General features: G+C 60.6%; 52 protein-coding genes and 1 riboswitch (1 of these 53 running past the window's edge). Of the genes, 31 read left to right on the top strand and 21 right to left on the bottom strand.

The window, feature by feature from the left end:
- Window positions 1–314, top strand: the 3' portion of a protein-coding gene (locus tag OP495_RS08520) for a histidine triad nucleotide-binding protein (RefSeq protein ID WP_280563066.1). It extends 28 nt beyond the left edge of the window; the window shows 314 of its 342 coding nt (coding positions 29–342); the start codon falls outside the window, past its left edge; the stop codon is at window positions 312–314.
- Window positions 315–451: 137 nt separating this feature from the next.
- Window positions 452–1,093 (top strand): 2-polyprenyl-3-methyl-6-methoxy-1,4-benzoquinone monooxygenase, encoded by a 642-nt coding sequence (gene coq7 / locus OP495_RS08515; RefSeq protein ID WP_280568555.1) that lies wholly within the window; start codon window positions 452–454, stop codon window positions 1,091–1,093.
- Window positions 1,094–1,228: 135 nt separating this feature from the next.
- On the opposite strand, the gene speD is transcribed toward coq7, so the two are convergent.
- The 4 genes from speD to OP495_RS08495 all read right to left on the bottom strand — a co-directional run bounded on the left by speD (window position 1,229) and on the right by OP495_RS08495 (window position 4,473).
- Window positions 1,229–2,023, bottom strand: a complete 795-nt coding sequence (gene speD, locus OP495_RS08510; RefSeq protein WP_280563069.1) for an adenosylmethionine decarboxylase — start codon at window positions 2,021–2,023, stop codon at window positions 1,229–1,231.
- A gap of 184 nt (window positions 2,024–2,207) precedes the next feature.
- Window positions 2,208–2,633, bottom strand: a complete 426-nt coding sequence (locus OP495_RS08505; RefSeq protein ID WP_280568553.1) for an OsmC family protein — start codon at window positions 2,631–2,633, stop codon at window positions 2,208–2,210.
- Between the two features lie 143 nt (window positions 2,634–2,776).
- Window positions 2,777–3,445 (bottom strand): N-acetylmuramate alpha-1-phosphate uridylyltransferase MurU, encoded by a 669-nt coding sequence (murU, locus tag OP495_RS08500; RefSeq protein ID WP_280568551.1) that lies wholly within the window; start codon window positions 3,443–3,445, stop codon window positions 2,777–2,779.
- The gene (locus OP495_RS08495; RefSeq protein ID WP_280563074.1) at window positions 3,442–4,473 is read right to left on the bottom strand and encodes a phosphotransferase; all 1,032 of its coding nucleotides are present in this window, start codon (window positions 4,471–4,473) and stop codon (window positions 3,442–3,444) included. The genes murU and OP495_RS08495 overlap by 4 nt, the downstream gene beginning before the upstream one ends.
- A 215-nt stretch (window positions 4,474–4,688) precedes the next feature.
- On the opposite strand from OP495_RS08495, the gene OP495_RS08490 reads away from it, so the two are divergent.
- The 8 genes from OP495_RS08490 (at window position 4,689) to OP495_RS08455 (ending at window position 12,837) form a co-directional block, all read left to right on the top strand.
- Complete coding sequence (locus OP495_RS08490) at window positions 4,689–7,154, top strand: LPS-assembly protein LptD (protein WP_280568548.1); 2,466 nt, start codon at window positions 4,689–4,691, stop codon at window positions 7,152–7,154.
- 72 nt (window positions 7,155–7,226) lie between these two features.
- Entirely contained in the window at window positions 7,227–8,237 is a 1,011-nt protein-coding gene (locus OP495_RS08485) for a peptidylprolyl isomerase (RefSeq protein WP_280568546.1), read from the top strand.
- Window positions 8,237–9,262 carry a 4-hydroxythreonine-4-phosphate dehydrogenase PdxA gene (pdxA, locus tag OP495_RS08480; protein ID WP_280568540.1) on the top strand — a complete coding sequence of 342 codons (1,026 nt, stop codon included), beginning with the start codon at window positions 8,237–8,239 and terminating at the stop codon, window positions 9,260–9,262. The genes OP495_RS08485 and pdxA overlap by 1 nt, the downstream gene beginning before the upstream one ends.
- Before the next feature lie 33 nt (window positions 9,263–9,295).
- A complete protein-coding gene (gene rsmA / locus OP495_RS08475; RefSeq protein WP_280563079.1) occupies window positions 9,296–10,111 on the top strand; it encodes a 16S rRNA (adenine(1518)-N(6)/adenine(1519)-N(6))-dimethyltransferase RsmA in 816 nt (271 codons plus the stop codon).
- A complete protein-coding gene (gene apaG, locus OP495_RS08470) occupies window positions 10,108–10,491 on the top strand; it encodes a Co2+/Mg2+ efflux protein ApaG (protein ID WP_280568538.1) in 384 nt (127 codons plus the stop codon). The genes rsmA and apaG overlap by 4 nt, the downstream gene beginning before the upstream one ends.
- A 25-nt stretch (window positions 10,492–10,516) precedes the next feature.
- Window positions 10,517–11,335 carry a symmetrical bis(5'-nucleosyl)-tetraphosphatase gene (locus OP495_RS08465; protein ID WP_280563081.1) on the top strand — a complete coding sequence of 273 codons (819 nt, stop codon included), beginning with the start codon at window positions 10,517–10,519 and terminating at the stop codon, window positions 11,333–11,335.
- A gap of 25 nt (window positions 11,336–11,360) precedes the next feature.
- Entirely contained in the window at window positions 11,361–11,693 is a 333-nt protein-coding gene (gene glpE, locus OP495_RS08460) for a thiosulfate sulfurtransferase GlpE (protein WP_280563082.1), read from the top strand.
- A gap of 4 nt (window positions 11,694–11,697) precedes the next feature.
- Window positions 11,698–12,837 (top strand): polynucleotide adenylyltransferase, encoded by a 1,140-nt coding sequence (locus OP495_RS08455; RefSeq protein ID WP_280568537.1) that lies wholly within the window; start codon window positions 11,698–11,700, stop codon window positions 12,835–12,837.
- A gap of 119 nt (window positions 12,838–12,956) precedes the next feature.
- Here the strand turns inward: OP495_RS08455 and OP495_RS08450 are convergent, their stop codons facing one another.
- On the bottom strand, window positions 12,957–14,303 hold the full coding sequence (locus tag OP495_RS08450) for a gluconate:H+ symporter (RefSeq protein WP_280563084.1): 1,347 nt from the start codon (window positions 14,301–14,303) through the stop codon (window positions 12,957–12,959).
- Between the two features lie 157 nt (window positions 14,304–14,460).
- Here OP495_RS08450 and OP495_RS08445 point away from each other — a divergent pair, with 157 nt between their 5' ends.
- Complete coding sequence (locus OP495_RS08445) at window positions 14,461–15,000, top strand: gluconokinase (protein WP_280563085.1); 540 nt, start codon at window positions 14,461–14,463, stop codon at window positions 14,998–15,000.
- 13 nt (window positions 15,001–15,013) lie between these two features.
- On the opposite strand, the gene OP495_RS08440 is transcribed toward OP495_RS08445, so the two are convergent.
- The 3 genes from OP495_RS08440 to OP495_RS08430 form a co-directional block, all read right to left on the bottom strand.
- Entirely contained in the window at window positions 15,014–16,021 is a 1,008-nt protein-coding gene (locus tag OP495_RS08440; RefSeq protein WP_280563086.1) for a LacI family DNA-binding transcriptional regulator, read from the bottom strand.
- A 108-nt stretch (window positions 16,022–16,129) separates the two neighbouring features.
- The gene (locus OP495_RS08435) at window positions 16,130–17,056 is read right to left on the bottom strand and encodes a lysine exporter LysO family protein (protein WP_280568534.1); all 927 of its coding nucleotides are present in this window, start codon (window positions 17,054–17,056) and stop codon (window positions 16,130–16,132) included.
- Between the two features lie 100 nt (window positions 17,057–17,156).
- Window positions 17,157–17,825 carry a hypothetical protein gene (locus OP495_RS08430; RefSeq protein ID WP_280563088.1) on the bottom strand — a complete coding sequence of 223 codons (669 nt, stop codon included), beginning with the start codon at window positions 17,823–17,825 and terminating at the stop codon, window positions 17,157–17,159.
- A 120-nt stretch (window positions 17,826–17,945) separates the two neighbouring features.
- On the opposite strand from OP495_RS08430, the gene OP495_RS08425 reads away from it, so the two are divergent.
- Window positions 17,946–18,503 (top strand): DJ-1/PfpI family protein, encoded by a 558-nt coding sequence (locus OP495_RS08425; protein WP_280563089.1) that lies wholly within the window; start codon window positions 17,946–17,948, stop codon window positions 18,501–18,503.
- Between the two features lie 25 nt (window positions 18,504–18,528).
- Here the strand turns inward: OP495_RS08425 and OP495_RS08420 are convergent, their stop codons facing one another.
- From OP495_RS08420 to edd, 6 genes are all read right to left on the bottom strand, one after another.
- Window positions 18,529–19,500: a carbohydrate kinase gene (locus OP495_RS08420; RefSeq protein WP_280568531.1), complete on the bottom strand. Its 972-nt coding sequence runs from the start codon at window positions 19,498–19,500 to the stop codon at window positions 18,529–18,531.
- Complete coding sequence (gene pgi / locus OP495_RS08415; protein ID WP_280568529.1) at window positions 19,497–21,143, bottom strand: glucose-6-phosphate isomerase; 1,647 nt, start codon at window positions 21,141–21,143, stop codon at window positions 19,497–19,499. The genes OP495_RS08420 and pgi overlap by 4 nt, the downstream gene beginning before the upstream one ends.
- Window positions 21,144–21,262: 119 nt before the next feature.
- Window positions 21,263–22,138: an aldo/keto reductase gene (locus tag OP495_RS08410; protein ID WP_280563093.1), complete on the bottom strand. Its 876-nt coding sequence runs from the start codon at window positions 22,136–22,138 to the stop codon at window positions 21,263–21,265.
- Window positions 22,135–23,007, bottom strand: coding sequence for a D-hexose-6-phosphate mutarotase (locus OP495_RS08405; RefSeq protein WP_280563094.1), 873 nt, complete (start codon window positions 23,005–23,007; stop codon window positions 22,135–22,137). The genes OP495_RS08410 and OP495_RS08405 overlap by 4 nt, the downstream gene beginning before the upstream one ends.
- A complete protein-coding gene (gene glk / locus OP495_RS08400; RefSeq protein WP_280563096.1) occupies window positions 23,004–23,963 on the bottom strand; it encodes a glucokinase in 960 nt (319 codons plus the stop codon). The genes OP495_RS08405 and glk overlap by 4 nt, the downstream gene beginning before the upstream one ends.
- Window positions 23,964–25,835 (bottom strand): phosphogluconate dehydratase, encoded by a 1,872-nt coding sequence (gene edd / locus OP495_RS08395; protein WP_280563098.1) that lies wholly within the window; start codon window positions 25,833–25,835, stop codon window positions 23,964–23,966.
- Between the two features lie 166 nt (window positions 25,836–26,001).
- Here edd and gap point away from each other — a divergent pair, with 166 nt between their 5' ends.
- The 4 genes from gap (at window position 26,002) to OP495_RS08375 (ending at window position 29,950) form a co-directional block, all read left to right on the top strand.
- A complete protein-coding gene (gap, locus tag OP495_RS08390) occupies window positions 26,002–27,003 on the top strand; it encodes a type I glyceraldehyde-3-phosphate dehydrogenase (protein ID WP_280563099.1) in 1,002 nt (333 codons plus the stop codon).
- A 380-nt stretch (window positions 27,004–27,383) separates the two neighbouring features.
- Window positions 27,384–27,671: a hypothetical protein gene (locus tag OP495_RS08385; protein WP_280563100.1), complete on the top strand. Its 288-nt coding sequence runs from the start codon at window positions 27,384–27,386 to the stop codon at window positions 27,669–27,671.
- A 75-nt stretch (window positions 27,672–27,746) separates the two neighbouring features.
- Entirely contained in the window at window positions 27,747–29,063 is a 1,317-nt protein-coding gene (locus OP495_RS08380) for a sensor domain-containing diguanylate cyclase (RefSeq protein ID WP_280563101.1), read from the top strand.
- An 80-nt stretch (window positions 29,064–29,143) separates the two neighbouring features.
- On the top strand, window positions 29,144–29,950 hold the full coding sequence (locus OP495_RS08375) for a dienelactone hydrolase family protein (RefSeq protein WP_280563103.1): 807 nt from the start codon (window positions 29,144–29,146) through the stop codon (window positions 29,948–29,950).
- A 46-nt stretch (window positions 29,951–29,996) separates the two neighbouring features.
- On the opposite strand, the gene pncB is transcribed toward OP495_RS08375, so the two are convergent.
- Window positions 29,997–31,169, bottom strand: a complete 1,173-nt coding sequence (pncB, locus tag OP495_RS08370) for a nicotinate phosphoribosyltransferase (protein ID WP_280563104.1) — start codon at window positions 31,167–31,169, stop codon at window positions 29,997–29,999.
- 102 nt (window positions 31,170–31,271) lie between these two features.
- Window positions 31,272–31,568, bottom strand: coding sequence for a DUF4190 domain-containing protein (locus OP495_RS08365; protein ID WP_280563105.1), 297 nt, complete (start codon window positions 31,566–31,568; stop codon window positions 31,272–31,274).
- Window positions 31,569–31,645: 77 nt separating this feature from the next.
- Between OP495_RS08365 and OP495_RS08360 the strand changes: the two genes are divergently transcribed.
- The 3 genes from OP495_RS08360 (at window position 31,646) to OP495_RS08350 (ending at window position 35,589) form a co-directional block, all read left to right on the top strand.
- Entirely contained in the window at window positions 31,646–32,788 is a 1,143-nt protein-coding gene (locus OP495_RS08360; RefSeq protein WP_280563137.1) for a GNAT family N-acetyltransferase, read from the top strand.
- Between the two features lie 67 nt (window positions 32,789–32,855).
- Window positions 32,856–34,688, top strand: a complete 1,833-nt coding sequence (locus OP495_RS08355; protein WP_280563107.1) for a monovalent cation:proton antiporter-2 (CPA2) family protein — start codon at window positions 32,856–32,858, stop codon at window positions 34,686–34,688.
- A 67-nt stretch (window positions 34,689–34,755) separates the two neighbouring features.
- Entirely contained in the window at window positions 34,756–35,589 is an 834-nt protein-coding gene (locus tag OP495_RS08350; protein WP_280563108.1) for a fructosamine kinase family protein, read from the top strand.
- Here OP495_RS08350 and OP495_RS08345 read toward each other — a convergent pair.
- Window positions 35,586–36,209 (bottom strand): TetR family transcriptional regulator, encoded by a 624-nt coding sequence (locus tag OP495_RS08345; protein ID WP_280563109.1) that lies wholly within the window; start codon window positions 36,207–36,209, stop codon window positions 35,586–35,588. The two genes, OP495_RS08350 and OP495_RS08345, sit on opposite strands and share 4 nt — an antisense overlap.
- Window positions 36,210–36,369: 160 nt before the next feature.
- On the opposite strand from OP495_RS08345, the gene OP495_RS08340 reads away from it, so the two are divergent.
- From OP495_RS08340 to cyoE, 10 genes are all read left to right on the top strand, one after another.
- Window positions 36,370–37,620: an efflux RND transporter periplasmic adaptor subunit gene (locus tag OP495_RS08340; protein ID WP_280568527.1), complete on the top strand. Its 1,251-nt coding sequence runs from the start codon at window positions 36,370–36,372 to the stop codon at window positions 37,618–37,620.
- 3 nt (window positions 37,621–37,623) lie between these two features.
- Window positions 37,624–40,827, top strand: coding sequence for a multidrug efflux RND transporter permease subunit (locus tag OP495_RS08335; RefSeq protein ID WP_280563113.1), 3,204 nt, complete (start codon window positions 37,624–37,626; stop codon window positions 40,825–40,827).
- A 136-nt stretch (window positions 40,828–40,963) separates the two neighbouring features.
- Entirely contained in the window at window positions 40,964–43,231 is a 2,268-nt protein-coding gene (locus OP495_RS08330) for a mechanosensitive ion channel family protein (protein WP_280568565.1), read from the top strand.
- Between the two features lie 152 nt (window positions 43,232–43,383).
- The gene (locus OP495_RS08325; protein WP_280568525.1) at window positions 43,384–44,394 is read left to right on the top strand and encodes a J domain-containing protein; all 1,011 of its coding nucleotides are present in this window, start codon (window positions 43,384–43,386) and stop codon (window positions 44,392–44,394) included.
- Window positions 44,395–44,419: 25 nt separating this feature from the next.
- Window positions 44,420–44,860, top strand: a complete 441-nt coding sequence (locus OP495_RS08320; RefSeq protein ID WP_280568523.1) for a hypothetical protein — start codon at window positions 44,420–44,422, stop codon at window positions 44,858–44,860.
- A gap of 482 nt (window positions 44,861–45,342) precedes the next feature.
- Window positions 45,343–46,254 carry a ubiquinol oxidase subunit II gene (gene cyoA, locus OP495_RS08315; protein ID WP_280568522.1) on the top strand — a complete coding sequence of 304 codons (912 nt, stop codon included), beginning with the start codon at window positions 45,343–45,345 and terminating at the stop codon, window positions 46,252–46,254.
- Window positions 46,255–46,258: 4 nt separating this feature from the next.
- Complete coding sequence (gene cyoB, locus OP495_RS08310; protein ID WP_280563119.1) at window positions 46,259–48,238, top strand: cytochrome o ubiquinol oxidase subunit I; 1,980 nt, start codon at window positions 46,259–46,261, stop codon at window positions 48,236–48,238.
- Between the two features lie 2 nt (window positions 48,239–48,240).
- Window positions 48,241–48,858 carry a cytochrome o ubiquinol oxidase subunit III gene (locus tag OP495_RS08305; protein ID WP_280563120.1) on the top strand — a complete coding sequence of 206 codons (618 nt, stop codon included), beginning with the start codon at window positions 48,241–48,243 and terminating at the stop codon, window positions 48,856–48,858.
- A complete protein-coding gene (gene cyoD / locus OP495_RS08300; protein WP_280563122.1) occupies window positions 48,858–49,193 on the top strand; it encodes a cytochrome o ubiquinol oxidase subunit IV in 336 nt (111 codons plus the stop codon). The genes OP495_RS08305 and cyoD overlap by 1 nt, the downstream gene beginning before the upstream one ends.
- Window positions 49,194–49,206: 13 nt before the next feature.
- A complete protein-coding gene (cyoE, locus tag OP495_RS08295) occupies window positions 49,207–50,094 on the top strand; it encodes a heme o synthase (protein ID WP_280563138.1) in 888 nt (295 codons plus the stop codon).
- 69 nt (window positions 50,095–50,163) lie between these two features.
- On the opposite strand, the gene thiC is transcribed toward cyoE, so the two are convergent.
- Entirely contained in the window at window positions 50,164–52,095 is a 1,932-nt protein-coding gene (gene thiC, locus OP495_RS08290) for a phosphomethylpyrimidine synthase ThiC (RefSeq protein WP_280563123.1), read from the bottom strand.
- Between the two features lie 82 nt (window positions 52,096–52,177).
- Window positions 52,178–52,307: riboswitch (TPP riboswitch) on the bottom strand.
- A 121-nt stretch (window positions 52,308–52,428) separates the two neighbouring features.
- Here thiC and OP495_RS08285 point away from each other — a divergent pair.
- Window positions 52,429–53,310 carry an NAD(P)-dependent oxidoreductase gene (locus OP495_RS08285; protein WP_280563124.1) on the top strand — a complete coding sequence of 294 codons (882 nt, stop codon included), beginning with the start codon at window positions 52,429–52,431 and terminating at the stop codon, window positions 53,308–53,310.
- Here OP495_RS08285 and OP495_RS08280 read toward each other — a convergent pair.
- From OP495_RS08280 to OP495_RS08270, 3 genes are all read right to left on the bottom strand, one after another.
- Entirely contained in the window at window positions 53,307–54,485 is a 1,179-nt protein-coding gene (locus OP495_RS08280) for a PQQ-dependent sugar dehydrogenase (protein ID WP_280568519.1), read from the bottom strand. The two genes, OP495_RS08285 and OP495_RS08280, sit on opposite strands and share 4 nt — an antisense overlap.
- Window positions 54,486–54,548: 63 nt before the next feature.
- Window positions 54,549–55,475, bottom strand: a complete 927-nt coding sequence (locus tag OP495_RS08275; protein WP_280568517.1) for a lysophospholipid acyltransferase family protein — start codon at window positions 55,473–55,475, stop codon at window positions 54,549–54,551.
- A gap of 98 nt (window positions 55,476–55,573) precedes the next feature.
- Entirely contained in the window at window positions 55,574–55,942 is a 369-nt protein-coding gene (locus OP495_RS08270) for a VOC family protein (protein WP_280563128.1), read from the bottom strand.
- 477 nt (window positions 55,943–56,419) lie between these two features.
- On the opposite strand from OP495_RS08270, the gene OP495_RS08265 reads away from it, so the two are divergent.
- Complete coding sequence (locus tag OP495_RS08265; protein ID WP_280563129.1) at window positions 56,420–56,707, top strand: hypothetical protein; 288 nt, start codon at window positions 56,420–56,422, stop codon at window positions 56,705–56,707.
- Window positions 56,708–56,879: the final 172 nt, after the last annotated feature.

Raw genomic sequence — 56,879 nt, 5'->3', positions numbered from 1 at the left:
ATCGCGATATCGAGCCCGATATCGTCTACGAGGACGATCATGTGGTGGCGTTCAACGACATCAATCCCCAGGCGCCCACGCATGTGTTGATCATCCCCAAGAAGCACATCGCTACGCTCAACGACATCGAAGAGAGCGATCTGGCGTTGATCGGGCGGCTACAGCATACCGCCGCACGTCTGGCGCAGGATCTCGGTTTTGCCGAGGACGGTTATCGCGTAGTGATGAATTGCAATGACCATGGCGGCCAGTCGGTCTATCATGTGCATATGCATTTGATGGGCGGTCGTCGCTTCACTTGGCCAGCGGGCTGACCGTAACGCGCCAGCATATTGCGCGTTTCTCCCAGCGATGGACGCATTGATGCTGCCGGGCCACTCGCTCCTCGAGTGGCCCGGTTTCACGATGGTCGCGCTTTTTATACTCCGCTTCGTTGCATGGAGACTCCTACATGTCCCGCCAGCTTTCCCGCACCGATAACTTGATCCAGCAGTTCGATACCATCCTGCGCACGCTAGTGCCGCACGCCGCCGGTGCCTCACGCGCCAACCCCGCCGTGGGCACGCAGGACGCCGAAATGACCGACGCCGAGCGTCGCCATGCTGCGGGGCTGATGCGTATCAATCATACCGGCGAGGTGTGCGCCCAGGCGCTCTATCAGGGGCAGGGGGCAACCGCCAAGCTGCACGAGACACGTGATCAAATGGAGCAGGCGGCGGCCGAGGAAATCGATCACCTTGCCTGGTGTGATGAACGCTTGTGCGAGCTCGATGGCCGGACAAGCTATCTCAATCCGGCGTTCTATGCGGCGTCTTTCGGTATGGGCGCGTTGGCCGGCAAGCTGGGCGATAACATTAGCTTGGGCTTCGTCGCCGCCACCGAAGAACAGGTCGGCCGGCACCTCGACGATCATATGCACAAGCTGCCGTATGGCGACAGGCGCTCGCGGGCAGTGCTCGAGCAGATGCGCACCGACGAAGCGCATCACGAACGTTGGGCGCTGGAGGCGGGCGGCTCACGTTTCCCGGCCCCTTTCAAGCTGGGCATGAGGGTGATGTCGCAGGTGATGACCAAGTCCGTCTATACGCTGTAAGCGCCCCTGCGAGACGAGCTGGAAGCCGGAAACTGAAAGTAACTCCAAAAGCAGAACCCCCACCTCGATCTAGCCGAAGTGGGGGTCGCTTTTTCTTCAAGCTTCGAGCTTACGGCTCCACCGTCCCGCAGCGGATCAGTCGAGGTTGCGGGAGTAGAAGATTTCCAGCATCTCCTTGCGTAGCCGGTCCTCGATATCGCGGGCTTCCTCGAAGGTCAGGTCGCGACGCGTGCTGCCGAACAGATAATTGTCGAGCTCGAAGTCCTTCAGCAACATCTTGGTGTGGAACATGTTTTCCTGATAGACGTTGACGTCGACCATCTGATAAGCGCGCTTGGTGTCTTCCGCCAGGTAGTCCTGAATGGAGGTGATGTCGTGGTCGATGAACAACTTGCGGCCGTCGACGTCGCGCGTGAAACCGCGCACTCGATAATCCGTGGTCACGATGTCTGAATCGAAACTGTGGATGAGGTAGTTCAGCGCCTTGAGGGGACTGATCATGCCGCAGGTGGAGACGTCGATGTCCAGGCGAAAGGTGCTGATGCCGTTGTCTGGATGCGATTCCGGATAGGTATGCACCGTGACATGGCTCTTGTCGAGGTGCCCGAGTACAGTTTCGGGCAACGGCCCCGGGCCCGGCTCGATATGCTCGGGATCGTGCTCATCGAGTTCATGTTCGGCGATGAGAATGGTCACGCTGGCACCGTGCGGCTCGTAATCCTGGCGCGAGATATTGAGCACGCTAGCACCGATGATATTGGTGACATCCTTGAGGATCTGCGTCAGGCGTTCGGCGTTGTAAAGCTCGTCGATGTAATCGATGTAAGCCTTGCGCTGGTCTTCCGTCTTGGCATAGCAGATGTCATAGATATTGAAACTCAGCGAGCTGGTCAGGTTGTTGAACCCGTGGAGTCGGAGATTATCGGTCACGTCCGAGCCTCCCAATTGGCAGGTTGGTACTGAACCCGACGAACAGGCGCCGGAACCCGAGCAGATGCGTATACAGGAAGGCGCGTATTATGCACATCCACCGTGACCGGCGCATCTGTCGATTGCAAAATCTTCCACGCCGCCATGCTCACCACTTCGCCATGCACGAGCTGCACAGGGCGCTTCATGCCTCAACGTCGGCGATCTCGTAGGAGTGCGTCATCTCGACGCCGCCGCGCGCGAGCATGATGGACGCGCTGCAGTACTTGTCGGCGGAGAGCTCCACCGCGCGCTTGACCTGGGCCTCCTTGAGGCCGTGGCCGGTCACCGTGAAATGCACGTGAATCTTGGTGAATACTGCTGGGGTGCCCTCGGCACGTTCGGCCTCGACGCTTGCCACGCAGTCGGTCACCGGCGCGCGGGACTTGTCGAGAATCTGCATGACATCGAATGAGGTGCAGCCGCCCAGGCCCATGAGCATCATTTCCATGGGGCGTGCACCGGTGTTGCGGCCGCCGTGCTCGGGATTGCCATCGAGCACCACGCTATGGCCGCTGCCGGCCTCGGCGATGAACTGGCGACCGTCGGTCCACTTGATGCTGGCTTTCATGGGCTGGGGTTCCTTATCTGTCTGCGTGTGCCGCGCGCCTGGGGCGTGGCTTGGAAATGTTGCATGGTAACGGGAGAGGCGTATCCGTGTCGCCTGTCGCCGTACAGGGCGTTCTTTCAATATGGGGATGTCCGTGGCCGATCTCAAATGTCGCGCAGGTGGGCGTCCAGCGCCTCGAGGCGCTCGGGAGTGCCAATATCCACCCAGCTGCCGCGATGATGAGTGCCGCCGACACGTCCCGTTGTGATCGCCTCACGGAGCAGGGGCGCCAGCTTGGCGGGGGCATCGTCAGGCAGTGAGGCGACGAGCGAGGGGGCGAGTATCGCCAGTCCCGCGTAGGTCAGTCGGGGCGTGCCTTCGAGCCGTACGCGTCCCGTGTCGTCGAGGGCGAAGTCACCTTGGGTGTGGTGGTCGGGGTTATCGACCAGCACTAGATGGGCAAGGTCGTCCCTCAGTTCGGGCAACGCCTCCAGCGCGACATCGCTCCAGACGTCGCCGTTGATGAGTAGAAAGGGCGCGTCTTCCAGCAAGGGCAGTGCGTGGCGAATGCCGCCTGCCGTCTCGAGGGGCGTCGTCTCGTGACTGAAGGTGAGCGATACGCCGAAGCGTCGGCCGTCGCCGAGTGCCTCGACGATCTGCTCGGCGCGGTAGCTGACATTGATCACGATATCGGTGATGCCCGTCGCCGCTAGACGCTCCAGGTGGTGCACGATCAACGGTTTTCCGGCGACTGGCAGCAGTGGCTTGGGGCAACGATCGGTGAGGGGACGCATCCGTGTCCCCAGGCCGGCAGCGAGGATCATGGCCTTCATGAAATGCACTCCTCCAGGGAATGAGCGATGCCCCGGCGGTCGAGTTCGCGGCACAGCGCAGGGGTGAAGGTGGTATCCACCCAGCTGAGGAATTCAGCGTGCGCGGGGAGCGCCTTAAGCCCTTGTCGCAAATGCGCCAGGAAGTGCGGCAGGCGTTCCAGATAGTGCGGTTTGGCATCACGAAGCGTCAGGCGACAGAAAATCCCCAGCACCTTGAGTGAACGCTGCACGCCCATGGCCTCGACCTGGCGATGAAAGATGTCGGCGTCGATGGGCGGCAGGCGTCCATCCTCCAGCGCCCGTTGGTGGAAGCTCTCGATGAAGTCGGCCATGCGCGCCTGTGGCCATAGGCGATAGCGCCCGCGTAGTAGCGATACCAGGTCGTAGCTGATCGGTCCCTTGACGGCGTCCTGGAAGTCGATGAGCCACAGTGCGTCTTCGTGAAACATCAGGTTCATGGCATCGAAGTCGCGGTGGACGGCGACCCGGGGCTGAGCGAGGGCGTTGTCGATGAGTGACTCGTGCAGGGCGGGCCAACTGGGCGGTACGGGAAGATCGAGCAGCTCCGTGAGACACCAGTCGGGGAACAGGTTCAGTTCACGCGCCAGCAGGGTGCGGTCGTACTCGGGCAGGTCGTCGCAGGGCGCCTGGCGCTGCAGGCATTCCAGCAGATGCAGGGCACGTTCGAACCAAGCATGGGCATCGGCATCGTTTCCCAAGTGGTGATGCATGACGTCGTCGCCCAGATCCTCGAGCTCGACGAAGCCGGCCTCGAGGTCGACGCCATACAGGGCAGGCACCGGTAGCCGGGCCGCGCGCCAGGCACGGGCGATATCCACGAACGTTTGGCTGTTCTCGTGCTCGGGCGGGGCATCCATCATTACGCGCTGGGTCCCATCGGGCAGGCGGAAACGGTAATAATGGCGGAAGCTGGCATCACCGGCGACGTCCTCCAGCGGGCAGGCGTCGAAGGGCAGATCGTGTTGCCGGGCGATCCAGCGTTGAAGGGTCTCCGCGCGCTCGTTCATGCGGGCTCCTCGTGGGTTGCGTGTTGACGGGCCTGGTTCGCCGCCGCATGCTGGGCGTCGATTCCCTGGCGCGTCCTTCATTCGTCGCGCATCGCCGACGCTCATGGCGCCGCGTGATATGTCTGCGTGGCTGCGCTTGGTGTGTCTTCGCGAGGCAGACGCACGCGACAGGGGCTGTATAATACCGATTCCACTCGGCAAGGACACAGAGGACCATGGGCAAGCGATTCTTCTGGACTGCCCTCTCAGGCTTGATGACCGCTGCTGCCCACGCAGCGCCTCCTGCTCCCCTGCCTGCGCAGCAGCTGGACTGGCAGCCTTGGGGCGATAGCGCGCCGCAAGGCGCGTTGTGTAGCGGACGTTACGTCGAGCCGGGCTATCAGCTGCCTGCCGGCGAGACACCGCGGCAGATCCGTACCGATTCCGCTGACGCGGCCTATGGCGACGATGGCGGCACCATGCTGTCCGGCGAGGTGGCGCTGCGGCGTGGCGATACTCAGCTCGAAGCGCCGCGCGTGCGTGTCAACGCCGAGCGCGATCGTGCCTTCGCCGAGGGGCCGACGGCAGTTCGCAATCCAGGACTGCTGGTGCGCGGCGGCGATGCCAGCATGGCGCTGGATAGTGACGCCGCACAAATCGACGATGCGCACTATGTCGTCCACGATCAGCGCTTGCGTGGCGACGCCGTCGAGCTGCAACGCCTGGCCGATGGTCGTTATCGTCTCGACGATGCCAGCTTCACCACCTGTGAGCCAGGCAGCCGCCTGTGGCGCATGGTGGGTAGCGACGTGACTCTGGATCGTGAAGAGGGCTTCGGTACCGCGACCAATGCACGCCTGGAGATGGGCAACGTGCCGGTATTCTACTGGCCATGGGTGCGCTTTCCCATCGATGACCGTCGGCAGAGCGGCTTTCTATGGCCGACGCTCGGTTTTTCGAGCGATGGGCTCGACTATACCCAGCCCTACTACCTCAACTTGGCGCCCAATTACGATGCCACCTTGTCACCGCGCTGGATGAGCGAGCATGGCGCCATGCTGGGCGGTGAGTTCCGTTACTTGTTCGGTAGCGATCAGGGAACGGTCGAAGGCGCCTACCTGGCCAGCGATCGGGGTGGCGCAAGCGACAACCCTAACGATCCCGATGACGCCTTCGAAGACGAAGCGCGTTGGTACATCGATTATCAGCATGCGGGACGCTTCTCGTCGCAGCTGGACTATCAACTGGCGTATGGTGCGGCAAGCGACGGGCGTTACTTCGATGATTTCGGGCGTAATTTCGCCGAGCAGGACACCGATCACTTGGATCGTTTGGCGCGCATGACCTATCGCGGCGATACCTGGCACCTCGATGCGCGTGCTCAAGGGTATCAAAAGCTCGACTACCCGCTCGATGAGGACGACAAGCCGTTCTATCGGCTGCCCAGCCTGAGCGCCGATGCCCGCTGGAGCCAGGACAACGGCTTCTATCAGGAGTGGAATTCCAACGCGACCTACTTCTGGCGCAACCTCCACGGTGTCGATAGTCAAGGGCGCTGGACGGATGAGGAAACCGGCAATCGGCACAAAATTAAAGAGCGCGAAGCCGCCAATGGCTCGCGCGTGCACCTGACGCCGGCGCTGGGATGGCGTGCCGAACCCAGTTGGGGCTTTCTCGAGCCGCGTGCGCAGCTCTGGCAGTCGAGCTACCAACTCGATTACGGCAACCGGCAGACCGACCGTGACGAAGATCCTTCCCTGGTGGCGCCGGTGCTGTCGATGGATTCAGGGCTGATCTTCGAGCGCGACACCACGTTGTTCGGCACCGATTGGCGCCAGACTTTGGAGCCCCGGCTCTACTACGCCTATGTGCCGGAGCGTGATCAGAGCGACTTCCCTGACTTCGACACCAGCGAGCGAGCTGTTTCCTGGGGACAACTGTGGTCGCCTTACCGTTTTTCCGGCGCTGACCGCCTGGGCGACGTCAACAAATTGTCCTACGGTTTCTCTACTCGCTTTTTGGAAGACGCGACTGGGCGCGAGCGTTTGTCGCTGTCGGTGGGGCAGAGCAGCTATTTCTCCAATCGCAACATCGACATGAACGGCGACCCCGATACCTTGCCGGATCGTGAGCGCAATTATCAGGACTGGTACAACGCCACGCGGGATCGCTCGCCGGTGATCACTGAGTTGGAGTGGCAGATGACCGAGCGCTGGCGTAGCCGCTATTCCTGGTTCTATGACCCCGATCGCAGCATGACCGAGAAGGCCTCGGCGTATCTGCAGTATCAGGATCCTGCCGGCCACGTATTGAATCTTGGCTACAACTGGCAACTCGAAGGGTTCCAGCCGCAGGACGATGAAGAAGATCGTCTGGGCTACAATCGCGAGGATTACGATGTCTCGTTCGCTTACAAGGCGACCTCGAGTCTGGATCTGATCGGTCGTTTCTTGTATGACAACACCAACGATCGCGCCCTGGAGCAATTGGCGGGCGTCCAGTTCAACGATTGTTGCTCCGCCGTACAACTCGTCTGGCGCGAGTGGGTCGAAGACAATGACACTGCCAATACCATCGAGGACGACTACACGGATCGCGGACTGTTCCTGCGCTTCGTGTTCAAGGGCTTGGGTGGCGTTGGCCAAGAAGCCGATAGTTACTTCGAAGAAGCCATCCCCGGTTATCGGGCGACGAGCTTCTAAACCACATTGGCATCTATTCACCGCCGGTTGAGGCACGCGCCGGCGACAAGACAGTAACGTAGAGAGGACTCCATGCGCTTGAGATCGTTCGCCTCCCTGGGCTTCATGCTGCTGATGGCGTTGACGCCACTGGTGGCGCTGGCACAGCCCCAGCCGCTGGACCGCATCGTGGCGGTCGTCAACAAGGATGCGATCATGCAGAGCCAGCTCGAGGATCGTGTCACCCAGGTGAGCAAGCAGATGGCCAGTCGCAATGTGCCCGTACCGGACAAGGAAGACCTGCGTCGCCAGGTGCTCGACCGCATGATCGTCGAGCAGATCCAGCTGCAGATGGCCGACCGCGCCAATGTGAGCATCGACGATACGCAGCTCAATGCTGCCGTGCGCGATATCGCCAAGAAAAATGACATGACGCTGGAGGAGTTCGCCAAATCGCTCGAGCAAGACGGCATGTCGTTGGCGGCGGTACGCGAACAAGTACGCCGCGAAATGCTGCTGCGCCAAGTACAACAGAGCCAGGTGGCCAGTCGCGTCAACATTACCGATCGCGAAGTGGATCGCCAGCTCGAACAGCAGGCTGGCCAGGGCAGCCAGGGCAGCCAGGGCAGCCAGGGCGAACAACAGATGGTGGTCACCGAGAACCAGGTGCGTCATATCCTGGTCGGTACCAACCCGAATCGTAACGACGAGCAGGCCGAGGCATTGGCCAAGGACATTCGTCAACGGATCGCGGGGGGCGAGAGCTTTGCCGAGCTGGCGCAGCAGTATAGCGATGATGACGGCAGCGCCCTCGATGGCGGCGAATTGGGCTGGGTGCGTCCCGGCCAGATGGTGCCGGCGTTCGAGGATGCCGTGAACGGCATGGATGTCGGCGAGTTGTCTCAGCCGGTGCGTTCGCGCTTCGGTTACCATGTGATCGAGCTCGAAGATCGTCGTCAGAAGGACGTGACCCGTGATGCTCAGCGCGAACAGGTCCGTCAGACCCTGTTCCAGCGCAAGGTTAACGACGAACTCGAGGCCTGGACGCAAGAAATCCGCTCCGGCGCGTATATCGATAACCGCCTGGAAGACGGTCAGCAGTGATGACGTCTTCTCCGGTGCTGGCATTGACCACCGGCGAGCCGGCGGGGATCGGCCCGGACTTGACGCTGACGCTGGCGGCGGCCTGGCAGGATCACGAGACGCGCCTCGTCGCCATCGGCGATCCCGAATTGCTGGCCGAGCGCGCCGCGCGGCTGGCGCTGGCGGTGCGTATCGTCCCGTTGGCTGATGGTATGCCGGTACCTGCGCCGCGTGACGGTGTCTTGCCGGTATGGCCGGTGCGACTACGAGCTCCCACCGAGGCCGGTCGGCTCGACCCCGCCAACGCCGTCTATGTGCTTGAAACGCTGGATGTCGCTATCGCGGCTTGTCGTGATGGCCATGCCGATGCCATGGTCACCGCCCCCTTGCACAAGGGCGCGATCATCGAGGGCGGCTATCCCGGCTTTACCGGTCACACCGAATATCTTCGCGATGGCTGTGGTGTCGAGGAGGTGGTGATGCTGCTGGCCACCGAACGCACCGAGCCGCCCTTGCGCGTGGCGCTGGCGACGACGCATCTCCCTCTGCGCGCGGTGGCCGATGCCATCGATGCCGAGAGTTTACGTCGCGTGACAACGATTCTGGATGCGGATCTACGCCGCCACTTCGGCATTGCGCGGCCGCGTATTCTGGTTTGCGGTCTCAATCCGCATGCCGGCGAGGACGGCCACTTGGGTGTCGAAGAGCGTGATATCATCGCGCCGGCGCTGGCCGAGCTACGCCGCGAGGGGCTGGATCTCACCGGTCCCTTGCCCGCCGATACGTTGTTTACGCCGCATCATTTGAAGCATGCCGATGCCGTGCTTGCCATGTATCACGACCAAGGCTTGCCGGTACTGAAATACGCCGGTTTCGGCGAAGCCGCCAACGTGACGCTGGGGCTGCCGCTGATTCGCACCTCAGTCGATCATGGTACGGCGCTCGACTTGGCCGCGAGTGGCCAGGCCGACGCCGGTAGCTTGCGGGTGGCGCTCGACGTTGCCGCCAGGATGGCCCGTAGCGGCCGGCCATGTCGCTCTGAATGAATGCCCGATTGCCCCAAGGAATACGCCACGTCCATGTCCCATCGCCCTCCGGTCCACCAGGCTCGTAAACGCTTCGGCCAGAACTTCTTACGCGATCCTGGCGCCATCCAACGCATCGTGGATGCTATCGCGCCGCGCTCCGATCAGCGCTTGATCGAGATCGGCCCCGGGCAAGGGGCGTTGACGGAACCGTTGCTGGATGCCACCGGCGCGCTGGAAGTCATCGAGCTGGATCGTGACCTGATTCCGGGGCTGCGTGTGCAGTTCTTCAATTATCCGGCGTTCGTCATCCACGAAGGCGACGCGCTCAAGTTCGACTTTTCCGCTCTCGTGGCGGAAGGGGAGACGCCTGGCAAGCCGCTACGTGTCATTGGCAACCTGCCTTACAACATCTCCACGCCGCTGATCTTCCATCTGTTGGCGACGCGTGGCGCCATCGCCGACATGCATTTCATGCTGCAAAGAGAGGTCGTCGAGCGTCTGGCGGCGACACCGGGTAGCTCGGCATGGGGGCGCCTATCGGTCATGGCACAGTATTATTGCCGGGTAGACAATTTGTTCGTGGTTCCGCCGGAGGCCTTTGCGCCGAGACCCAAGGTGGAATCGGCGATCGTGCGTCTGGTACCACACGCTGAGCCACCGCATGTCGCGCATGACGAAGCGCTGTTTGGCGAGATCGTGCGCGAGGCCTTCGGCCAGCGCCGCAAGACGCTGCGCAACAACTTCAAGGGGCGTCTCGATGACGCAGCCTGGGATACATTGGAAATCGATGCGGGACGCCGTCCGCAGACGCTGAGCGTCGCAGAGCTGGTGCGTATTGCCAATCATGTCGTGGGAGCGACGCCATGAGTGAAGTGACTGCCGATGTCCAGGTAGAGGTCGAGCCCGCCTACCAGGCAGGTGAATCCGCGCCTGCCGAACAGCGTTATGTCTTCAGCTATACGATTACCGTGCATAACCGTTCGATGCGTACGATCCAGCTGCTGGCGCGCCACTGGCAGATCACCCAGAGCAGCGGCAAGGTGCAGGAAGTGCGTGGCAAGGGGGTCGTAGGGCAGCAGCCGTTGATCGGCCCCGGTCAGCGCTTTCGTTATACCAGCCGCGCGGTGCTCGATGGCCCGGTGGGCGTCATGGAAGGTAGCTACACCTGCCTCGACACGAACGAGCAGCGCGCCTTCGAGGTCCCCATCGCGGCCTTCCGTCTTGCGGGGCCTAACCAGATACACTGACTATCGTCACCGGCCGGGAGAGAATATGTCGACATATGCCATCGGCGACTTGCAGGGCTGCCATGCAGAGTTCGCGGCGCTGCTCGAGCGGATCGCTTTCGATCCGCAGCGCGACCGCCTGTGGCTGGTGGGCGACCTGGTCAACCGCGGCCCGGGGTCACTTGACTGTCTACGCGCCGTAAAGGCGCTGGGCGACAGTGCCCGGGTGGTACTGGGCAACCACGATTTTCATTTGCTGGCGGCGGCCTGGGCCGACGCGCCGCTCAAGCGTTTTGACACGCTGCAACCGATTCTCGAAGCCGATGACCGCGACGAGCTGCTAGATTGGCTGCGTCGCCAGCCGCTGCTGGTGCATGACGCTGCGCTCGATGCTGTCATGGTGCATGCGGGACTGCCGCCGCATTGGTCGCTGAAACAGGCGAGCGACTACGCTGCCGAGGTCGAGGCGGTGCTGCGTGGCGATGCGGTGGGCGATTTCCTGGCGTCGATGTACGGCAATTCGCCGGCGCGTTGGTCGGAGGACCTGCGTGGCATCGAGCGTTTGCGGGTTATCGTCAATACCTTCACGCGCATGCGTTTCATCGCCGCCGACGGGACGCTCGACTTCGATGCTAAGGAAGGGTTGGACAGCGCGCCCGCCGACTTCGCACCCTGGTTCACTTACCCGCGCAAGGATGATCCGCGTATCGTCTTCGGCCACTGGGCGGCGCTTCAGGGCAAGACTCCCGACGCCTGTGTGCGTGCCCTGGCGCTGGATACCGGCTGTGTGTGGGGCAGTGAGCTGACCGCGGTCGATCTGGAAAGCGGTGAACGCTACGTCGAACCGGCCCATCTGCGGCATTGATACTGATCTGCCAAGGAGCATTCTCATGTCCCACGAGACGAGTTTTACCCACCTTGCCCCGACTACGTTGGCCGAGTGGCTCGAAAGCGCCCGTGAGCTGACGCTGGTCGATATCCGAGACCCGTTGAGTTATTCACAGGGACATATTCCCGGCAGCCACCACCTCGACAACGCCAGCGTGGCGGAATTGTTCGAGCGGGCGCCGCGTGAACGCCCCATGGTGGTTGTCTGCTATCACGGCCATTCCAGCCAGCAGGCAGCTACCTGGCTGGCGGCTCAGGGCTTTAGCGATGTCTATAGCCTGGATGGTGGCTTCACCGATTGGGCCGCGCGTCATCCCGAGCGGGTCGAGAGCTGAGCTCATGAACGCGCCTCGCGATGTGCTCGAAGGTTTCGCCGTCTACCGGGTCGGCGGAGCGGTGCGCGATGCGCGTCTTGGCTGGCCAGTCACCGATGAAGACTGGGTGGTGGTTGGCGCTATGCCGGAAGCGCTCACTGCGCGGGGATTCATTCCGGTGGGGCGCGATTTTCCGGTCTTCCTGCACCCGGTGACTCACGAGGAATACGCCTTGGCGCGTACCGAACGCAAGCAGGGCCACGGCTATACCGGGTTCGTGATTCACGCCAGCCCTGAGGTGACCCTCGAGGAAGACCTGGCACGCCGGGATCTGACCATCAATGCCATGGCGGAAGACACTGAGGGGCATCTGGTCGATCCTTTTCAGGGGGCGAAGGATCTCGACGCGCGCGTGCTGCGTCATGTCTCCGAGGCGTTCGTCGAAGATCCCTTGCGTGTGCTGCGCACGGCACGCTTCTGGGCGCGCTACAGGGGGTTGGGCTTCGTCATCGCCGACGATACGAAGCAGCTGATGCGTCGACTATGCGACAGCGGCGAAATCGCTCACCTCGTCGCCGAGCGTGTCTGGCAGGAGACCGTCAAGGCGCTGGCTGAGCCACGCCCCATTGCCTATTTCACGGCGCTGCAAGAGTGCGGGGCCCTGGCCGTGTGGATGCCCGAACTGAATGCCCCAAGCATGCTCGCGCGTGGCGAAGCGGCCATGGCGAGACTGCCCGCCGATGCCGAACCGGCACGGTGGCGTTGGGCGCGCTTGCTCGAAACACTGACTGACGAGGCGCGCGAGGCGTTGTGCGAGCGTCTGCGCGTGCCCAATGCGTGGCGCGATCTGTCTCGCCAGGTAGCGCGTACCCGAGCACTGCGGCATACCGATGAAGCCCGTGGACTAGAGGGCGCCGACGTGCTGGCCTGGTTCGATGCTATCGATGCCTGGCGGCGGTCCGAACGTGTCGAGCCGTTGCAGCGTTATCTGGCACTGGAGGCACCGACGCTGGCCGAGTATGTTGCTCTTGCTTGGCAAAAAGCGATCGAGATCGAACCGCGCATGTTGCTCGACGAAGGCTATCGCGGCAAGGAGTTGGGGAATGCACTGGCTCAGCGTCGACTGGAAGCCATCGAGGATGCGGTCAAGCTGTATAAGCTATAAGGCGTGGCCGTGATCGAGATGAACGCGACGGGAAGATATAAAAAACAGTAGTATCAAGACGCAGAGGGGGCCGTGATGGCCCCCTCTGCGTTTTTATGCGTTGCGTGTGTGGCGTGGCATTACACGAATAGACCGATAATCAGTGCGACCACCAGCCCCACCAGCCCGATCAATGTCTCCATCACCGTCCAGCTTTTCAGGGTCTGCGTCTCGGTCAGGCCGAAGTAACGGTTGACCAGCCAGAACCCGGAATCGTTGACGTGACTGAGCACCGTGGCGCCGGAAGCGATGGCGATCACGATCAAGCCAAGCACCGGTCCTTCCAGGCCCAGGGTCGAGATCAAGGGCGCCATCAGGCCGGCGGCAGTAATCATCGCCACGGTGGCGGAGCCCTGTACCACGCGCACAGCGGTGGAGATCAAGAAGGCGAGCAGAATCGGCGGCAGGGCGCTATCGGCCATCATCTGGCCCATGACATCGCCGACACCGGAGTCTATAAGCATCTGCTTGAAGACGCCGCCGGCACCGGTGACGAGGATGATGATACCGGCTGGTTCGAGTGCCTTGGTGGCGACTTCCATGACATTCTCACGGCTCATGCCACGCCGCGTCCCCAAGAACACGAACGACAGTAGTGTCGCCAGCGTCAGCGCCACGAAGGGATGACCCACGAACGCCAGGGTGGTAACGATTGGATTATCGTCTGCCAGCACCGCACCGGAGACGGTGTTGAGCACGATCAGGACCAGCGGCAGCAGAATGATGGCGAGGATCAGCTTGAAGCTCGGCAGCCCGGTGCTGTCGATCTCGTCTTTAGGCAGCTCCATGTAGTCTGGAATGCCCACGTCGATATGCTTGGCAATATAGCGCCCGAAGAGGGGGCCTGCGATGATCATGGCCGGCAGCCCCGCCATGGCCCCGAAAAGGATGACATAGCCTAGATCAGCACCGATCAGATCCGCGACGGCGATCGGTCCCGGCGTCGGGGGAATAAACGAATGAGTGACTGCAAGCCCGGCAAGGAGCGGGACACCATAGTAGAGTAGCGAATGCCCGGTCCGGCGGGTCAGGGCGTAGATCAGCGGCACCAGAATGATGAAGGCGACATCCAGGAAAACAGGGATCGCCACCAGAAAACCGGTGACGCCCATGGCCCATTGCGAGCGGTTTTCTCCGAAACGATTGAGCAACGTGCTGGCCAGGCGATCGACCCCGCCGGAGACTTCCAGCATCTTGCCGAACATCGCGCCCAGGCCGACGACGGTAGCAACGAAACCGAGTGTGCCGCCCATGCCGTCTTCCACGGACTGCAGAATGGCCTCGAGGTCCATGCCCGTAGTGAGGCCTACGATCAGGCTGACTGTCAGCAAGGCGACGAAGGCATGCAGGCGAAGGCGCATGACCAGGTACAACAGCAATATGATGCCGCCCAGTGCGGAAAGGAGCAGGGTGGTGGCGTGATCCATGTGTGCGAAACCTCTATTGGAGGCGCGACCGGCAACGGGGATGCGGCGATGGTCGCGTTGTGCCTTGGCGTCGAATTTAGGAAAATGAATGTTACCGGTAACATTCCATGGACAACAATGCTCCGAAAGGCGAATAGAGAAACGAGGAAAAGTGGATATGAACGAGTCGACGAGCAATCCGCAGCGGATCATCGTCATGGGCGTGTCGGGCTGTGGTAAAACGTCGGTCGGTGAACGCTTGGCCGAGGCAATCGACGGGCGTTTCATCGATGGTGACGCTTATCATTCGGCGACCAGCGTGGCCAAGATGTCGCGTGGGGAACCGCTCAATGACGATGATCGTGCCGGCTGGTTGACGCGTTTATCCGAACTGGTGCGGGAAGGGCGCGATAATCGAGAGACCGTGGTGATCGGCTGTTCGGCACTCAAGCGCGAGTATCGCGACGTGCTGCGCGGCGGTGATGACGCGCTGTGTTTCGTGCACTTGGATGGCACGCGAGAGGTGCTGCTTGAGCGCTTGAAGGCGCGGCAGGATCACTTCTTCAAGGGTGAGGCCATGCTCGATAGTCAGTTGGCCACACTCGAGGCGCCGGGAGAAAACGAGGCGGTTACCGTTGACATCGATGCTTCGCTGGACGATGTCGTCGCGCTCAGCGTGCAGGGTATATCGCGTCGCGGTGCTGAATATATCGCGTGAGCGGGGCGTATCGTCAGGTGCTTTGACGTAGGTCGATCTCGAAGCCCATGTCATGGCGAGAGGGGTCGCGCGGCGTCCCCTGCAAGCGTTCGACGATCAGGCGCGAAGCCTGTTCACCAATGGCGCGACGCGGTGTGATCACGGTAGTGAGCGTTGGCCAGGTCGCATCGGTGATGTCGAGGCCGTTGAAGCCCGCCAGGGCCAACTGCCCGGGCACATCGAGACGCCGTCGCTGGCATTCGAACAAGGCACCCGCCGCCAGGTCATCGTTACAGCAGAACACGGCATCCATATCCGGCCAGCGTTCGAGCATGGCTGAAAGCAGTTCCCCGCCAAGGCGATAGGATGAGGGGCGCGGCGTCGTTTGGCAGCGCTGCGTCGACAGCCCCGCTGCTTTCAATGCATCTTCCCATCCGGCCAGACGCTGCTGCACTCGGTAATCGAGCCGTGCGCCGCAGAATCCGATGCGCCGATAGCCGGCAGCGATCAAGGCCTCTCCGATGGCACGTCCGGCCACGCGTTGATCGAGGCCGACGTTGATATCGAGTGGGTTATCGGTAAGCTCCATGGTTTCCACTACCGGCAGGCGTGCACGATTCAGAAGGCGCTGAGCGTAGTCGGTGTGTCGGGTGCTGGAGAGCACGAAGCCGTCGACCCCGTAGGCGAGGAAAGTATCGATCAGCCGTTCTTCCTCGAGGACCGAATACCCGGTGTGGCCCATGAGCACCTGATAGCCGGCCTCGCGCAGCCCTTCATCGACGCCTCGCTGGACCTCGGAGAACACCGAATTGGAAATCGACGGCACCAGCAACGCCACGCTCAGGCTGCGTCCGCTGGAAAGCGCCCCGGCTTGGCGATTGGGGATGTAATCCAGAGCTTCGACGGCCTCGTCGATGCGTAGTCTCACCGTTTCGGAGACGCGCTGTGGCTCGCGCAGGCAACGCGAGACCGTGACTTTGCTGACGCCGACGCGTTCGGCGATATCCTGAAGCGTGACGCGACCCGATGAACGACGCGGCATGTGTGTCCCCATCTCCTTGTTATATTATGCCGCAATGTTAGCGGTAACGTTTTCGGAGATTAGCATCCTCGTCTGGACATGACTGTTGGGCCATGGTCGCAAGCGGCGTCAGAACGATAGCAAGAGCAGGATCAGCGGTGGCGAGAGTAGCGATAGCAAGAAGCCGTTGACGATGGCGATGGGCACGCAGGCCACGCCACCGTGCTGCTGAATGACGGGTAGGGTGAAGTCCATGGACGTGGCGCCGCCATAGCCGATGGCTAGCGGCGTGGCGCGATGGATGACCAAGGGAATGAGCAGGAAGGCGAACAATTCGCGTGCCAGGTCGTTGAAGAAGGCCACGCCGCCGAGCACGGGCCCGAGCTGGTCGCCGATGAGAATCCCGGAGAGTGAATACCAGCCGAAACCGGCGGCCATGGCGAGGCCTTCGTTCCAGCGTAGATCGAGCAGTGGGGCGGCCAGTAGGCCTCCTAGCAATGAGCTGAGTGCCACGCTGATCGCGATGACCAGGCCATGGCGATTGAGCAGGATCTGCTTGAGCGGCATGCCCGAGTTGCGCAATTGACAGCCGATCAATGTCAGTAGCAGATAGAGCGCCCATTCGGCGAGTGGCTCTGCCCAGGCATGCACGATCCCGACGCCCCAATGGCCGGCCGCCACGCCGAATAGCGTCCCCAGGACCACTACGCCGGCAAGCGACAGCGACCCGAGCAGAGCCGCGCCGGTGCTGGTTGGCGCATCGGGAAGGCGGGGTGACTGTCCGGTGCTCAGGCGGCTTCGACGTGACAGCCAGATCAGCGCCAGCAGGTTGAGCGGGGTGATGATCGCGAATAACGTTGCGGCCTGGCCGCTCATCCGCGAGAGCTGGCCGAGCAAGTCCTCGAGCCCCGCCAGGCTGATGCCCATCAGGAACAGGATGACGTAGACCGAACCATTGACGCCGCGGTCGATCGTGGCAAGCACGCCGCGATGACGTACCGGCACCAGATAGCCCACGATCAAGGGAAGCAGTATCAATAAAAGTCCGGCCAGCATGCCCGCTCCTGGTAGTGTACGTCGTCTCGGAAGCGGTCACTCTATGTGAGCTGGGCGGAGCACGCAAAAGCTTTTGCTTATGGGCGGTTAGCAGCTTTCATTACTTCAGTTCGGTCAACGCCATGTGGCTCGTCAATTCGTCGTCCCGGTAGTATTCCACGCTGATCAGCAGCCCGGGTGTGGTCGAGGAAAAGGCCAGGCGAAGGCGGCGATCTGGCTTTTCCGGATTCCATCCCTCCACCCAGCGTGCTTCGAACTCGCCGGCCGGAACCTCGAGCGTTTTCGGTGCCGCGACGCGATAAGCGAAATGCTCGGTACGTCCCTTGTGGTCGGCATACGCCAGTTCGCATGGCGTGGATTCGTCACCCTGACAGGGGGCGTCGTCCAGCTTGCGGGATAACTGGAACAAGGCGCTCTGGCGGTCGGGCAGAGCGGCGAGGTCGCGTGCCGATAGATGGTAACGCTCCCCGAGGCCGAACAGCGAATAGCCACTGGCGTAATGCCAGGCAGTCAGGTCGCCGCCGTCGAGGCGGAACTTGCCGCGCTCGTAGCCCTCGGCGGTGAGGATGCTGGCGCGCATCTCGCTTTGCCAGTCGTTCCCCGAAAGATGGCTGAGACGATGATGGACGTCGGCATCCGGCCAGCCGTCGAGGCGAAGGTGGTAGGTCGCGGCGAAGGGCTGGGGGGCGGCATGCGCACAGGAAATCACGCCGAGACTGGTCCAGCAGGCGACGAGTGCCAGGGCGGCGAAGCGGTGCAATCCGTGCATCTTGGGCTCCATAAAGTGCCGGCGCGGGGCGCCGTTTCCATGTGCAGCGTGGCGTACCAGGCACTACGCTAAAAGGGTAAAAGCCAATCCGTTTTCCACCTTCCCGCAGGAGTCCGACGCATGGCCAGAATACTCGTGATTGTCGGTGATTTCGTTGAGGACTACGAGATCATGGTGCCCTTCCAGGCACTGCAGGCGATGGGGCATGGCGTTGACGCAGTCTGTCCGGACAAGAAAAAGGGCGATAGCGTCAAGACGGCCATTCACGATTTCGAGGGCGATCAGACCTATTCCGAAAAGCCTGGCCACCACTTCATCGTGAATGCCAGCTTCGCCGAGATCGAGGCATCAAGCTACGATGCGCTGGTGATACCGGGAGGACGCGCCCCGGAGTATCTGCGCCTCGATGAGCGCGTTCTGGCCATCGTGCGTCACTTTCTGGAAGCCGACAAGCCCGTCGCCTCGATCTGCCATGGGGCACAACTGCTTGTTGCAGCGACTTCGTTGGCCGGGCGGCGTGTCTCGGCCTACCCCGCCTGTGCGCCGGAGGTGCGCTTGGCGGGCGGCGAATTCGTCGATCTCGCGGCAGATCAAGCGGTGACTTGTGGTCGGTTGGTCTCGGCCCCTGCCTGGCCCGCGCATCCCGAATGGCTGAAGCAGTTCGACGCCTTGTTGTGAGTGTCCGAGCCCAGCGCTCGGAGGATCATCGCATGGCGTCGAGGTCGTCGCGGGTGGGTAGGGCCGTGTAGGCGCCGGGGCGTGTCACGGCGAAGGCCCCGCAGCGACAGGCACGCTGGGTGGCGTCTCGCAAGCGGGTTTCGTCCTGGCACCATTCGCCGAGTGTGGCGGCGGTGACATCGGCCTCGGCTAGTTGCGCCAGCAGGCCGCCTACGAAGGCGTCGCCGCCGGCGGTGGTGTCCACGGCCGTCACGTCGGGCGGCGTGACGTGAATGACCTTGCCAAGCCGATGCACGGCGACCGGGGCTGGCCCGTCGGTGATCACGATCAGGCGCACGCCAGCGGCCAGGCGCCATTGCAGCCAGGTATCGGCGTCGTGATCGCCGCGCAGTAGGTCGAGCTCCTCGCGGGACAACTTGAGCAGGTGCGCGTGGTCGAGCAGAGCGGTGACACGGCCGATATCGACGCGATTATCGGGCCACAGGTTGTGGCGCAGGTTGGCATCGACGCTGATCAAGGCTTCGCCGCGCCGCGCGATGTCGGCGATGCTCAACGTGGTCTCGGCGATCGTTTCATCGGTGAGGCCGTTGCTGCATAGATGCAGGATCGCCGGCTCGGCGAAGATGCCCGCGGGAAGATGTTCGAGACGGTAAAGCAGATCCGCCGCAGGTGGACGGTAGAAGTCGAAACGCCGCTCGCCCTGGGCATCGCGCGAGACGAATGCCAGAGCCGTGCGCGCCTCACGCGTGCGGCGAATATCCTCGACCGACACACCATAACGCGCAAGTTCCTCGACGAGAAAGTCGCCGAAGCGGTCGTCGCCGACCATGCCCAAGAAGCGACTCGCCAGCCCCAGACGCGCGCAGGCCACAGCGACATTGGCCGGCGCGCCACCCGCATAAGGCGTGAAGGTCTCCGGGAGGTCGTCGGCCGCGCCATCCAGGCAATTGGACAGCATGTCGACGAGCGCCTCGCCGAAGGCAATGAGCGGTGTCATGACGTCTTTCCTCGTGTTTTCTTGTCGTTGCCTGATGCCTTGTCATTTGGCGCCGAGGCAGGAAAGGACTCGCGGACCAGCGACAGTAGGCCCTGGGTCGAGGCATCGAAGTCCCCGACATTGGTGTCGATGCGCTCGCTGATTTCCCCGGCGATGCGTTTGCCGAGCTGCACGCCCCATTGGTCGAAGGAGTTGATGTTCCAGATCACCCCCTGTACGAACACCTTGTGTTCGTACAGGGCGATTAACGCACCCAGATTACGGGGCGTCAGATCGTCGAGAAGCAGGGTGCTTGACGGGCGGTTGCCGGGGCAGCTGTAGGGGTCGAGCTGGCTACCGTCCTGGCTGCCCTCCATGAAGGCATTGGCCTGCGCCAGCATGTTGGTGAGCAGGGCGAAGTGATGATCCTCGAAGCCCGGCTCGGGTTTGAGCGAGGCGATGAAGTCGATGGGCACGTAGCGGGTGCCCTGGTGCAGCAATTGGAAGAACGCGTGCTGGCCGTTGGATCCGGTTTGTCCCCATACAATGGGGCCGGTCTTGTAATTCACCGGCTGGCCGAAGATATCCACCGACTTGCCATTGGACTCCATGTCGAGCTGTTGGAGAAACGCCGGTAGCTGATGCAGGGCCTGATCGTAGGGCACGATGGCATGCGTCTCGGCGCCGATGAAGTTGATGTTCCAGATGCCGATCAACGCCATGAGCACCGGCATGTTCTGCTCGAACGGCGCCTCGATGAAGTGTTGGTCCATCTCGTGGGCACCTTCGAGGAGTTCCATGAATCCATCGAAGCCGATGGATAGCGCGATGGGCAGCCCGATCGATGACCACATCGAGTATCGACCGCCGACCCAAGCCCAGAATTCGAAGACATTTTCCTCGCGGATGCCGAATTCCATAGCGGCCTTGCGATTGGTCGAGGCCGCGATGAAATGCGCGCCGACATCGGCATCTTCGCCAGCATGGTCGAGGAACCAGCGTCGCGCGGTCTTGGCGTTGAGCAGCGTTTCCTGAGTCGAAAAGGTCTTGGTCGAGACGATGAACAGTGTGGTTGCCGGGTCGAGCGTTCTCAGCACTTTCTGAATATGAGCGCCGTCGACGTTGGAAACGAAGTGGAAATTGAGCCCGTCGTGGCGGTACTTGAGCAATGCACGGCAGGCCATGTTGGGCCCCAGGTCCGAGCCGCCAATGCCGATGTTGACCACGTCCTTGATGCGTTGACCGCTGTAGCCCTTCCATTCGCCGCTACGTATCTCTTCCGAGAAGCGCTTGATCTGTTCGCGCGTGCTTTGGATCTCGGGCATCACGTCCTTGCCGTCGGCATAGACCGGCTCGTCGCCGAGGTGACGCAAGGCGGTGTGCAGGACCGGGCGGTCTTCGGTGACATTGATGATGTCGCCGGAGAACATCTGCGCGCGTCGCTGCACCAGTGCCGAGTGGTCGGCGAGCTCGATCAACTTGGCGAGTACGGCATCGGAGATGTGATGCTTGGAGTAATCCAGGAACAGGCCGCCGACACGCAGGCTCATCTTATCGAAGCGCTTGGGATCGGTGGCGAAGTAATCGCTGATGCGATCATTGGCGGTCTCGCGATTGAGACGTTCGAGAGCGCGCCAGGTGACGCTGCGCGTGAGTTGGAACATGGCGTCATCCTTCTTCATGAATCGAGCAACATGACCACGCGGGCCTGATCGATGAATCGTGTCAGCCTGTCACTGGTTCCACAATGGGCCTTCGACGAAAGCTGCATGCGAGTCACCGTCTAGGCCACACGGTGACTGCGTGCCTCTTCGAGCAATGCGAACCAGGCGGCACGGTCTAACATCAGGTTACTGTCGCGGTGCAGTGCTTGAATACGGCTGTCCTTGAGGGTACCGATGACTGGCGCGGGATGCCCCGGCAGACGTCGTAGCCAGGCCAATGCCAATCCGGCAGTGCTCGACTCGAACTCTTCGGCGAAGTGCTCCAGCGTGCTGCCCAGGACATCCTCGAAGACCAGCCCACCGCCTAGTGGCGACCAGGCCATGGGCGCCAGGTCGTCGGCGATCACGGCATCGTAGAACCCATCGAAAAGTACTTCCGGACGTGCCAGTGACAACTCGAACTGATGCGCGCCGAGTGGGTGGCGCATGGCGGCCTGCAGGCGTCGCCACTGTTCGGGCAAGAAGTTGGAAACCCCTACTGCGCCGATCTTGCCGGCGTCGATCGCGGCATCCAGTGCGGCGCCGGTGGCATGGGCATCGAGTAGCGGGTCAGGGCGGTGCAACAGGAAATGCTCGAGACGCTCGATGCCCAGTTGTTCCAGCGACGCGTCGATCCGCGTATTCAGGTAATCGGGGGAGGTATCGTAATGCTTGACGCCGAAACGCGACGTGTCGCGTGCGGGCAGCACGATATCGGTCTTGGTGATCACCTTGACGCGGGCCTTGAGCGATGGACGCCGTGCCAGGGCCTCGCCGAACAGTCGTTCACACTCGCGATTGCCGTAGATATCGGCGTGATCGAACCAATCTAGCCCTTCATCGAGACGTGCTTCGATCCAGTCGGCCAAGCGCGTGGCGTCGGCTAGCTCGGGACGCTCGTGGAGGCGCATCATACCCAGTACGAAGGGAACGTCGAACGTCAGCTCATCGCTCATTGCAACATGTCCTCACGGGTCAGGGTGGTGGCCAGGAGGTGCTGGGCGCCAGGCACCAGCCATACGGGGTCGACGCGGGTACAGGCGGCCTCGACGCACAGAAAACGGGAGCCGATGTCGGCGGGTGTATCGCCGGGCAATTCAGTGTCGGGATGCCAGACCACTGTGGAATCGCTGCCTTGCTTGGTGATCTGGAGGCGACGTGCGCCGTCGTCGAGTACGAGTGGGCGATTGGATTCGTAGATGCGATCCAATGGGCCGCGCACGCCGAGCTCGCCTTGTTGGTGCGCCTCGGAAAAGTCCCGGCGCTTGTCCAGGTAACGCGCGCCGGCCAGACCCTCGATACGGCATTGGTACGTATGCGCAACACTCAGGTAGCTATGCAATGCAGCGGTCAATTTCACTGGCGTTTCACCGCGGTGTTCGGTAATCAGCTCGACATGCAGACGCCGGGCGCTGGCGTGGATCATCACGCGGGGCGTGAGTTGTTCGTCGAGGCGCGTTGTCGGCGACAGGTGCACTTCGACGCCTTCGTCTTCTTCGTCGATACCGTCCAGTCGCCACTCGGCCTGACGCGCAGTGCCATGCATGGGGCCACGACCGTCCGGCGCCTCGTCGGCGAACCATGGCCAGCAGACAGGGATGCCGCCGCGTATCGTGCCTGGCAAGGCCTGCGGGGTCGGGGTTAACCACAACCAGCCATCGCTGCGCTCGGCGGAGGGCTGGAAATGCAGCACCTGGGCGCCTTGCAGAGAGACTGCCAATTCGCCCCAGTCGGTATTGAACAACAGCACGCGGCGTTCCTGCCATTCGGCTTCGCGCTGCCCCTGAGTCGCGTCGAGCAACTTACGCAGGGAATCGGGAATCATGCTACCTCCTCGTTATGTAACGCTTCGCAGGCACCTAGCAGCCCATTCCAGGGTGCCGTGACTACCCATACGGGAATGTGAGCAGTGTACGCGTGCATGCGCCCTTTGTCGGCGAAAGCGTCACGGAAGTGGCTGTGGGGTAGCCAGTCGAGAAGGCGTGGCAGGATGCCGCCACACAGATAGACGCCGCCGCGTGCACCGAGCATCAGGGCTGCATCGCCGCTGACATCGCCGAGAATCTTGAGGAAGCGCTCTAGAGACTGACGCGCGAGCGGGTCACCGGCGCGTGCCGCGCCGGTGACCTCGGAGGGCGTGTTGTAGTGGGCAATCCGCTTAGCCAGATGTGCATTCGCGCGATAAAGATCCAGCAAGCCTTGACCACAGAGAATACGCTCCACCGAGACCCGCCCGTAGTGCTGGTGAAAGTATGCCAGCAGCTCGCGCTCATGTGCGTCGGTGGGCGCGAAGGAGATGTGCCCGCCCTCGGTAGGCAGTGGTATCCAGTCGTGCTGACCGGGAAAGAGGCCCGCCATACCCAGGCCAGTGCCGGGGCCGAAGATCAGTCTTGCGCTGCCCGGTGCGGCCTCGCCTTCCCCCAGCGGTACCAGGTCCTTGGCATCCACGTGGGGGACGCCGAGGGCTTGTGCGGTGAAGTCGTTGATGACCTTGAACAGCTCAAAACCGAACTCCTCGGTGACCTGGTGCTTGGAGAAGCACCAGGCGTTGTTGGTCATGCGGACTTCATCGTTGTGTACGGGGCAGGCGAAGGCGAGGCAGGCCTCGCTAGGGATTTCCGCGCCCACCTCGTCGAGGTAGGCGCGAATCGCCTCGGAGAGTGTCGGGTAATGCGCACAAGGAAGCGTTCGAATGGCATGAAGATCGAAAGCCCCCGGCGTCACCAAGGCGAAGCGAGCATTGGTACCGCCGATGTCGCCAATCAAGGCAGGTCGGCTCATTCAAGCCTCCTCGCCTTGAATGTGCGCTCCTTGGCGAGCGAGGTCGTCGGCCTCGAAGCCGCCCAGCACGCTGCAGCCTTCCTCGCCGCGCATGGCCAGCTGGCGGAAGCCGCCGAAGAGTTCGCGCCCCAGACCCACATGGTAGTGGTCGAGATCGCCGATAGCCTGCTCGCGTTGCGCCCAGGTGTGTGCGTCGAGTTTTACTTCCAGGCGGCCGTTGTCGGCGTCGAGGCACACGACATCGCCATCGCGAAGCTTACCCAACGGACCGCCGTCGAGGGCCTCGGGTGTCATGTGGATCGCCGCGGGGACCTTGCCGGAGGCGCCGGACATGCGGCCGTCGGTCACCAGCGCGACCTTGTAGCCGCGATCCTGCAGGACCCCGAGGTAGGGCGTGAGCTTGTGCAGCTCGGGCATGCCGTTAGCCTGGGGTCCCTGAAAGCGGACGACGGTGATGACGTCGCGGTCCAGCTCGCCGGCTTCGAAGGCGCTCTGCAAGTCGTTCTGATCCTCGAAGATCCGAATGGGTGCCTCAACCAGGCGATTTTCTTGCTTCACGGCGGAGATCTTGATCACGCCGCGCCCCAGGTTGCCGTCGAGTACCGTCAGCCCACCGGTCGGGGAGAAGGGGTTCGATACTGGTCGCAGGACGTCTTCGTCGAGGCTTTGCTCGGGACCTTCGCGCCAGATCAGTTCGCCGTCTTCGAGGAAGGGCTCTTTGGTGTATGCCGTCATGTCGGTACCGAACGCGGTCGGGATGTCGCTATGGATGAGCCCGGCCTTGATCAGTTCACGGAACAGAAGGCTCATGCCACCCGCGGCTTGGAAGTGGTTGATGTCCGCCTGACCGTTGGGGTAGACGTGCATCAGGCTCGGCGTCACCGCGGAAAGATCGGTGAAGTCATCCCAGGTCAGGGTCAGCCCCGCAGCAGCGGCCATGGCCACCAGGTGCAGGGTATGGTTGGTGGAGCCGCCCGAGGCGAGCAGGCCGACGATGGCGTTGACGATGGCACGGGCGTCGATCTGCTTGTAGAAGGGTCGGTAATCGCCACCCGGCTCGGTGTTGCGAATCGTTTGCTGGGTGGCGAACTGAGTCAGGGCCTCGCGCATTTCGGTGCCAGGATTGACGAACGATGTCCCGGGCAGATGCAAGCCCATCATCTCCATCATCAACTGGTTGGAGTTGGCGGTGCCGTAAAAGGTGCAGGTGCCGGGGCTGTGATAGGACTGCGACTCTGCTTCCAGCAGATCTTCACGTGTGGCCTTGCCTTCGGCAAACAGCTGGCGGACCCGGGCCTTTTCCTTGTTGGGCAGGCCACTGGGCATCGGGCCGGCGGGCACGAAAGTGGCCGGCAGGTGGCCGAAACGCGCCGCTGCAATGAACAGCCCCGGGACGATCTTGTCACACACCCCGAGGTAGAGGGCGCCGTCGAACATGTTGTGCGACAGACCCACTGCCGTGGCCATGGCGATGGCATCGCGTGAGAACAGAGACAGCTCCATGCCGGGCTGGCCCTGGGTAACGCCGTCGCACATGGCGGGGACGCCACCGGCGAATTGGGCGGTCGAGCCCATCTGGCGAGCGGCATCCTTGATGGTAGCAGGGAAGGTCTCGAGGGGCTGGTGCGCCGACAGCATGTCGTTGTAGGCCGATATGATGCCCAGATTGGCGGAGTTCATCAGCTTGAGCTGATTCTTGTCCTGGCTACCGCAGGAGGCGACGCCATGAGCAAGGTTGCCGCAGCTGAGATCGCTACGGTGGACCCCGCGCTTGTACTGATCGTGCATGCGCTTTTCGTAGAGCGCCCGGCGTTCCTTGGAGCGTTCTTCGATGCGGCGAGTAACGTCGGCAACGGTCTGATTCAGTGGCATGTCAGGACCTCATCAAGTGCGGTGGATGATCATGTAAGTAAATTTAGCAAAAAATACCTTGATGGTCGTGCGTCTTTTGCCCAAATTATGGGGATAGTTGTAGTATTCTTCCAAAAGGGTCTTATCGTATCCTTGGGTCCACGCCAATCAAAGAGAGGAAGCCATTATGACGCTGCGTATTGCAATCAACGGGTTTGGGCGTATCGGGCGTAACGCACTGCGGGCTCTCTACGAAAATGGTTATCGCGACCGCGTTGAGGTCGTCGCCATCAATGATCTGGGCGATCCGTCGCTCAACGCCCATCTACTCAAGCATGATAGCGTGCATGGGCACTTCACGTTCGAGGTGGGGCACGACGAAGAGTCACTGCACGTCGATGGCGACCGCATCCGCATACTTTCCGAGCGTGATCCGGCCGCCTTGCCCTGGACATCGCTGAATGTCGATCTGGTCATGGAGTGCACGGGGCTCTTTACCAAGCGTGACGCCGCCGCCAAGCATCTCGAGGCCGGCGCTGAGCGTGTGCTGATCTCCGCGCCCAGTGGCGATGCCGATGCCATGGTGGTGTTCGGCGTCAACGAGCACATGCTGACCAGCGAGCATCGTGTGGTCTCCAACGCTTCTTGCACCACCAACTGCCTGGCGCCGGTCGCCAAGGCGCTCAACGATGCGGTGGGCATCGAAAGCGGCCTGATGACGACGGTGCATGCCTATACCAACGACCAGAATCTGTCTGACGTTTATCATAAGGATCCCTACCGGGCGCGTAGCGCGACCCAGTCGATGATCCCTACCAAGACGGGCGCTGCAGCGGCTGTGGGTCGGGTATTGCCCGAGCTTGAAGGAAAATTCGATGGCTTGGCAGTACGCGTGCCGGTCATCAACGTATCGCTGGTCGATCTGACCTTTACTGCTGGCCGTGAAACCACCCAGGAAGAAATCAACGCCATCGTCGAGAAGGCGGCCGAGGATTCTCCGGTATTGGCCTCCAATGCCCAGCCGCTAGTGTCGATCGATTTCAACCACGATGCGAACTCGTCCACCTTCGACGCCAACCACACCCGCGTCAACGGCCGCCTGGTCAAGGTAATGGCGTGGTACGACAACGAATGGGGTTTCTCCAACCGTATGCTGGATACGGCACTGGCAATGCACGCGGCCAAGTAAGGCTGTCGTCGGTGACGTAACCACCCCGTGTGGGAGCGTCCGGATACACGTCTCGCGCACTCACGGCTCCGCTCGATCGTTGTCCGTTCGCTCTCGCTTCTCATCGGGTACGTCAGGTACTCGGGAAATCAGGCGCCTCAGGGCGCCTTTTTTCTGCCGGGACGCTCAAGATTTGACACCCCTCGGCCGATATTCAAGCTAAGGCGGCACCGCATTGCCATTGGCATATTGCAACTTTCGTGACGATGCCTAAGCTCCTGTCCTGTAGAGAATGACGAAGTGCCATAATGGGTCCATCATGACCTTATGGTCGGGTTTATACCCTTCCTGTGATATACTGTGAAAGGCATGCATCATTTCTCATCAACGGAACGGGCATCATGCGCGATTTTGTGCAACAGGCTCATCGGCTGGTCGGTGTCATGCTGCGCGATGGACACCGCAATCGCCAAGGAAAGATCACCGGTGTCGATCAATCGCGCGACACGCCTGCCGTCTACGTCGCTTGGTCGGGACAGCCCCGTTGCGAGCGTGTGGCGCTGAGCATTGAAGAGCTGCGCACCCTGGTGTCGGCCTATCTCGAGACACATGATCGCCGACCCGTTGAGCAAGCCGAACCGGAGGCCTCACCGGTCTCGCCGCCACAGCGGCGCACCGGGGTGCAGTAGTCCGCTTGTGTCTTCGCCGAGTCAGCGGTCGTGTGAATTCGTCACGAAGCCTGTGAAGTGGGGCGATGACTCATTATGGATATATCGGCCGCGAAGGGTTTCTCCACGCTACCCAGCGATTGCGATGCATTGCTGGAGGACTCTCCCGCCATCCTATATGCGACCGGCCCCGGCTGGTGGCGCAACGATCTGCACTACGTCAGCTATAATCTCGCGACGCTGATCGGCGCCACGCGGGCTCAACTCCAGTCTACCCCCGCTTTGTGGTTGGAGCATGTGCGCGATGCCCAGGAAGTCGAGGCACGTCTGTTCGCGGGGCTGGCGGCGGGTAAGTCGCGTATTCGGCTGTATTACCGCATTGCGTGTGCCGAGGGGCATGTTCGTTACATGCAAGACGATATCGCGGTACAGCGTGACGCCATGGGCGATGTCATCGAGTTGATCGGTTCCTTGGCCGATATCAGCGAGACGCAGGTGGCGCTGACCCGTCTTGAGGAACTGGCCGATAGCGAGCGCCGTTATCGCTTTATCGTCGAGCATGTCAGCGATGCCATCTTGTTGATGGATGCTGATGGGGAATGCCGCTTTGCGTCGCCGTCGGTACGCGGTCTGCTCGGGCATCGCCCTGAATCCCTGCACGATTGCGGACTGCTGGAGTTGTTGCCGCCGGACGATGCGCCGCGCGTGCAGCGTCTGATTCACGATGCCTCGCGTCATGGTAAGCCGTTGCGCATGGAGCTCCGCATGCGTCACCGGCTAGGCCATTATGTGTGGCTGGAGACCTGCTGCTCGCCCTATTTGAATCCTGCCAGTGAATGCTACGAATGGATCCTCGCGGTGGCTCGGGATATTACCGATCGCAAGCATCGCGAACATCGTCTGCATGAGCTTTCGACAACAGATAGCCTCACCGGGGCGCTCAATCGTGACGCCTACTTGAATTGCTTGCGTAGCGGCCTGGAAGCCGCCGATCATGTTTCCCAGCGTGTGTCCCTGGTGATTTTCGATATCGACCATTTCAAGACGATCAACGACACTTGGGGGCATGCGGCCGGCGATCTGGTGTTGGCCTGCGTGGGCGAGATATGCCGCACTGCGTTGCGCGATCACGATGTGTTCGGACGTATCGGCGGGGAAGAATTCTCGTTGATGCTGGCCGGTCAGTCGCTGAACGACGCGGCGTTGCTGGCTGAACGACTGCGCAAGAAATTCGAAAGCGTGCGGGTCGAATTTCATGGCGAATGGCTGAGCTTCTCGGTAAGTTTCGGCGTGGCGGAGCGCCAATCCCGCGAGGGGGGGGAGTCGCTGCTACACCGTGCCGACATGGGGCTCTATGCCGCCAAGCACAACGGCCGTAACCGCGTGCATCAGGCGCCACCGCAACCCATATGACACGTTATGCCATTACCCTACCTCGTATGCCGCATCGCCGCGCGTTAGCCGGACACGGCGTAAGAATCAAGGAGAAGAACATGATGCGAATTCTGCTGGCTTGTTTGCTGAGCATGCTGAGTCTCGGTGCCTGGGCGGAGACTGTGGAAGGCCCGAAGGTCGTCGGCGAGACGTTCGAATACTCCACTGGTGGAGAAACGTATCAAGGGTATCTGGCACGCAACGTCAATGACGAGGAGCCGCGCCCAGCGGTGTTGTTGGTGCACGAATGGTGGGGCCTCAACGATTACGCCAAGTCACGCGCCGATCAGTTGGCGGCCTTGGGCTTCGTCGCCCTGGCGGTTGATATGTATGGCAAGGGCAAGACAGCGGCGCATCCGCAGGACGCCAAGGCATTTTCCCAGCGAGTGATGAGCGATTGGCCCACGGCGCGTGCGAGCCTCGAGGCAGCCATGACCAAGCTGCGGGAACAGTCCTATGTGCGTGGCGATCGCATGGCGGCGATGGGGTATTGCTTTGGTGGTGGCGTGGTGATGAACATGGCGCTGGCGGGCATGCCCATCGAGGCGGCGATCAGTTTCCATGGCAGTCCCACTCAAGCGGTCTCCGATCCGCAGCCCTTCGATGGCATCGTGCAGATTCACAATGGCGAGGCCGACGGCCTGGTCGAGGCGGATGCGCTGGAGTCGATGGCACAGACGCTAAGCGATCAGGGCGCCGAGGTGCGCGTGGTGCAGTACCCAGGCGCCAAGCATGGTTTCAGCAATCCGGGGTCCGATGCTCAGGCCGACGAGTTCGATCTACCGTTGGGTTATGATGCCGCCGCCGATGCGGCCTCTTGGCAATCGGCCCTGGTGGCGCTGGACCGCGCTCTCAACAAAGACTGACATGCAATCTGGCGGCGCCTTGTCGCGCCTCCAGATTGCCGCCGAATCAGGCGCGCCGGGAGAGGGCCAGAACGCGCTTGGCGAGTTCGATCATGTCGGCGTCGCCGGTATTTTTGTCGGGAACGTCGGAGAGCTTGATCACCGGGATCCAGTGTTGCCCCTCTGGGCGTGCCTCGGTCATCTTGATGACCATGTTCATTGGCGTGACACCGACATCATTGGTGAAGTTGGTGCCGATGCCGAACGCGGTGGTGATGCGTCCACGACAGAAGTTGTCGATACGCTCCACGCGCTCGGGGGTCAGGGCATCGGAAAAGATGATGGTCTTGGTGCGCGGGTCGATGCCCATACGTTCGTAATGCGCGATGGTGGCGGCCGCGAACTCGAGTGGGTCGCCGCTATCGTGACGCACGCCATCGAAGAGTTTGGCGAATTTCTTGTCGAAGCTGTCGAAGAAGGTAGCCGAGGTGAAAGTGTCGGTCAGCGCGATGCCCAGATCGCCGCGATAGACATCTACCCAATGCTCCAGGGCCAGGCTGTTGGCCATCTTGAAGCCGAAGCGCGCACCGTGAAACATGAACCACTCGTGGGCATGCGTGCCGATTGGTTTGACGCCATGCCGCATGGCCAGGTGCACGTTGCTCGAGCCGGAAAAGGTATCGCCACCGTGGTGGCATAGTGACGCCACGACACGGTCGTGGACGCTATAGGAATAGCGCCGACGGGTGCCGAATTCGGCGATCTTGAGACCTAGACGCTTGTAGTGTTCGATCTTGTCGCGGGTGCGGGTATCGATGAGCGCATCCGAGTCGCGCTGACCGTCGCCCATTTGATACCAGATCTCGCTGATCAGCGCCATCAGCGGGACTTCCCAGAGAATGGTGCGATACCAGAGTCCCTCGATGCGCAACGTGAAGTGTCCGCCCTGCTGTACGATTTCGACTTCCTCGGGGTTGTAATGAAACCCCGAGAGGAAGTCGAGATAAGTCGGGTCGAGATAGGGGCAAGTGCGTTCCAGGTAGCGCTTTTCCTCGAGGGTCAGCGACAGATTCGCCATGGCGTCCACTGCCTCGCGTAGTCGCTCGGCAAAGCCGGGAGGGAAGGTGTGGTCTCCCCGGTTGATGAACGCATAGCGAGCTCGCGCATAAGGAAAGCGCTTGATGACCGCGCTTTGCATGGTGAACTTGTAAAAGTCGTTGTCGAGGAGCGAATCCAGCATCGTGCATCCTATACGGCGAGGTTCCGAAACGGGGGTGCCAGCTTAGCGCAGCTATACGATGGGCACCACTGCCGCCGGGCTGTGCGTCGGCTGGTGAAGTCCTTACATGAAGGCCATGACACCGAACATGGTGATCATGAAGCCGCCGAACAATAACAAGCCCGCGATCGACAGCAGGATCAGCAGATAGCCGAGGATGAGTGCCGCCAGTGCCCAGGCGTCGCCTTGTTCATTCGTTCGACGGATCTGTCGGCGTGCCAGATGGCCGCAGACGACGCCACCCAGTACGCTAGGCAGCACGAAAATACCCAGCACACTGAGCGCAAAGGCGACGATAGCCATGGTGTTGAACTGTGGCGTTTGTGGTGGCGTGGATGGCACGGACGTGTCGCGGGGCATCGCTTGCTCCAGAAATGAGTTGATTTCACCCTAGCATGAGCCGTGATATTCGGGAATCCGCTTCGGGAGGCGTAGCGATGGGCTTGACGGTACGGGAACTGACGCGCGTTGCCGATGTTCCGCTCGAAACATGGAATGCGTTGGTGGGTAAGCGCTACCCTTTCTTGCGGCACGAGTTCCTGGATGCCCTGGAAAGCACCGGCTGTGTGGATACCGAGAGTGGCTGGGTGCCGCGTCACCTCTCGCTGTGGCAGGATGAACGCTTGGTGGGCGTGCTGCCGCACTATCTCAAGATGCATTCCTTTGGCGAGTACGTCTTCGACTGGAGCTGGGCCGACGCCTGGGAGCGTGCCGGTGGCCGGTATTATCCCAAGCGATTGAGTGCCATTCCCTTCACGCCTGCCGTCGGGCCGCGCCTGACCGTGGCACCCGACATCTCGTCCGCCCAGGCCATACAAACGGTGGCGGCTTTTTTCGAGGAGTGGGGCGACGACTTGTCGGGTTGGCATTTGCTGTTTGCCGATGAGCAAGAGATTGAGCAGTGGCAAGCGCAGTGGCCAGTCTTGCTGAGACGTGAGGCAGTGCGTTTCGAATGGCGCGATGCCGGTTACGGCGATTTCGAGGGCTTCCTGGCGTCGATGCTGGGGAAACGGCGCAAGGAGATTCGCCGCGAACGCCGCAAGGTCGCCGAACAGGGGTTGAGTCTGCACCGACTGAGCGGGAGCGACATCGATACTGCGGCGTTGGCTCACTTCTATCGCTGCTATCGCATCACCTATCTCGAGCGTGGGCAGATGCCCTATCTCAGCGAAGCGTTCTTTACCCGGCTGCGCGTGACGATGGGCGAGGCGCTCATGCTGGTGCAGGTACGCCAGGGTGATACACCGGTCGCTGCGGCGCTCTATCTGCGAGGCGGTGATACGTTGTATGGGCGCTACTGGGGGAGTGAAGTCGTTGCCGACTGTCTACACTTCGAAGCATGTTATTACCAAGGCATCGAATACTGCCTGGAACAGGGGCTGCAATGCTTCGATCCCGGTACCCAGGGTGAGCACAAGTTGTTGCGCGGCTTCTCGCCCGAGCTGAGCACTTCGTTGCATTACTTGCCGCATGCCGGATTTCGGGAGGCGGCCGCACGGTTCTGCGTCGAGGAACGTCAGGCCATGGGGGCGTATCGAATGGCATGTCACGAGCGCTTACCGTTTCGCCATGTGCCATGAACAGGAACCATCACCGGGAGCGTACCGTGGCGTGGTCATGGAGGGATCATATGAGGAAGACTAGCGCATGAATTTTTTCTATGAGGCAGCGGTACTGCTAGGCGCTGCCATCATCGCCGTGCCGTTGTTTCAACGCTTGGGATTGGGCTCGATACTGGGCTATCTCGCGGTGGGGCTGCTGCTGGGGCCATCCGTGCTCGGCTTCATCGCCGATCCTGAAGAGGTGCTGCATTTCTCCGAGTTTGGCGTTGTGATGTTGTTGTTCCTCATTGGTCTCGAGATGGAACCCTCGCGTCTATGGCGCATGCGCAAGCAGCTGTTCGGGCTGGGGCTTTTGCAATTCCTGGGGTGTGGCGTGTTGCTGACTCCCATCGGTCTGGCATTGGGCCTGACATGGGATCTCGCAGTGCTGCTGGGGTTGATTCTGGCGCTGTCTTCCACGGCCTTCGCTCTGCAGATTCTCAACGAGCAGCACCGCTTGGCGACGCCCCATGGCCAGACGGCGTTTGCCATCCTGCTCTTCCAGGATTTGGCGGTCATCCCGTTGCTGGCCTTGCTCCCGTTATTCGCGGGTGATCTGGGCGCCAACGCCGGAGCGACGCTGTGGCTCGATATCGGCAAGGCCGTGGGCATGGTGCTCGGCGCGATCGTCTTTGGGCGCCTGGTCTTTCCGCGCGTACTGGCACTCATCGCGCGCAGCGGTGTACATGAGGTGTTCACCGCCGCGGCGCTGTTTCTGGTCCTGGCCATGGCCCTGGTCATGGAATGGGCGGGCCTGTCCATGGCGCTGGGGGCCTTCCTGGGGGGCGTCATGCTGGCGGATACGGTTTATCGGCACGAGCTGGAAGCCAACATCGAGCCCTTCAAGGGCATCCTGCTGGGGCTGTTTTTCATCGCCGTGGGCATGTCGGTCAATCTGACGCTCGTCTTCGACAACGTATGGTGGGTGCTGGGCATCACCCTGGGGCTACTGGTGGCCAAGCTAGTCGTCATAATGCTGGTGGGCATGGCGGCGCGATTGCCGCGTCAGGAGATCCCGCGTTTGGCGACGGTGATCGCTCAAGGCGGTGAATTCGATTTCGTATTGCTCAGTGCAGCGGTCAGTGCGGGAGTTTTCGATCAACGCATCGCCAGCCTGTGTATTGCGGCGGTAACGCTGAGCATGGCATTGACGCCGTTCCTCTATCGTGGCGGCAACTGGCTCGCTGGCCGGATCGGAGTAAATCGCCCTTACGACAAGGACTTCGGCGATGAGACGCCGCCGGTCCTGATCGCGGGGCTGGGGCGCTTCGGGCAGATGGTGGCGCGTGTGCTCAAGTTGCAGGGCATCAACTTCACCGCACTCGACCCCAACATTACCCAAGTGGAATTCATTCGCCGCTTCGGGTCGCGTATCTATTATGCCGATGCTGCGCGCCTCGATGTCTTGCGCTCGGCGGGTCTCGCGCAAGCCAAGGTGCTGGTGATCGCTGTCGACGATGAGGAGGCGGCACTGACCATCGCGCGTATGGTGCGCAACCACTACCCGCAGCTCAAAATCTTCGCCCGCGCGCGCAATCGTCATCATGCCTGGAAGTTGATGGAGATCGGGGTTGATACCGTCATGCGCGAGACATTCGCTTCAAGCATGGAAATGAGCGTGGAAGTACTCAAGGGCTTGGGCTATCCCGGTTCCAATGCGCTGGAGGCCGTGCGCACCTTCCGCGACTTCGATAACCAGTTGCTGGCAGCTTCCTATACTCATCGCCATGATGTGGAGACTTTGAGGAAGACCGAGCATGAAGCCATTGTTGAATTCCAAGCGCTTTTTCAGCAGGAATTGAAGCAGCGCCGAGGCAAGGAAACGGGAGCCGATACGGCATCGGACACGGCAACTACATCCATGTCGGACGAACGTTGAGTATGCCTTGCCGCGGGTTCAAGAGGGCTTCGGTTCAGACCAGAGGTATTGATTGACGGAGGTTGATATGCAGGAAGCGCTGCGGGCCGTGCTGGCGTCGCAACATCTTGTCGCTCGGGGCGAGCCCCGAGCCTTGGCGGGGGGCGATATCGCCGAGGTCGCCTGGCTGGAAACCGATCAGGGCGCGGTGGTGGTCAAGCGCGACGACCCTGAGGCCCTGGCCGCCGAAGCCGAAGGTCTGCGCGCCTTGCACCGGGCGAACACGGAGTTGAAAGTGCCGGCGGTGATCGCCCAGGAAGGAGAGTGGCTGGTCATGGAGGCGTTGGCAGCGGGTGGCAAGCGTGACGCAGCGGGGTTAGGCGCAGGTCTGCGCGAGTTGCATGCCGTTCACGGCGAGCATCATGGATGGCTGAATGACAACCGCTGCGGACCCACAGCGCAGCGCAACACGCCCTGTGATGATGGTCGCGTGTTTCAACGCGAGCAGCGGCTGATGCCGCTGGGCAAGGCCTGTAATGAGCGCGGTTTGCTGTCCGCCACGACGCTGGATGCTCTGGGTGATGTCGCCGGCCGACTCGAGACGTGGTTGCCGGACGTGCCGCCAAGCCTCGTGCATGGCGATCTGTGGTCCGGCAATGTGCTCACCACGCCCGAGGGGCCGGCCATCATCGACCCTGCTGTCTACTATCATTATCCCGAGGTCGATCTGGCGATGCTGACGCTGTTCGGCGCCCCGGGCGAGGCGTTTTCCGAGGCTTACTGGGACGGCGCTCGACCTGATGACTGGGAGCGTCGCGAGACCTTGTTCCAATTATATCCGCTGCTTAATCACCTGCTACTGTTCGGTGGTGCTTACCGAACGGGCGTCGAGCGGGCCATCGCGCGCTTGCAGATAACTTAGGGTTGGGTGCTACGCGTAATGAGGTAGAACAGACCGTCTATTGCCTCGCCGCCGCTTTCGCGCAGCGAGAAACTATCGGGAGCTCGGAGCCAGTCGTGTACCAGGCCGCCGATCATTGAGTGCAGCATCAGGGTGGCGACGTCCGGTGCGATTGCGTCGATGAGCAGGCCCTCGTCGTGGGCTTGCTGAAAACAGCGCCGCACGACCTCGCGACAATCCGAGGCCAGGCGGTTCTGCAGCTCCACTGGGTTGATGTCGCTGATGAATTCGCAGCGATGCATCAAGATGGTGTGGACGCGACATGAACGTGGGCGTTCGAGCATCTCGAAGGCGTGTAACGTGGCAAGGCGCAGCGTATCCAGCGGGCCTTTGGCCTGGCGCTCGGCGGTAATGTCGTCGATGATCTGCTGGAGCGGCATCTTGACCCGGTCGAGCATGGCATGGAAAAGGTCGGCTTTGTTCTTGAAGTGCCAATACACGGCGCCTCGCGTCATGCCGGCATGACGCGCGATATGTTCGAGCGAGGTACGTGAGACGCCCTTTTCGAGAAAGACGTCTTCGGCAGCATCGAGCAAGGCTTCTCGCGTGGCCTCGGCTTCGGCTTTGGTTCTGCGGGGCATGGCGTGATCTCGTTGATGAATCCGGCCAGACGGTGGGGAATGAGCACCGAGAGGCGAGACTTTTTAGCCATCATACCCCAAGTGAATGGCATTTACATTCATGTATGTATGCGTGTAGTCTTAGCCATCATTGATCTCGATCAAACAAGGTAAAACACCGATGGTATCCACGACAGGGAACGAGCGCCGGGGCCTTTGGGCCGTGGCGCTGGCGGGCGTACTGCTGATGGGCTGCGGCGGCGATGATGATGCCCAGCAGCAGTCAAGTGACGCTTCTTCTCCGCCGCCCAAAAAGGCTCAGGTCATGGAAATGGCCAAGCGCGACATTTCGCTCGACAAATCTTATCCTGCCATGCTGCGTAGCGATAATGAAGTCACTGTCGTGGCCCGCGTCAGCGGTAACCTCGAAGAGCGACATTTCGATCCCGGCCAGCAGGTCGAGAAGGGCGAGAGTCTCTATACGATCGAGCCTGAAACCTATCAAGCGACAGTACGTCAACGCGAGGCGGATCTGCAAAGCGCGCAGGCCGATGCGGAACTGGCCCAGACCAACGCCGACCGCTATCAGCGTCTGCTCAAGCAGAATTCTGTCAGCGTGCAGCAACGTGATCAGGCGCAGGCCGATCTCAAGGTTGCGCGTGCCAGCGTCGCCCAGGCGCAGGCGGCATTGGATAGCGCTCGTATCGATCTCGAATACACCGATGTCGAGGCGCCGGTATCGGGCATGATCAGCCTGAGCGAGGTGAACCTCGGCAATCTTGTCAACGACGGTACTGAGCTGGCGACGATTACTCCGCTCAACCCTCTCGAAGTGCGTTTCCAACTGCCTCAGGAAGAAGCCTTCGAACTGCGGCGTCAGCGCCAGCAACAGGGCAATGAGTCGATCACCGCCGAGCTGAAGATCCCGGCGTTGCCGGGGCAGACCCTGAAAGGGCGTGTGGAATTCCTGGGCTCGCGTGTCAGTGAAAGCACCAGCACCGTGCAGGCGAATGCCTTCTTCGATAATCCCGATGGCATGTTCATGCCGGGACAGTTCGTGCGTGTCGAGCTGGATGGCGTGAAGCGTTTTGATGTGTTTGCCGTGCCCGAAATCGCCGTGACACAAGGGCTGATGGGCCCACAGGTCTATGTGCTCAATGACGAGAATAAAGTGACTACACAAACCGTTCAGTTGGGCGACACTGCTGGTCCGTGGATGATCATTACGGATGGAATCAAGGCGGGAGACCGCGTCGTGGTCAGCGATCCCGGTAACATCAGCGCCGGTGCGAGCATCGATCCTCAGCCGTTCAATGGTGATGTCGAAGCGCTCTCGAGTGCCGAAGAAGGCGAGGCTGCACCTGGAAACCAGACCCAGCAGAAAGGCTCCTCCGATGCCGATAGCCAAGCTAGCGAGGAAGGTGGAGCCTGACGGATGAATATTTCCAACTTCTTCATAAAACGGCCGGTCTTCGCCACCGTTATTTCGATCATCGTGACGGTGGTCGGGATAATGGCGATGCGTGTCTTGCCCATCGAGCAATATCCCAGCGTGGTACCGCCCACGGTTTCCGTGGAGGCGACCTATCCCGGTGCCGACGCCGAGACGGTCTCGAAGACCGTGGCGGCTCCGATCGCCGAAGCGATCAACGGGGTCGAGGACATGATCTACATGACCTCGACCAGCGCCGACAACGGATCGATGCGGATGAACGTCTCGTTCGACATCGGGACTGACGGGGATATCAACACGATCAACGTCAATAACCGTGTCCAGCAGGCGCTTTCCCAGTTGCCCGAGTCGGTGCAGTCGCAAGGCGTGACGGTCGAGCTGAGTTCTAGCAGTATCTTGATGTTGGTGGCGTTGACGTCGCCGACGGATGAATACAACAACATCTACATGCAGAACTACGCCACGCTCAATATCCTCAATGAGCTTCGTCAGGTGCCCGGCGTGGGGACAGCCGAGGTGCTGGGGGGTGGCGAGTTCGCCATGCGTATCTGGCTCAATCCGGACAAGCTGGCGCAGTACGATATGACGTCGGCCGAGGTGGCCAGTGCCATTCGCTCGCAGAACACCGAAATTCCGGCGGGGGCCTTGGCCCAGGCGCCGCAAGACGATGCGCGCGCGTATACGTATACCATTACGGCGCCGGGGCGTTTGGCCGATGCGGACCAATTCCGCGATATCATCCTGCGCACCAATAACGATGGATCGGCGTTGCGCTTGAGTGATGTGGCGCGTGTCGAGCTGGGGGCGTCGTCCTATTCGGTCAACGCCAACATGAACGGCGCCACCATGACGCCGATCATGATCAATCAGCAGCCGGGCGCCAATGCTCTGGAAACCGCCGAGGCCGTCAAGAGCAAGATGGACGAGCTCTCCGAGCGTTTCCCGCCGGGGCTCAAGTACGAAGTGCCTTACGACACCACGTTATTCATCGATGCCTCGGTGGAATCGGTGTTCCATACGTTCATCGAGGCGCTGCTGATCGTCGCGGTTATCGTGTTCATCTTTCTGCAGAACTGGCGTACTACCATCATTGCCATGTCGGTGGTGCCGGTGTCGGTGGTCGGTACCTTTGCCGGGCTGTACATGTTCGGCTTCTCGATCAACTTGTTGTCGCTGTTTGCCATGGTGCTGGCGATCGGCATCGTGGTCGATGACGCGATACTGGTGGTGGAAAACGTCGAGCGATTACTGGAGGAAGATCCCGAAATACCCATACGCAAGGCGGCCATCACCGCCATGAAGGAAGTCAGCGGCCCTGTTATCGCGACCTCGTTCATCATGGCGGCCGTGTTTATACCGGTGGCCTTCCTGGGGGGCTTCACGGGCCAAATCTACCAGCAGTTCGCGTTGACCATCGCGATTTCCGTGGCCATTTCGGCGATCGTGGCGTTGACTTTCACACCCGCGATGAGTGCGCTTTTCGTCAAACATAAGTCAGAGTTGGGCGATTCCAAGATCGCGCGTGCCGCCTCGACGCCATTCCGGTTGTTCGATCGCTTCTTCGACTGGGTGACGCGTGGTTACATGGCGATAGTGCGCTTGCTGGTCAAGGCCTGGGTGCTGACGCTGGTGCTCGCGGCATTGATCATCGGCTTCTCCTACTGGTTGTATCAGACCAATCCGTCGACACTAATTCCCGAGACCGATCAGGGGATCGCGATCGCGAGTGTCACCTTGCCGCAGGGTGCGTCCGTGGCGCGAACTACCGAGTACATGGATAAGCTGAGCAACAAGATCGAGCAGGACCCGGCGGTGGAGTACTCCACCACGGTGGCCGGCTATGACATGTTATCCAGCGCGGTCAACACGGCCAAGGGCGTGATGTTCGTCACCCTCAAGCCGTGGGGGAAACGCGACAAGTCCGTCGAGGACCTTATTGCCGAAATCAACCAGACGGCGGCCGGCCTGGAAGGTGGTACAGCGAGGGCCTTCAACATGCCGCCGATCATTGGTCTTTCCACCACGGGGGGCTTTACCGGATATCTGCAGTCCTATAGCGGGGCCGACTCCCAGGAGTTGATGAAAGCCTCCGGCAAAATCATGCAAGCCGCCAACAAGCGTCCGGAGCTTGCCCAGGTATTTACCACCTTCGACGCCTCGGTACCGACCTATCGAGCGCATATCGACCAGGAAAAAGCGCTGAGTTATGGCGTTTCCATCGATGACCTCAATACGACGCTATCGAATACGCTGGGTAGCGGTTTCGTGAACTATTTCACATATCAGAACCGCAATTTCCAGGTTTACATGCAGAACGAGGACACGTTCCGGAAGACGCCCGACGATCTGAACAAGATATTCGTGCGTGGCGGCGATGGTGAGCGTATTCCGATTTCCGAGTTCGTGACGCTAGAACGTCAGTCGGCGGCATCGGTGGTATCGCGCTTCGGGGTCTATCCGTCGGCGCAGTTCCAGGGTGGCCCTGCGCCGGGCTATAGCTCGGGCCAGGCGATCGCCGCGATGCAAGAAGTGGTTCAGCAACAGCTCGGCAATGATTGGGGCATGGGCTGGACAGGCACATCCTTTCAGGAGGCCAATGCCGGCAATGCTGCGATCATTGCCATTACCTTCGGTATCTTGATGGTCTTCTTGATCCTGGCGGCGCAGTACGAGAGCTGGGCATTGCCGCTGGCGGTTATTACAGCGGTGCCATTCGCCTTTATTGGCTCCATTGGCGGGATCGTGTTGCGTGGGTTGGACACCAGTGTCTATGTCCAGGTGGGCATGCTGGTGGTGGTCGGGCTGGCGGCCAAGAACGCCATCCTGATCGTCGAGTTTGCCGAGTTGCAGCGACGCGAATTCGGCAAGTCGATCCGCGATGCCGCATTGACTGCCTCTGAGCTGCGTTTCCGGCCGATCGTGATGACCTCGCTGGCGTTCATCTTCGGGACCTTGCCGCTGGCCATCGCGACTGGCGCCAACGACACCAATAGTCATCATATCGGTACCACGGTAGCGATGGGTATGGCCTCGGTGGCCGTTTTGGCCAGCCTCTTCGTGCCGGCCTTCTACGCCATGATCGCCAACGTGCAGATATGGCTGCAGAAGAAACGGGGCGTATCCTCTCATCACGAGGAGGATGACGAGGCGTCGGAAACGTCTGGGCCGCCGGCAAACAGCCACTGATCTTTGATTGAACCGACTATGGCCAGGGCCTCGCGCCCTGGCTTTTTTGTGCGCGGCCGTTTATGCAGGGATACTGGTTGGTTGCGGCGTCCGGCTAGGGCACTCTGTCATGATGGCAAGACGAGGCGAGGTGAGCATGATCAAGGAGGCGACGCATTGGTACCGAGGAATCGTCCTCTTGTGTGCGCTACTAGTGTTTTCGTGCAGTGCGTGGGGCCAGAGCGCATCCCCGCTGGCGGCACTCTCCGGGAGTAGTAACAGCCAGGCATCACAAGATGAGGCGCCATCGAACGAGCAGGCGCGTGCCTCGTTGGATAGCGTCATCTCGATGCTTGAGGATCAGCAGCGCCGCGGTGAATTGCTCACGCAGTTGCGCGAGTTGCGAGCCTCGCTGGAGGGCGTCGATGCCGACGCCGAGCCAGAGTCGCCGCGCGGATTATTGGGGGCCATCGCGGACTCGTTGACCTCGCTGAGCGACTCCGGCGAGGTCGTGACACCGTTTGAGTATTGGCAGCGCCTGGGCGAGCGGGCGGGGGACACGCTGACGCGGCGCGTCGCGTCGCTGGAGTCGCTGCTGCATCTCGTTGGCGATTTCGTCTGGGTGCTGGGATTATGGGGCGGGAGCGCAGCGCTGATGGTGTTCGGCGGGCGCAGCTTGGCCAAACGCATGGACATTCAACTCACGCTCAGCGCCGAGCCGAGCACCTGGATGCTGATACGCCATATGCTGCGGCGCTTGCTACCCTGGGGGATCGCCTTTGGCCTTACCTTGGGCGTCGTGCATGGCATGATATCCACGCTGGGGATGACGCTGGCGATGGTAATCGCTTACATCACCCTGTGCGGGATTCTTTTTACCGCCGTGTGTGAAGTCGTCTTCTCGCTGTTTGCTAACGGCCATCGTCGCGTCGCCTTGCGTATTCTGCATCGCCGGGCTGCTCGCTGGCTGTTCATCATCGGCGTGCTGGTCGCCTTGGGCGATGCCTCGAATGCCTCGGAACTACGCTTGGCTCTGGGGACGTCGCTGGCGGAAATGGTCTCGATGCTGGCCAATGTCACGGCCGCCTTGTTGACGGGGGCATTTACGATCCGTTTCAAGCGTCCGGTCAAGCACTTGATTCGCAATCGTCCTTATCGTTACCGGCGCGACAAGCGTGCCAGCAGTGAGTTGATCCAGGTGATCGGATCATTGTGGCATGTGCCGGTTCTACTCATGGTGGTGGTCTCGCTGGTGGCGATCCTGACATCGGAGGGAGACTCGCGCAGTGCTTTCGCCAAGGCCATCGTGACGGCCGGGTTACTGGTGATGACCCTGATCGTCAACGGCTTGATTCATCGCCACGCCGAGCAGCCTTCCAAACTGCGCCGTCAGTCACAGTATCGTCGGCGTTTGATGCGCTTCGGCTATACCTTGGCGCACTTGATCAGTTGGTTGATCTTCGCCGAGTTGGCGATGCGTGTCTGGGGTTTGTCGTTGCTGACCTTTAGTGGGGATGAGGGCATCAGCCAGCGCATCGGGCAATCTCTGATCAGTATCGGCATGACATTGCTGCTGGCGTGGCTGGTCTGGATTCTTGCCGATACCGCGATCGAGCGGGCGTTACTCTCCTCCAAGCGCGCTCGCAGCGGACGCGCGCAGAGCACGCGGGCGCAAACCATTACACCGTTGATTCGCAATGTGGTCTTCGCCACCATCGTGATTATCGCGATCATCGTGGCGCTGGCAAACTTGGGGGTCAACGTCACGCCGCTGCTGGCCGGTGCCGGGGTGATCGGTCTAGCGGTGGGCTTCGGCGCTCAGACACTGGTTCAGGACTTGATCACGGGGCTTTTCATCCTGATCGAGGATTCGCTGGCCATCGACGATTTCGTCGACCTGAGCGGACACATGGGGACAGTCGAGGGATTGAGTCTGCGCACCGTGCGCTTGCGTGATCTGGATGGCATCGTGCATACGATTCCCTTCAGCCAGATCAAAGGAATCCAGAATTTTTCACGGGAATTCGGTATCGCCCTGATGCGGGTCCGTGTGGCGCATCATATGAAGATCGACGAGGCGATCGCCATCGTGCGTGAAGTCGCCGAGGAACTGCGTCGCGATTCGATGATGCGGCATTACATCTGGTCGTCGCTGGAACTCCAGGGGGTGGAAAGTTTCGATGCCGGCGCGGCGATTCTACGTATGCGCATGCGCACGGCGCCGGTCATGCAGTGGGACGTCGCGCGGGCTTTCAACCTGCGACTCAAGCGGCGTTTCGATGAGCTGGGCATGGAGCTCGCCATGCCGCGCATGAGTGTGAGTCTCGAGCCGTCTTCTGGCGAGGCCGCGACTCTGCCGACGACGACCGAGCATGCTACGACAGCCAGTGGTCATGTCAGCGATGCGCCATCTGACACGGGCTGAGCGCGACTGCGGAGGTGGCGATTTAGAAAAAGGGGTGACTAATGTCATGGCGTCGCCGTTAAAGGTATGCAGCAAGCGGCCGATGCCCATAGGATGCTCGCACGTCACGCGGCGATTACCGATAACGAACAATCCAAAAGCCAGGAGCTGGCATGGCAGCATCGCGTTTTACGCCTTTCGAGCGCTTATTGCTCAGCAGCCGTAACGAGGCCGATACGGCTGCGTTGTTGTTATTGGCGTGGCTGGCGATGAGCGATGGCCAGGATACCTTGAGCGACCGCAAACGTGCCTTGCTCGACGAGCTCACCGGAGACTTTCGCCACGACCATGGCTATCAGTTGGTCGTCGAGCTGGCGAGTGCGCCGGATTTTGTGGCCTTGCAGCTCGCGGCAGAAGTGTTGCAGCGCTATTATCGTGGGCCGCGTCGGGAAACCTTTCTTCGCCAGGCGATTCATGTAGCCACCCATGAAGGGGCATTGGCGGCTGGCCAGCACCATGTGCTGCGTTTTCTGGCTGATCTGCTGAGCGTAGCGCCCCAGACGTTCGAGGTCTTGTTCCGGGATGTCGCTGGCTATCCGCTGGCGGTGCCCGAGGATCCGAGTGCCGCACATTATTGGCGGTCACACGAGAGTGCCGAACATCGGCATTATTCCCGACAAGGCCATGACGGCGCGTATGGCGAAAGTTCTCGGGAGCGCACGGACGGGGAGGAGGGCAACGCGCAAGGCTCGCGAAATCGTCATCGGCATGAGCGTCGCTATCGCCAGCGCGAGTATGCCAAGGACGAGCGTGAAGAAACCCGGCGGCGTCGCTGGCGTTGGCGGCGAGAGGATACCGGGCAGCGTGAGCAGGCGCATGGTGGTCAGTATTCGCACGAGGACAAGCGGCGCCGCGAGGGGTTTTCCCATGAGGGATTTTCCCGCGAAGGTGCGCACGCCAAGGGGCATGCCACAGGCAATGAAAAGACACAGCGGGCATTGGCCGTGCTGGGATTGATGGAAAACGCCCAGAAGAGCGACATCAAGCGCGCTTATCGGCGTCTGGCTCAAAAATATCACCCTGATCGCTATCATGCGCAGAGTCAGGAGGCGATGGTCACAGCCTCGCTGCGCTTTCAGCGAATCAAGAACGCCTATGATTATTTGATGCGCCAACATGCGTGATCTTTATCGACGATTGGACATCCGCGTGTCGGCAAGCGACGCGGACATCGCACGGGCCATTGCGCGCTGCGAGAATCAAGCCGTCAAGACGGACGCCGAGGATGTCTTGCGCACCGCATCGCGCAAGCGTGAATACGATCAGCTCTATGGCACCTTGACAGGCATCGGTCTGTTGCGCGCGCGCATGGGGTTGAGTCATGCACCGTATTGGAACGGCAACGTAGCCAACGACTTCTCGATCAGCGCTGATGGCGAGTACGCCCGCTATGCGGAATTGAAGGCCAAAGTGGAGCGTGCCGTACGTGTCGATGATAACTGGCAGCGTGTGCGGTGTATCCTGCGCTGGAGCCTTGGGTTGATGCTGGCTGCGGGTGTCGCGGCGGCGGTCGCGGCTTATGTCTGGGGCATCATTCCCACCGAGGGCATGTCGTTGCCGAGTCTTGCCTCACTTCCTACAATCGTATGAGCGTCTGCTCAGTCAAGAGGTTTAGGGTGCGACATGGCTGCGGCAATTAGTCGCTTCTATTCCGCCTTATTTTGCTTCAGAATGCCGTCCCGTCGGCTCCCTGCTTGTTGCTCGCGTTCGGCCGCATGGCGATCCTTTAGCAGGCAGGCTAGGGGCGAGATGGCGTAAGCGATGCGTGCTCGTTTATGGCGGACATATTCACCATTATCCAACATGCGCGGTACGCCCAACCTTCAGAGCGCAACACACTCGTGTCATTGGCAGCCGAAAAACCGGTGGCCGGTCGGTATGCATGCCATGGGGCGTTTCCAAGTGGTCAGCAATACATGAGCCGACCATTTGGACACTCTCCAAGTCGCTGACGTTCCGTTGGCGAGTGTGCCATTGTATTTTGACTGCCGTGCCTAACGGGTCGCTAGCGGAGGAAAGCATTCAATGAGCAAGCGCTGCAACGTCTTCCCATGCTTGAGTGAGGCCATGCAATGAGAATGAAGAAGAACCTGGGATGGCTCGGTATCCTGCCCCTGATCGCAGTGCTGCTTAGTGGCTGCGACGGGGCGCTCGTGGATCCCAAGGGTCAGATCGGGGTAGAGCTGAAATCACTGATTATCACGGCGTTCTGGCTGATGATGATCGTGGTGATCCCTGTCCTCGTCATGACGGTAGTTTTTGCTTGGAAATATCGGCATAGCAATCATGCTGCCAAGTACATGCCGGACTGGGCGCACTCCAACAAGATTGAAGCCGTCGTGTGGCTCATCCCCTGCGTAATCATCCTGTTTCTGGGGATCATTACCTGGAAAACGTCGCACTCACTGGATCCCCACAAGCCGATCGAATCCGACGCCGAAACCATGGAAGTACAGGTCGTCGCCTTGGATTGGAAGTGGCTGTTCATCTATCCCGAGCAAGGCATCGCAACGGTCAACGAAGTGGCAATGCCCGTTGATGTGCCGGTGCACTTTAGCGTGACGTCGGCGTCGGTGATGAACTCGTTCTTCATTCCAACCCTGGGCAGCCAGATCTACGCCATGGCGGGTATGGATAATGATGTCTATCTCGTCGCCAATGAGGCAGGCGACTACGTTGGCAAGTCCTCCCATTATAGTGGCAAGGGTTTCTCGGAGATGACCTTCGATGCGCATGCCATGTCGCAGGATGATTTCGATTCCTGGGTCGACAAGGTGGGTCAGTCGTCCGAAACGCTTTCGTACGACGGGACGACTTACCAAGAGCTGACGGAGCCGTCCACGGACCATCCTGTGGAGTATTTCTCCGACGTAACGTCAGACCTGTACCGCGACATCGTCCAGAGCTTTCATGGCGGTAACGGTGAAGGTGGACACGATGGCGGTCATGGCGAGACGCCCATGAGCGCAGAGGCAGCGGAGTAACATTATGTTCGGAAAACTTGGACTTGACGATATTCCCTATCATGAGCCAATTCTGGTCGTGACGGCTATTGTCATGATGCTGGGTGGCTTAGCCATCGTCGGCGCGCTGACGTATTTCAAGAAGTGGAAGTGGTTGTGGACGGAGTGGTTGACCTCCATCGATCACAAGAAGCTGGGGATCATGTATTTCCTCGTGGCGTTGGTCATGCTGCTGCGCGGTTTCTCCGACGCGATCATGATGCGCACTCAGCAAGCCATGGCTGCCGGGGGCGCTGAAGGATATCTACCGCCCGAGCATTACGATCAGATATTCACCGCGCATGGTGTGATCATGATCTTCTTCGTCGCCATGCCCATGGTCATCGGTTTGATGAACCTGGTGGTGCCGTTGCAGATCGGTGCGCGTGACGTGGCCTTCCCATTCATGAACAACCTGAGCTTCTGGCTGTTCATGGCGGGTGTCATCTTGACCATGATATCGCTGCTCATTGGTGAGTACGGCAAGACCGGCTGGTTGGCCTACGCGCCATTATCGGGAATACAGTACAGTCCCGGCGTAGGGGTCGATTATTGGATCTGGGGACTGCAGATATCGGGGATCGGTACCACCCTGACCGGTATCAACTTCTTCGTCACCATTCTGAAGATGCGCACCAAGGGCATGACGCTTTTTCGCATGCCGATCTTCACCTGGACGTCGCTGTGCACGAACATCCTGATCATTGCCTCTTTCCCGATTCTGACCGCGACCATTGCGCTGCTGACACTCGATCGTTACCTGGGGATGCACTTCTTCACGAACGACATGGGCGGCAACATGATGATGTATGTCAACCTCATCTGGGCCTGGGGCCATCCTGAGGTATATATCCTCATCCTGCCGGCGTTCGGGGTGTTCTCCGAAGTCATCGCGACCTTCGCCAAGAAACGCTTGTTCGGTTACAACACCATGGTCTGGGCGACGGCCTGTATAACCGTTCTGTCGTTCGTGGTGTGGCTGCACCATTTCTTCACCATGGGGGCAGGCGCGAACGTCAATGCCTTCTTCGGTATCGCGACGATGATCATCGCCATTCCGACCGGGGTGAAAATCTTCAACTGGCTGTTCACCATGTATCGCGGTCGGCTGCAGTTCACCACACCGGTACTCTGGACATTGGGCTTCATTATCACCTTTACCATCGGTGGCATGACCGGGGTGATGCTGGCAGTGCCCGGCGCGAACTTCATACTGCATAACAGCCTGTTCGTCATCGCTCACTTCCACAACGTCATCATCGGCGGCGTAGTGTTCGGCATGCTCGCAGGCCTGACCTACTGGTTCCCGAAGGCTTTCGGCTTTACGCTCGACGAGAAGTGGGGCAAGCGTTCTTTCTGGTTCTGGATTACCGGTTTCTATCTGGCCTTCATGCCGCTCTATATCCTGAGCTTCTACGGTGCGGTACGCCGCATGCAGTCTTACGCCAACGCCGATTGGCAGCCGCTGATGATCGTGGCGTGGGTGGGTGCCGTTCTCATCCTGTGTGGTATCGCCTGCACCGTGATCCAGTTCGTCGTGAGTATTCGCGATCGTGAGAAGAACGCCGACATCACGGGCGATCCGTGGGATGCGCGTACATTGGAGTGGTCGACGTCTTCTCCTGCACCGTTCTATAACTTCGCGCATCTACCCAGCGTCGGCTCTGTTGATGCCTTCTGGGAAGCGAAGAAAGAGAAGGGCATGGCAGCGGACAAGCCGACCCAGTACGAAGATATTCACATGCCGAAGAACACCGCGGCGGGGCCGATCATGGGATTGATCAGCACCGTGTTCGGGTTCGCGTTGGTCTGGCATATCTGGTGGCTGGCTGGTATCGGCGCGATCGGCATGTTCGTTGCCTTCATGCTCCGTGTCTTCAATGACGATATCGACTACTACGTCCCGGCGGCGGAAGTCGAGCGTATTGAACGCGAGCACCATAAACGGCTGGAGATGCAGGCGTAATTATGACGACGCAAACCTTGAATCAACATGACGCTCATGCTCATGACGAGCATGAGCACCACGATGCGGGTGCCATGAAGGTATTCGGCTTCTGGGTCTACCTGATGAGTGACCTGGTCATCTTCGGGAGTCTTTTCGCGGCTTATGCCGTGCTCATGAAGGGCACGGCGGGTGGCCCCTCTGGGGCCGATATCTTCGAGCTCCCTTTTGTTCTTGTCGAAACCTTCTTGCTGCTGTTCAGTAGTTTCACCTATGGCATGGCCGTACTGGCCATGCACAAGGACAAGCTTGCACAGGTCCGTGCTTGGCTGATTGTTACCTTCATTCTCGGGGCGAGCTTCGTAGGGATGGAGGTCTACGAGTTTCATCATCTGATCGTCGAAGGTTTCGGGCCTGATCGTAGTGCTTTCTTGTCAGCGTTCTTTACGCTGGTCGGAACGCATGGCCTCCACGTGACCTTTGGTCTGATCTGGATGCTGGTAATGATCGTCCAGCTGTCCACGAAGGGCCTTAACGACAAGACGCGGCCGCGCGTGATGTGCCTGAGCCTGTTCTGGCACTTCCTGGATATCGTGTGGATTTGTGTCTTTACCTTCGTCTATTTGATGGGAGTTTTGTAATGAGCGATGCACATGCTTCCCACGACGGTGGCAACCACGGCAGCGTCAAGTCCTATGTGACTGGTCTGATTTTGTCTATCGTGCTGACGATCATCCCGTTTGGGGTGGTCATGACGGGTGGTTTCAGCAACTTGGCTATTGCCGTGACGATCTCGATCACGGCGATTGCTCAGGTATTGATACAGTTGGTCATGTTCATGCACTTGGACTTCAAGACCGAAGAGGGATGGAACGCAGGGTCCTTCATCTTCACGGCGTTGATCCTGGTCATCCTGGTGGGCGGGTCGCTGTGGATCATGCAGAACCTGCACGTCAACATGATGCTAGGTGGGTGAGTCGCTCGGCGTGATGCTCAAACCCTACGTTTCCATTACCAAGCCGGGCATCATCTTCGGCAACCTGATCTCCGTGGCTGGAGGCTTCTTCCTCGCTTCCCAGGGAAGCGTGGATGGAGCGCTCTTTTTGGCCACAGTCATCGGGATTGCGTTGGTGATCGCGTCCGGGTGCGTGTTCAATAATTATATCGATCGCGATATCGATCGTCTGATGGAGCGCACCCAAGAGCGTGTCACGGTCCAGGGGCTGATTTCACCCGGTATCACGCTGGCATACGGCAGTGTGTTGGGCATTGCAGGTTTCTTGATCCTGGCACTGGGCACCAATGCTTTGGCGACGCTGTTCGCCTTGCTCGGGTTCTTCGTCTATGTCGGGCTTTATAGCCTGTATCTCAAACGACACTCGGTCTATGGCACCCTGGTGGGCAGCTTGTCGGGGGCGGCGCCGCCGGTGGTGGGCTATTGTGCGGTCAGCGGCCAGTTCGATCTTGGCGCGCTGACGCTGCTTTTGATCTTCTGCCTATGGCAGATGCCGCACTCGTATGCTATTGCCATCTTTCGCTATCAGGACTATCGCGCGGCGTCGATCCCGGTTCTGCCGGTTACGCGTGGCGTGAGGGCGGCGAAGCATCATATCTTCTGGTATATCCTGGCGTTCGTGGGCGCGACCTTGATGCTCACGCTGTCTGGCTATGCCGGGTATGGGTATTTCGCTGTGGCAGCAGCAATGGGGCTCTATTGGCTTTTCATGGCGCTTCGTGGTTACCGCACCGGCGATGACCGCGTGTGGGCCAAGAAGGTCTTCATCTTCTCGATTTTCATCATCACGGCGCTCAGCATCATGATGTCGATCGACTTTCAGGTGACGGATACCGAAGTACTGATGACTTCGCTACGCTGATCTCACGCCCCTTGCCCGAAATGAAAAGCCACGCCATGCAGCGTGGCTTTTTTCGTCTCGAGCGCGTGTTTACACCTCGCTATATAAATTGCCCCCCTGCGCGCGGAATTTCCCGGCCTGATCGCGCATGCCGTCGAGGCGTGTTCTTTCGGTCTCGCGCGAATCTTCTTCGCTGCTCCTGCCTGTGGGCCACCGATCCTTGAATACATGATCGCGCACTTCATGGCTGATCTTCATCGAGCAGAACTTGGGCCCGCACATGGAGCAGAAGTGTGCCACCTTGGCCGAGTCCTTGGGCAGCGTCTCGTCGTGATATGTCCGCGCAGTGTCTGGGTCGAGCCCTAGATTGAACTGATCCTCCCAGCGGAACTCGAAACGCGCTTTCGAGAGCGCGTTGTCGCGGCGCTGCGCGGCCGGGTGGCCCTTGGCGAGATCCGCGGCATGCGCGGCGATCTTGTAGGTAATGATGCCGGTCTTGACGTCGTCCTTGTTGGGAAGGCCCAGATGCTCCTTGGGCGTGACGTAGCAGAGCATGGCGCAGCCATACCAGCCAATCATCGCTGCGCCGATACCGGAGGTGATGTGGTCATAGCCCGGCGCAATGTCGGTGGTCAGCGGGCCCAGGGTGTAGAAGGGCGCTTCATCGCAGCATTCGAGCTGCTTGTCCATGTTCTCCTTGATCAATTGCATCGGCACGTGGCCGGGCCCTTCGATCATCACTTGAACGTCATGCTGCCAGGCGATCTTGGTCAGCTCGCCGAGGGTTTCCAGTTCGGCGAACTGCGCGGCATCGTTGGCGTCGGCCACTGAACCGGGGCGTAGGCCATCGCCCAGCGAGAATGCCACGTCGTAGCGCTTGCAGATCTCGCAGATATCTTCGAAGTGGGTGTAGAGGAAGCTCTCTTCATGGTGATAGAGACACCACTTGGCCATGATCGAGCCGCCGCGCGAGACGATGCCGGTGACGCGCTCGACGGTGAGCGGCACGTAGCGCAGCAAGACACCAGCATGAATGGTGAAGTAATCCACACCTTGCTCGGCTTGCTCGATCAGGGTGTCGCGGAAAATATCCCAAGTCAGATCCTCGGCGACGCCCCCGACCTTCTCCAGGGCCTGGTAGATGGGCACGGTGCCGATGGGTACTGGCGCGTTGCGGATGATCCACTCACGCGTTTCGTGGATGTTGGTGCCGGTGGATAGATCCATGATGGTGTCCGCGCCCCAGCGGATGCCCCAGGTCATCTTGTCGACCTCGTCCTCGATGGCCGAACTCACTGCCGAGTTGCCCAGATTGCCGTTGATCTTCACCAGGAAGTTGCGGCCGATGATCATCGGTTCGGTTTCGGGATGGTTGATGTTGCAGGGGATGATGGCGCGGCCGGCGGCGACCTCGTAACGCACGAACTCCGGCGTGATCTCCTCCGGCAGACGTGCGCCTAACCCTTGGCCTGGATGCTGTTGATCGAGGATACGCTCGACCTCGTCGGTGCCCGAGTACTTGGCAGAACGAGCCTGACGGCGCTGATTTTCGCGGATTGCGATGAATTCCATTTCAGGTGTCACGATGCCCTGGCGGGCGTAATGCAACTGGGTGACGCTATGGCCTTTCTTGCCGCGCCGGGGCGTGCGGGTCAGCTCGAAGCGCAACTGAGCGAGCATGGGATCGTTGGCACGGCGTTGGCCGTATTCGGACGTGGGGCCGTCGAGGAATTCAGTGTCGTCGCGCGCCTCGATCCATTGGCGTCTCAGTTCTGTCAGACCCCTGCGCAGGTCGATCTTCGCGCCGGGATCGGTATAGGGGCCCGAGGTGTCGTAGACCAGTAGCGGAGGGTTCTCCTCATCCTGGCCGGAGGTGCGGGTCGGTGATAGCGATATCTCGCGGAAAGGCACTCGGATATCCGCGCGTGCGCCTTCTACATATATCTTGCGCGAGCCGGGTAGCGCCTGAATGGCGGCTTCGTCGACGCGGGCGGTGTCGGAAAGGAATTGCGGTGATGTCATATGTGCTCCAGGTCATGACGCAAGTCAGGCCGGCGCACAGCGTAGGCGGGAGAAATAAGCAACGACGGATGATGTCCCGACGCTGCGGACTCCGCTTGATCCCTACGCCGGTACTAGCCGGGTCAGGTTCGTCGGGATCCGCCGTGGCACACGCCTTGTTGGCGAGCGCAGGACGATCTCAGCCGGTTCCACCGGCACCCCGTCAAGCTGTCGTCTAGAGTCTAGCAAGATATCGTCCGAATGAAATCCCCTGTGCGATGCATGGGGCAGGGCACGTCAAATCCTCGTTTGCGTGCTAATGTCCAGAGAGAAGCCAGCAAAGGAGAGTGGAATATGAAGGTTGGATTTATTGGCCTGGGGGCCATGGGACATGGCATGGCGCAGCAGTTGCTCGAGGCGGGGCATGAGGTAACGGTATGGAATCGCTCCCCGGAAGCTGCCGAGACACTCGCCGAGCAGGGTGCGAGGATCGCCAAGACATCGGCCGACGCGGCGCGGTGTGAAGTACTGGTGAGCATGCTGGCGGACGACCAGGCAGCGCATCAGGTGCTGGTCGAGGGCAAGGCCATCGAGGCGATGAAGAAGGGCAGTGTTCACGTCAACATGGCCACGGTGTCGGTGGCTTTCGCGCGTGGCATGGCAGCACTCCACGAGCGCCTGGGCGTGGGCTATATCGCCGCACCGGTGCTGGGGCGGCCGGATGTGGCGGCGGCGGGTAAGCTCAATATCATCGCCGCCGGTGATCCGACGCATATCGAACGGGTCAGGCCTGTACTCGACGCCATGGGCCAGGCTGTCTGGCCCTTGGGAGAATCGCCTGAACGCGCCAGCGTGGCGAAAATCGCCGCCAATTTCATGCTCGCCAGTGCCATCGAGTCGATGGCCGAGGCCTCGACACTGACCCGTGCGTACGGCATCGAGGCCAGCGATTTTCTCGATATTGTCACCAATACGCTGTTTGCCTCCCCGGCCTATAAGGGCTACGGCAAGATGATCGCCGAGGCACGTTTCGAGCCCGCAGGATTCACGATGCGCTTGGGCCACAAGGATGTCGGACTAGCCCTGAGTGCGGGGGACGAGCAAAACGTTGCCTTGCCTTTGGGCAGCGCGGTGCGCGATCGTCTGCTCGACGCCCTGGCCAACGGCGATGGCGAAAAGGACTGGTCGGGGCTCGCCGAGGTGGCCGCGCGCCAGGCGCATCTGGACAAGCGCTAGGGTATTAGTCGATACAATCCGGTATCGCCATCGTCGGCGGTGAAATAAAGCGCGCCGTCGCGGTAGGCGATATCGGCGGGGCGTGCCCAGCGCTCCCCATTTTCCGCCTGGAAGCCGCTGACCAGATCGACCACCTGGCCCTGATGACCATCATCTTCGAGTCGAATGCCGACGATCTTGGGAGGACGGCGTGTAGCACGGCCCCCGGATGCTTGTGTGGCCCAACTGCCATGGATGGCGGTGACCATATCCACTTGCCAGGGGTTGTCATCAGGCAGGAAGGTCAGGCCGATGGGGGCGCTACGCGCGGCAAAGGTCGCCACCGGCGGTGCGAGCGTGTCACGCTTGGCAGGCGGTGCCGAGTCGATGCACTCATCGCGCTGCCATTCGCCTTCATTCCATTGATACCAGGGCATGCCGTAAAAGCGCTCGGCCTCGGCGCGCACCAGCAGTTCGGGCGGTGCTTCGTAACCCCAATGATCGGGGCCGTTGTTGTTGAGGTAGAGAACCCCCTGTGGACTCCAGGCCATGCCGATGGGGTTGCGCAGCCCGCTGACGTAGGGCGTCCATTCGGGTGCCTCGCGCGAGGGATCGAGCGCCATTACCCCGCCTCGCCGATCCTCGAAGGCGAGATCTTTGCTGACGCGTTGCGCCGAGCAGTTGCCTTGAAGGCCGAGCGCGACATAAAGCCTGCCATCGGGACCGACGGATAGCGAGCGCGAGGAATGGCCACTGCCGCCGGGTAAGTCGGCGATGCCCTCGAAATCCATCTCCGAAACGTCTTGTCCCGGCGAATACGCCGTGCGATAGAGTCGGTCGGTGGTCGCCACGTACAAGTAACCCTCATGAATTACCGCGCTGTGCGGATAACCGGACAGCGGGATCTCTGCATCGACTTCGTCATAGGGTGGTTGCAGGCGATACAGGCGCCCTGCCTGGGAGCCGATGAACATCTCGTCTTCGGGGCCAAAGCTGATCAGCCGAGGTGCGCGTAGCGCGATCCGCTTATCGAGCGTGGCGCCATTGGGCACATTGGCCCGTTCCTCATTGCCGTCAACTTCCACTGGTGTCAGTGCCTGGGCCTGGCCTGAGACGGTCATCATGGCGCCCAGCCAGAGGCTGGCAAGCGCCGGCGCGCGTCGCCTCAGCGCTTGGGTAGCGTGGTGAGTGATCATGCACGACTCCTCAAGAAACCCTCGGGAGTAGTGTAGACAACAATCAGCGCTGTGTCTGAGGGCTCAGTAGATGCGAAAGCGCTTGAAGTCGGGGTGCTTGGCAGCTTGTTGCGGGGTCTTGCGAAAGCGCTTGTATTCCCATTGATACTGAGCCGGGTCCAGGGCGATGGCATTTTCCACGCTGGCGTTGACGCCAGTGGCGGACAGCGCCTCGTCGCTTGAGTAGACGCGTTCATCGGCGGCGAGGAAGTGCAGCGCGAAGCCCTTGCCGCCGGGGAGGCGTTTCGCCACGCCGGTGACGACGCGCGCCTCGGTGCGTGCCACGAGCTTGGACAGTAAGGTGGCGGTATAGGCCGGACGCTGGAAGAAATCGGCAAAGACGCCGCTCCCCCAGCTCGGCTCCTGATCGGGGAGAATCCCCACCGCCTCGCAGCGCTTGAGTGCCTTGAGCAGCGAAGCGACACCGCGTGGATTGGTCGGGACCAGCCGGGCCCCCATGCGTTCGCGGCCATGCCGGATCACCGGATCAAGGGCGTCGATCTTGGGAGGCTCGTACATGGCGGTGAATGGGAAGTGGCTGGAAAGCCAGAAGTTGAGTACTTCCCAGTTACCGTAATGTGGTGCCAGCACGATGACACCACGTCCCTCGGCGCGGGCGTCGTCGAGTAGTTCACGGCCGTGCACGGCGCGGATCGAGGTCTCGACGCGTTCCGGGACGGCCATCCAGGCAAAGCCCAGCTCGAGCATGGTTGCCGAGGAATGCGTCAGGCTGTCCCGTGTCAGGCGTTGTTGCTGACGTGCCGGCATATCTGGATAGACATGTCTGAGGTTAATGCGCGTCACGTCACGTTCGCGGCGACTGAAGGTGAGAATCAGCGGGCCGATCAGACGCGCCAACTGCCACAGCCGGTGCGGTGTCAAGCATGCCAGGGTGCTCCACAACAGGGCGATGGCGCGTGCGCGTAAAGGAAAAGAAACGTCTTCGGACATCGAGCTCATTGCATCATCGGTTACGGCGGACGATAGGGCCCGTATTATACAGATCGCGCGGCGTATGCCTGCCCGCGCGGGCTTATAATCTCATCTTTTCAGCGACGCCGTGGTCGGGAAATCTCGATCAGGTTGCTATCCGGGTCGCGTACGTGAAGCGTCTCGGCGGGATGTTGTTCGTCTGGCCCTTTATCCAGCGGTATCCCGAGTACCTCAAGGTGTGTCTTAACTTCCGTCAGTGGTAGGGCACTACGAAAGCCCAGGGTCTGGTGGCCCGGCGGGACAGTATGAGAATTGCTGGACGTTGCCAGGGAGGTCTGCAGGCGCAAGGCGAAATCGTCCAGGTAGAGGTCGGTGCGTGTCGCATCGTGGTAGCGTGCCTCGAGCCCCAGTACGCGTGTATAGAAATCGATGCTGCGCTCGAGGTCGGTAACGTTTACCACCAGATGGTCGATGGCATTGAGCATGGCTAATTGTCCAAAAAGTGACGGTCGGCCCTCTAAGGGGGCAAGACATCATGCACGCTCAAGGCGGTCTGCATCCAGTCGAAAGATGTACGAGTGCGTATGGCCGTGAGGGCTTGCCGACGAATGCTCGCTGCCGACCAGCATGAGCTGACGAGAACGTTTCCACGTAACGATGTGGTGCTGATGCAGCGCCCGTGACGGTCAATGTCACGGGCGCTGTGAGGGTTCGATCACGAAAACATTAGGGGTTCAAAGCAGAAGAATGCCTTTTGTTGTATTGCCAGGCCCCGGTAGGGGTCTGGTTTTAATACTGTAATAAGCATTATAGGCAGAAAAAGACACTACCTTATGACTTTTTAGGCGCATAGGCTTTGGCTATGGAAGCGATTGCTAGATTCGTTATTGCGTTTATTGTTAGCTTGCTATATAGTTTACTCAACGTTCGCAAGCGAACATGAACACGCAAGGAGATCCATCATGCAAGTACGTACCCTTATTGCCGCCGTTGCACTCGCCGCGCTGCCGATTGCTGCGCAGGCCAGCATCGCTTCTAGCGAAGCACTACAGGTCAATCACGAATCGCTGCAGGCCAACCAAGGTGTCGATCAGGCATCCGTAAGCTTCCAGCAGGTTGATACTTCGGGCGCCGACAGTTTTGGCGTCGCCAAGGCTCGGCACTATATTTCAGTACACAATACCAAGCAGACCGACCTGCCCAGCGATACGCAGGATCAGCCGAAAATCGGTCATCGTGCCGACTGGTAAGGTATTGAGTGACGGCGTCGCTGAGGCGCCTTCTGTGCCAGCATGAAAAAGCCACCCGTCTTTCGAGGCGGGTGGCTTTTTATTGTGTCGGTGACGGGTAGGTTCAAGCGTCGGGCTGGTGTTGGTATCCGACCCTGTAACTGCGGACGATGAGCAAAAGGCTCATGCCGCC

Origin of the sequence: Chromohalobacter sp. 296-RDG, assembly GCF_029889885.1 — a bacterium.
Lineage (GTDB): Bacteria > Pseudomonadota > Gammaproteobacteria > Pseudomonadales > Halomonadaceae > Chromohalobacter.
The sequence above is the reverse complement of the archived record's forward strand: the minus strand, read 5'-3'. Positions and strand labels throughout refer to the sequence as shown.

What these genes read in the sequence shown, in the direction of transcription:
- coq7 (WP_280568555.1), top strand. Translation starts at nt 452, where the DNA reads ATGTCCCGCCAGCTTTCCCGCACCGATAACTTGATCCAGCAGTTCGAT.
- OP495_RS08505 (WP_280568553.1), bottom strand. Translation starts at nt 2,633, where the DNA reads ATGAAAGCCAGCATCAAGTGGACCGACGGTCGCCAGTTCATCGCCGAG.
- murU (WP_280568551.1), bottom strand. Translation starts at nt 3,445, where the DNA reads ATGAAGGCCATGATCCTCGCTGCCGGCCTGGGGACACGGATGCGTCCC.
- OP495_RS08495 (WP_280563074.1), bottom strand. Translation starts at nt 4,473, where the DNA reads ATGAACGAGCGCGCGGAGACCCTTCAACGCTGGATCGCCCGGCAACAC.
- OP495_RS08490 (WP_280568548.1), top strand. Translation starts at nt 4,689, where the DNA reads ATGGGCAAGCGATTCTTCTGGACTGCCCTCTCAGGCTTGATGACCGCT.
- OP495_RS08485 (WP_280568546.1), top strand. Translation starts at nt 7,227, where the DNA reads ATGCGCTTGAGATCGTTCGCCTCCCTGGGCTTCATGCTGCTGATGGCG.
- pdxA (WP_280568540.1), top strand. Translation starts at nt 8,237, where the DNA reads ATGACGTCTTCTCCGGTGCTGGCATTGACCACCGGCGAGCCGGCGGGG.
- rsmA (WP_280563079.1), top strand. Translation starts at nt 9,296, where the DNA reads ATGTCCCATCGCCCTCCGGTCCACCAGGCTCGTAAACGCTTCGGCCAG.
- apaG (WP_280568538.1), top strand. Translation starts at nt 10,108, where the DNA reads ATGAGTGAAGTGACTGCCGATGTCCAGGTAGAGGTCGAGCCCGCCTAC.
- OP495_RS08465 (WP_280563081.1), top strand. Translation starts at nt 10,517, where the DNA reads ATGTCGACATATGCCATCGGCGACTTGCAGGGCTGCCATGCAGAGTTC.
- glpE (WP_280563082.1), top strand. Translation starts at nt 11,361, where the DNA reads ATGTCCCACGAGACGAGTTTTACCCACCTTGCCCCGACTACGTTGGCC.
- OP495_RS08455 (WP_280568537.1), top strand. Translation starts at nt 11,698, where the DNA reads ATGAACGCGCCTCGCGATGTGCTCGAAGGTTTCGCCGTCTACCGGGTC.
- OP495_RS08450 (WP_280563084.1), bottom strand. Translation starts at nt 14,303, where the DNA reads ATGGATCACGCCACCACCCTGCTCCTTTCCGCACTGGGCGGCATCATA.
- OP495_RS08445 (WP_280563085.1), top strand. Translation starts at nt 14,461, where the DNA reads ATGAACGAGTCGACGAGCAATCCGCAGCGGATCATCGTCATGGGCGTG.
- OP495_RS08440 (WP_280563086.1), bottom strand. Translation starts at nt 16,021, where the DNA reads ATGCCGCGTCGTTCATCGGGTCGCGTCACGCTTCAGGATATCGCCGAA.
- OP495_RS08435 (WP_280568534.1), bottom strand. Translation starts at nt 17,056, where the DNA reads ATGCTGGCCGGACTTTTATTGATACTGCTTCCCTTGATCGTGGGCTAT.
- OP495_RS08430 (WP_280563088.1), bottom strand. Translation starts at nt 17,825, where the DNA reads ATGCACGGATTGCACCGCTTCGCCGCCCTGGCACTCGTCGCCTGCTGG.
- OP495_RS08425 (WP_280563089.1), top strand. Translation starts at nt 17,946, where the DNA reads ATGGCCAGAATACTCGTGATTGTCGGTGATTTCGTTGAGGACTACGAG.
- OP495_RS08420 (WP_280568531.1), bottom strand. Translation starts at nt 19,500, where the DNA reads ATGACACCGCTCATTGCCTTCGGCGAGGCGCTCGTCGACATGCTGTCC.
- pgi (WP_280568529.1), bottom strand. Translation starts at nt 21,143, where the DNA reads ATGTTCCAACTCACGCGCAGCGTCACCTGGCGCGCTCTCGAACGTCTC.
- OP495_RS08410 (WP_280563093.1), bottom strand. Translation starts at nt 22,138, where the DNA reads ATGAGCGATGAGCTGACGTTCGACGTTCCCTTCGTACTGGGTATGATG.
- OP495_RS08405 (WP_280563094.1), bottom strand. Translation starts at nt 23,007, where the DNA reads ATGATTCCCGATTCCCTGCGTAAGTTGCTCGACGCGACTCAGGGGCAG.
- glk (WP_280563096.1), bottom strand. Translation starts at nt 23,963, where the DNA reads ATGAGCCGACCTGCCTTGATTGGCGACATCGGCGGTACCAATGCTCGC.
- edd (WP_280563098.1), bottom strand. Translation starts at nt 25,835, where the DNA reads ATGCCACTGAATCAGACCGTTGCCGACGTTACTCGCCGCATCGAAGAA.
- gap (WP_280563099.1), top strand. Translation starts at nt 26,002, where the DNA reads ATGACGCTGCGTATTGCAATCAACGGGTTTGGGCGTATCGGGCGTAAC.
- OP495_RS08385 (WP_280563100.1), top strand. Translation starts at nt 27,384, where the DNA reads ATGCGCGATTTTGTGCAACAGGCTCATCGGCTGGTCGGTGTCATGCTG.
- OP495_RS08380 (WP_280563101.1), top strand. Translation starts at nt 27,747, where the DNA reads ATGGATATATCGGCCGCGAAGGGTTTCTCCACGCTACCCAGCGATTGC.
- OP495_RS08375 (WP_280563103.1), top strand. Translation starts at nt 29,144, where the DNA reads ATGATGCGAATTCTGCTGGCTTGTTTGCTGAGCATGCTGAGTCTCGGT.
- pncB (WP_280563104.1), bottom strand. Translation starts at nt 31,169, where the DNA reads ATGCTGGATTCGCTCCTCGACAACGACTTTTACAAGTTCACCATGCAA.
- OP495_RS08365 (WP_280563105.1), bottom strand. Translation starts at nt 31,568, where the DNA reads ATGCCCCGCGACACGTCCGTGCCATCCACGCCACCACAAACGCCACAG.
- OP495_RS08360 (WP_280563137.1), top strand. Translation starts at nt 31,646, where the DNA reads ATGGGCTTGACGGTACGGGAACTGACGCGCGTTGCCGATGTTCCGCTC.
- OP495_RS08355 (WP_280563107.1), top strand. Translation starts at nt 32,856, where the DNA reads ATGAATTTTTTCTATGAGGCAGCGGTACTGCTAGGCGCTGCCATCATC.
- OP495_RS08350 (WP_280563108.1), top strand. Translation starts at nt 34,756, where the DNA reads ATGCAGGAAGCGCTGCGGGCCGTGCTGGCGTCGCAACATCTTGTCGCT.
- OP495_RS08345 (WP_280563109.1), bottom strand. Translation starts at nt 36,209, where the DNA reads ATGCCCCGCAGAACCAAAGCCGAAGCCGAGGCCACGCGAGAAGCCTTG.
- OP495_RS08340 (WP_280568527.1), top strand. Translation starts at nt 36,370, where the DNA reads ATGGTATCCACGACAGGGAACGAGCGCCGGGGCCTTTGGGCCGTGGCG.
- OP495_RS08335 (WP_280563113.1), top strand. Translation starts at nt 37,624, where the DNA reads ATGAATATTTCCAACTTCTTCATAAAACGGCCGGTCTTCGCCACCGTT.
- OP495_RS08330 (WP_280568565.1), top strand. Translation starts at nt 40,964, where the DNA reads ATGATCAAGGAGGCGACGCATTGGTACCGAGGAATCGTCCTCTTGTGT.
- OP495_RS08325 (WP_280568525.1), top strand. Translation starts at nt 43,384, where the DNA reads ATGGCAGCATCGCGTTTTACGCCTTTCGAGCGCTTATTGCTCAGCAGC.
- cyoA (WP_280568522.1), top strand. Translation starts at nt 45,343, where the DNA reads ATGAGAATGAAGAAGAACCTGGGATGGCTCGGTATCCTGCCCCTGATC.
- cyoB (WP_280563119.1), top strand. Translation starts at nt 46,259, where the DNA reads ATGTTCGGAAAACTTGGACTTGACGATATTCCCTATCATGAGCCAATT.
- OP495_RS08305 (WP_280563120.1), top strand. Translation starts at nt 48,241, where the DNA reads ATGACGACGCAAACCTTGAATCAACATGACGCTCATGCTCATGACGAG.
- cyoD (WP_280563122.1), top strand. Translation starts at nt 48,858, where the DNA reads ATGAGCGATGCACATGCTTCCCACGACGGTGGCAACCACGGCAGCGTC.
- cyoE (WP_280563138.1), top strand. Translation starts at nt 49,207, where the DNA reads ATGCTCAAACCCTACGTTTCCATTACCAAGCCGGGCATCATCTTCGGC.
- thiC (WP_280563123.1), bottom strand. Translation starts at nt 52,095, where the DNA reads ATGACATCACCGCAATTCCTTTCCGACACCGCCCGCGTCGACGAAGCC.
- OP495_RS08285 (WP_280563124.1), top strand. Translation starts at nt 52,429, where the DNA reads ATGAAGGTTGGATTTATTGGCCTGGGGGCCATGGGACATGGCATGGCG.
- OP495_RS08280 (WP_280568519.1), bottom strand. Translation starts at nt 54,485, where the DNA reads ATGATCACTCACCACGCTACCCAAGCGCTGAGGCGACGCGCGCCGGCG.
- OP495_RS08275 (WP_280568517.1), bottom strand. Translation starts at nt 55,475, where the DNA reads ATGTCCGAAGACGTTTCTTTTCCTTTACGCGCACGCGCCATCGCCCTG.
- OP495_RS08270 (WP_280563128.1), bottom strand. Translation starts at nt 55,942, where the DNA reads ATGCTCAATGCCATCGACCATCTGGTGGTAAACGTTACCGACCTCGAG.
- OP495_RS08265 (WP_280563129.1), top strand. Translation starts at nt 56,420, where the DNA reads ATGCAAGTACGTACCCTTATTGCCGCCGTTGCACTCGCCGCGCTGCCG.